The 57671-nt window shown below is 35.2% G+C and carries 64 protein-coding genes (1 of these 64 running past the window's edge); 28 read left to right on the forward strand and 36 right to left on the reverse strand.

All coding sequences use genetic code 11. The annotated features are described in order from the left end of the window. Positions 1-262: 262 nt before the first annotated feature. The 6 genes from SKM54_RS08745 to SKM54_RS08770 form a co-directional block, all read right to left on the reverse strand. Positions 263-919, reverse strand: coding sequence for a DUF2057 domain-containing protein (locus SKM54_RS08745; protein WP_321095164.1), 657 nt, complete (start codon positions 917-919; stop codon positions 263-265). A gap of 136 nt (positions 920-1055) precedes the next feature. Beyond that, on the reverse strand, positions 1056-1649 hold the full coding sequence (locus SKM54_RS08750) for a nitroreductase family protein (RefSeq protein WP_154773615.1): 594 nt from the start codon (positions 1647-1649) through the stop codon (positions 1056-1058). Positions 1650-1844: 195 nt separating this feature from the next. Further along, entirely contained in the window at positions 1845-2531 is a 687-nt protein-coding gene (locus tag SKM54_RS08755; RefSeq protein ID WP_154773616.1) for a nitroreductase family protein, read from the reverse strand. Between the two features lie 180 nt (positions 2532-2711). Further along, positions 2712-3803 carry a signal recognition particle-docking protein FtsY gene (ftsY, locus tag SKM54_RS08760; RefSeq protein WP_321095166.1) on the reverse strand — a complete coding sequence of 364 codons (1092 nt, stop codon included), beginning with the start codon at positions 3801-3803 and terminating at the stop codon, positions 2712-2714. A gap of 108 nt (positions 3804-3911) precedes the next feature. After that, positions 3912-4232, reverse strand: a complete 321-nt coding sequence (locus SKM54_RS08765; RefSeq protein WP_321095167.1) for a hypothetical protein — start codon at positions 4230-4232, stop codon at positions 3912-3914. Between the two features lie 105 nt (positions 4233-4337). After that, a complete protein-coding gene (locus SKM54_RS08770; RefSeq protein WP_321095168.1) occupies positions 4338-4697 on the reverse strand; it encodes a hypothetical protein in 360 nt (119 codons plus the stop codon). Between the two features lie 232 nt (positions 4698-4929). Here SKM54_RS08770 and SKM54_RS08775 point away from each other — a divergent pair, with 232 nt between their 5' ends. The 3 genes from SKM54_RS08775 to SKM54_RS08785 all read left to right on the forward strand — a co-directional run bounded on the left by SKM54_RS08775 (position 4930) and on the right by SKM54_RS08785 (position 6238). Further along, positions 4930-5163, forward strand: a complete 234-nt coding sequence (locus SKM54_RS08775; protein WP_154773620.1) for an SEL1-like repeat protein — start codon at positions 4930-4932, stop codon at positions 5161-5163. A 128-nt stretch (positions 5164-5291) separates the two neighbouring features. After that, positions 5292-5666 carry a DUF2750 domain-containing protein gene (locus SKM54_RS08780; RefSeq protein WP_321088264.1) on the forward strand — a complete coding sequence of 125 codons (375 nt, stop codon included), beginning with the start codon at positions 5292-5294 and terminating at the stop codon, positions 5664-5666. Positions 5667-5803: 137 nt separating this feature from the next. Continuing rightward, positions 5804-6238: a CBS domain-containing protein gene (locus tag SKM54_RS08785; RefSeq protein ID WP_321095169.1), complete on the forward strand. Its 435-nt coding sequence runs from the start codon at positions 5804-5806 to the stop codon at positions 6236-6238. Positions 6239-6334: 96 nt separating this feature from the next. Here the strand turns inward: SKM54_RS08785 and trpB are convergent, their stop codons facing one another. From trpB to tkt, 4 genes are all read right to left on the reverse strand, one after another. Then, positions 6335-7543, reverse strand: a complete 1209-nt coding sequence (gene trpB / locus SKM54_RS08790) for a tryptophan synthase subunit beta (RefSeq protein WP_321095170.1) — start codon at positions 7541-7543, stop codon at positions 6335-6337. 107 nt (positions 7544-7650) lie between these two features. Further along, a complete protein-coding gene (locus SKM54_RS08795) occupies positions 7651-8838 on the reverse strand; it encodes a vWA domain-containing protein (RefSeq protein WP_321095171.1) in 1188 nt (395 codons plus the stop codon). A 178-nt stretch (positions 8839-9016) separates the two neighbouring features. Next, the gene (locus SKM54_RS08800) at positions 9017-9232 is read right to left on the reverse strand and encodes a hypothetical protein (RefSeq protein ID WP_154773625.1); all 216 of its coding nucleotides are present in this window, start codon (positions 9230-9232) and stop codon (positions 9017-9019) included. Between the two features lie 121 nt (positions 9233-9353). Further along, positions 9354-11342, reverse strand: a complete 1989-nt coding sequence (gene tkt, locus SKM54_RS08805; protein WP_321095172.1) for a transketolase — start codon at positions 11340-11342, stop codon at positions 9354-9356. 395 nt (positions 11343-11737) lie between these two features. Here tkt and metK point away from each other — a divergent pair, with 395 nt between their 5' ends. Further along, positions 11738-12904: a methionine adenosyltransferase gene (gene metK / locus SKM54_RS08810; protein ID WP_154773627.1), complete on the forward strand. Its 1167-nt coding sequence runs from the start codon at positions 11738-11740 to the stop codon at positions 12902-12904. 58 nt (positions 12905-12962) lie between these two features. Here the strand turns inward: metK and SKM54_RS08815 are convergent, their stop codons facing one another. After that, on the reverse strand, positions 12963-13202 hold the full coding sequence (locus SKM54_RS08815; RefSeq protein WP_321088214.1) for a hypothetical protein: 240 nt from the start codon (positions 13200-13202) through the stop codon (positions 12963-12965). A 177-nt stretch (positions 13203-13379) separates the two neighbouring features. Between SKM54_RS08815 and SKM54_RS08820 the strand changes: the two genes are divergently transcribed. Then, positions 13380-13568, forward strand: coding sequence for a hypothetical protein (locus SKM54_RS08820; RefSeq protein ID WP_321088215.1), 189 nt, complete (start codon positions 13380-13382; stop codon positions 13566-13568). Here SKM54_RS08820 and SKM54_RS08825 read toward each other — a convergent pair. Together SKM54_RS08825 and SKM54_RS08830 are read right to left on the reverse strand one after the other, a co-directional pair. Further along, positions 13565-14200 carry a LysE family transporter gene (locus SKM54_RS08825; protein ID WP_154773742.1) on the reverse strand — a complete coding sequence of 212 codons (636 nt, stop codon included), beginning with the start codon at positions 14198-14200 and terminating at the stop codon, positions 13565-13567. The genes SKM54_RS08820 and SKM54_RS08825 overlap by 4 nt on opposite strands. 126 nt (positions 14201-14326) lie before the next feature. Beyond that, complete coding sequence (locus tag SKM54_RS08830; RefSeq protein ID WP_321089916.1) at positions 14327-14899, reverse strand: FxsA family protein; 573 nt, start codon at positions 14897-14899, stop codon at positions 14327-14329. A 359-nt stretch (positions 14900-15258) separates the two neighbouring features. On the opposite strand from SKM54_RS08830, the gene ruvC reads away from it, so the two are divergent. Continuing rightward, the gene (gene ruvC, locus SKM54_RS08835) at positions 15259-15807 is read left to right on the forward strand and encodes a crossover junction endodeoxyribonuclease RuvC (protein ID WP_154773744.1); all 549 of its coding nucleotides are present in this window, start codon (positions 15259-15261) and stop codon (positions 15805-15807) included. A 147-nt stretch (positions 15808-15954) separates the two neighbouring features. Then, positions 15955-16494 carry a hypothetical protein gene (locus tag SKM54_RS08840; protein WP_321095174.1) on the forward strand — a complete coding sequence of 180 codons (540 nt, stop codon included), beginning with the start codon at positions 15955-15957 and terminating at the stop codon, positions 16492-16494. A 25-nt stretch (positions 16495-16519) separates the two neighbouring features. Here the strand turns inward: SKM54_RS08840 and SKM54_RS08845 are convergent, their stop codons facing one another. After that, entirely contained in the window at positions 16520-16852 is a 333-nt protein-coding gene (locus tag SKM54_RS08845; protein ID WP_321095175.1) for a hypothetical protein, read from the reverse strand. 54 nt (positions 16853-16906) lie between these two features. After that, positions 16907-18367, reverse strand: a complete 1461-nt coding sequence (locus SKM54_RS08850) for an NAD(P)H-hydrate dehydratase (protein WP_321095176.1) — start codon at positions 18365-18367, stop codon at positions 16907-16909. A 22-nt stretch (positions 18368-18389) separates the two neighbouring features. Here SKM54_RS08850 and queG point away from each other — a divergent pair, with 22 nt between their 5' ends. After that, the gene (queG, locus tag SKM54_RS08855; protein ID WP_321095177.1) at positions 18390-19487 is read left to right on the forward strand and encodes a tRNA epoxyqueuosine(34) reductase QueG; all 1098 of its coding nucleotides are present in this window, start codon (positions 18390-18392) and stop codon (positions 19485-19487) included. A 305-nt stretch (positions 19488-19792) separates the two neighbouring features. Then, complete coding sequence (gene bioB / locus SKM54_RS08860; RefSeq protein ID WP_321095178.1) at positions 19793-20782, forward strand: biotin synthase BioB; 990 nt, start codon at positions 19793-19795, stop codon at positions 20780-20782. A 362-nt stretch (positions 20783-21144) separates the two neighbouring features. Here bioB and SKM54_RS08865 read toward each other — a convergent pair whose 3' ends face one another. The 8 genes from SKM54_RS08865 to SKM54_RS08900 form a co-directional block, all read right to left on the reverse strand. Continuing rightward, the gene (locus SKM54_RS08865; protein ID WP_321091621.1) at positions 21145-21486 is read right to left on the reverse strand and encodes a hypothetical protein; all 342 of its coding nucleotides are present in this window, start codon (positions 21484-21486) and stop codon (positions 21145-21147) included. A 738-nt stretch (positions 21487-22224) separates the two neighbouring features. Further along, positions 22225-23076, reverse strand: coding sequence for an AAA family ATPase (locus SKM54_RS08870; protein WP_321095179.1), 852 nt, complete (start codon positions 23074-23076; stop codon positions 22225-22227). 22 nt (positions 23077-23098) lie between these two features. Further along, a complete protein-coding gene (locus SKM54_RS08875; RefSeq protein ID WP_321095180.1) occupies positions 23099-23482 on the reverse strand; it encodes a hypothetical protein in 384 nt (127 codons plus the stop codon). A gap of 20 nt (positions 23483-23502) precedes the next feature. Beyond that, a complete protein-coding gene (locus tag SKM54_RS08880; RefSeq protein ID WP_321095181.1) occupies positions 23503-23811 on the reverse strand; it encodes a YcgL domain-containing protein in 309 nt (102 codons plus the stop codon). Positions 23812-23940: 129 nt separating this feature from the next. Further along, positions 23941-25083 carry a ribonuclease D gene (locus SKM54_RS08885; RefSeq protein ID WP_321088226.1) on the reverse strand — a complete coding sequence of 381 codons (1143 nt, stop codon included), beginning with the start codon at positions 25081-25083 and terminating at the stop codon, positions 23941-23943. 213 nt (positions 25084-25296) lie between these two features. Further along, complete coding sequence (recR, locus tag SKM54_RS08890) at positions 25297-25893, reverse strand: recombination mediator RecR (RefSeq protein ID WP_171501372.1); 597 nt, start codon at positions 25891-25893, stop codon at positions 25297-25299. Positions 25894-25905: 12 nt separating this feature from the next. Next, positions 25906-26235, reverse strand: a complete 330-nt coding sequence (locus SKM54_RS08895) for a YbaB/EbfC family nucleoid-associated protein (RefSeq protein ID WP_154773682.1) — start codon at positions 26233-26235, stop codon at positions 25906-25908. Positions 26236-26254: 19 nt separating this feature from the next. Beyond that, positions 26255-27442: an O-succinylhomoserine sulfhydrylase gene (locus SKM54_RS08900; RefSeq protein WP_321095182.1), complete on the reverse strand. Its 1188-nt coding sequence runs from the start codon at positions 27440-27442 to the stop codon at positions 26255-26257. A gap of 139 nt (positions 27443-27581) precedes the next feature. Between SKM54_RS08900 and SKM54_RS08905 the strand changes: the two genes are divergently transcribed. From SKM54_RS08905 to SKM54_RS08925, 5 genes are all read left to right on the forward strand, one after another. Next, positions 27582-28673, forward strand: coding sequence for an alpha/beta fold hydrolase (locus tag SKM54_RS08905; RefSeq protein WP_154773680.1), 1092 nt, complete (start codon positions 27582-27584; stop codon positions 28671-28673). 9 nt (positions 28674-28682) lie between these two features. After that, positions 28683-29555, forward strand: coding sequence for an NAD(P)-dependent oxidoreductase (locus tag SKM54_RS08910; protein ID WP_321095183.1), 873 nt, complete (start codon positions 28683-28685; stop codon positions 29553-29555). A 78-nt stretch (positions 29556-29633) separates the two neighbouring features. After that, positions 29634-29903: a YARHG domain-containing protein gene (locus tag SKM54_RS08915; protein ID WP_321088230.1), complete on the forward strand. Its 270-nt coding sequence runs from the start codon at positions 29634-29636 to the stop codon at positions 29901-29903. A gap of 32 nt (positions 29904-29935) precedes the next feature. Then, positions 29936-30349, forward strand: a complete 414-nt coding sequence (locus SKM54_RS08920) for an HIT family protein (RefSeq protein WP_321095184.1) — start codon at positions 29936-29938, stop codon at positions 30347-30349. A 261-nt stretch (positions 30350-30610) separates the two neighbouring features. Next, positions 30611-31675, forward strand: coding sequence for a porin (locus SKM54_RS08925; protein ID WP_321095185.1), 1065 nt, complete (start codon positions 30611-30613; stop codon positions 31673-31675). 59 nt (positions 31676-31734) lie between these two features. On the opposite strand, the gene SKM54_RS08930 is transcribed toward SKM54_RS08925, so the two are convergent. Together SKM54_RS08930 and SKM54_RS08935 are read right to left on the reverse strand one after the other, a co-directional pair. Beyond that, positions 31735-32328 (reverse strand): YidB family protein, encoded by a 594-nt coding sequence (locus SKM54_RS08930; protein WP_321095186.1) that lies wholly within the window; start codon positions 32326-32328, stop codon positions 31735-31737. A 101-nt stretch (positions 32329-32429) separates the two neighbouring features. Further along, complete coding sequence (locus tag SKM54_RS08935) at positions 32430-32900, reverse strand: DUF6231 family protein (protein WP_321095187.1); 471 nt, start codon at positions 32898-32900, stop codon at positions 32430-32432. Between the two features lie 32 nt (positions 32901-32932). On the opposite strand from SKM54_RS08935, the gene SKM54_RS08940 reads away from it, so the two are divergent. Next, on the forward strand, positions 32933-33805 hold the full coding sequence (locus tag SKM54_RS08940; protein WP_321091614.1) for a DUF2797 domain-containing protein: 873 nt from the start codon (positions 32933-32935) through the stop codon (positions 33803-33805). Positions 33806-34291: 486 nt separating this feature from the next. Continuing rightward, a complete protein-coding gene (locus SKM54_RS08945) occupies positions 34292-35605 on the forward strand; it encodes an OprD family outer membrane porin (protein ID WP_321095188.1) in 1314 nt (437 codons plus the stop codon). A 68-nt stretch (positions 35606-35673) separates the two neighbouring features. Here the strand turns inward: SKM54_RS08945 and SKM54_RS08950 are convergent, their stop codons facing one another. Continuing rightward, positions 35674-37548, reverse strand: a complete 1875-nt coding sequence (locus SKM54_RS08950; protein ID WP_321095189.1) for a SurA N-terminal domain-containing protein — start codon at positions 37546-37548, stop codon at positions 35674-35676. Between the two features lie 129 nt (positions 37549-37677). Further along, positions 37678-37950 carry an HU family DNA-binding protein gene (locus tag SKM54_RS08955; protein WP_152873538.1) on the reverse strand — a complete coding sequence of 91 codons (273 nt, stop codon included), beginning with the start codon at positions 37948-37950 and terminating at the stop codon, positions 37678-37680. Positions 37951-38770: 820 nt separating this feature from the next. On the opposite strand from SKM54_RS08955, the gene SKM54_RS08960 reads away from it, so the two are divergent. The 8 genes from SKM54_RS08960 to fdx all read left to right on the forward strand — a co-directional run bounded on the left by SKM54_RS08960 (position 38771) and on the right by fdx (position 44972). Next, positions 38771-39415 (forward strand): hypothetical protein, encoded by a 645-nt coding sequence (locus tag SKM54_RS08960; RefSeq protein WP_321095190.1) that lies wholly within the window; start codon positions 38771-38773, stop codon positions 39413-39415. A gap of 113 nt (positions 39416-39528) precedes the next feature. Further along, positions 39529-40002, forward strand: a complete 474-nt coding sequence (locus tag SKM54_RS08965; protein ID WP_154772903.1) for an Rrf2 family transcriptional regulator — start codon at positions 39529-39531, stop codon at positions 40000-40002. A gap of 1 nt (position 40003) precedes the next feature. Continuing rightward, a complete protein-coding gene (locus tag SKM54_RS08970) occupies positions 40004-41221 on the forward strand; it encodes an IscS subfamily cysteine desulfurase (protein WP_154772904.1) in 1218 nt (405 codons plus the stop codon). 101 nt (positions 41222-41322) lie between these two features. Further along, a complete protein-coding gene (gene iscU, locus SKM54_RS08975; protein WP_154772905.1) occupies positions 41323-41709 on the forward strand; it encodes a Fe-S cluster assembly scaffold IscU in 387 nt (128 codons plus the stop codon). A 37-nt stretch (positions 41710-41746) separates the two neighbouring features. Continuing rightward, positions 41747-42067 carry an iron-sulfur cluster assembly protein IscA gene (gene iscA / locus SKM54_RS08980; protein ID WP_154772906.1) on the forward strand — a complete coding sequence of 107 codons (321 nt, stop codon included), beginning with the start codon at positions 41747-41749 and terminating at the stop codon, positions 42065-42067. Positions 42068-42165: 98 nt separating this feature from the next. After that, the gene (gene hscB / locus SKM54_RS08985; protein WP_321095191.1) at positions 42166-42681 is read left to right on the forward strand and encodes a Fe-S protein assembly co-chaperone HscB; all 516 of its coding nucleotides are present in this window, start codon (positions 42166-42168) and stop codon (positions 42679-42681) included. Positions 42682-42758: 77 nt separating this feature from the next. After that, positions 42759-44618: a Fe-S protein assembly chaperone HscA gene (gene hscA, locus SKM54_RS08990; protein ID WP_321095192.1), complete on the forward strand. Its 1860-nt coding sequence runs from the start codon at positions 42759-42761 to the stop codon at positions 44616-44618. Between the two features lie 15 nt (positions 44619-44633). Beyond that, the gene (gene fdx / locus SKM54_RS08995; protein ID WP_154772909.1) at positions 44634-44972 is read left to right on the forward strand and encodes an ISC system 2Fe-2S type ferredoxin; all 339 of its coding nucleotides are present in this window, start codon (positions 44634-44636) and stop codon (positions 44970-44972) included. A 64-nt stretch (positions 44973-45036) separates the two neighbouring features. Here fdx and SKM54_RS09000 read toward each other — a convergent pair whose 3' ends face one another. The 7 genes from SKM54_RS09000 to SKM54_RS09030 form a co-directional block, all read right to left on the reverse strand. Then, complete coding sequence (locus SKM54_RS09000; RefSeq protein ID WP_154772910.1) at positions 45037-46485, reverse strand: adenylate/guanylate cyclase domain-containing protein; 1449 nt, start codon at positions 46483-46485, stop codon at positions 45037-45039. A 56-nt stretch (positions 46486-46541) separates the two neighbouring features. Next, entirely contained in the window at positions 46542-46976 is a 435-nt protein-coding gene (locus tag SKM54_RS09005) for an HIT domain-containing protein (protein WP_154772940.1), read from the reverse strand. A 213-nt stretch (positions 46977-47189) separates the two neighbouring features. Beyond that, positions 47190-50654, reverse strand: a complete 3465-nt coding sequence (gene mfd, locus SKM54_RS09010) for a transcription-repair coupling factor (RefSeq protein ID WP_321095193.1) — start codon at positions 50652-50654, stop codon at positions 47190-47192. Positions 50655-50742: 88 nt separating this feature from the next. After that, entirely contained in the window at positions 50743-51510 is a 768-nt protein-coding gene (locus SKM54_RS09015; protein WP_321095194.1) for a hypothetical protein, read from the reverse strand. Positions 51511-51523: 13 nt separating this feature from the next. Beyond that, a complete protein-coding gene (locus SKM54_RS09020; RefSeq protein WP_321095195.1) occupies positions 51524-51880 on the reverse strand; it encodes a hypothetical protein in 357 nt (118 codons plus the stop codon). 169 nt (positions 51881-52049) lie between these two features. Further along, positions 52050-52562, reverse strand: coding sequence for a ribonuclease E activity regulator RraA (rraA, locus tag SKM54_RS09025; protein ID WP_321095196.1), 513 nt, complete (start codon positions 52560-52562; stop codon positions 52050-52052). A gap of 12 nt (positions 52563-52574) precedes the next feature. Next, on the reverse strand, positions 52575-53240 hold the full coding sequence (locus tag SKM54_RS09030; RefSeq protein WP_321095197.1) for a Rossmann-fold NAD(P)-binding domain-containing protein: 666 nt from the start codon (positions 53238-53240) through the stop codon (positions 52575-52577). A 215-nt stretch (positions 53241-53455) separates the two neighbouring features. On the opposite strand from SKM54_RS09030, the gene rpsT reads away from it, so the two are divergent. The 4 genes from rpsT to SKM54_RS09050 all read left to right on the forward strand — a co-directional run bounded on the left by rpsT (position 53456) and on the right by SKM54_RS09050 (position 56455). Continuing rightward, positions 53456-53722: a 30S ribosomal protein S20 gene (gene rpsT / locus SKM54_RS09035; protein ID WP_004696602.1), complete on the forward strand. Its 267-nt coding sequence runs from the start codon at positions 53456-53458 to the stop codon at positions 53720-53722. A gap of 171 nt (positions 53723-53893) precedes the next feature. Then, positions 53894-54028, forward strand: a complete 135-nt coding sequence (locus tag SKM54_RS09040; protein WP_321095198.1) for a hypothetical protein — start codon at positions 53894-53896, stop codon at positions 54026-54028. Next, a complete protein-coding gene (locus SKM54_RS09045) occupies positions 54028-55830 on the forward strand; it encodes an acyltransferase family protein (RefSeq protein WP_321095199.1) in 1803 nt (600 codons plus the stop codon). The genes SKM54_RS09040 and SKM54_RS09045 overlap by 1 nt, the downstream gene beginning before the upstream one ends. Positions 55831-56014: 184 nt before the next feature. Beyond that, the gene (locus tag SKM54_RS09050) at positions 56015-56455 is read left to right on the forward strand and encodes a hypothetical protein (protein WP_154772914.1); all 441 of its coding nucleotides are present in this window, start codon (positions 56015-56017) and stop codon (positions 56453-56455) included. A 42-nt stretch (positions 56456-56497) separates the two neighbouring features. Here the strand turns inward: SKM54_RS09050 and SKM54_RS09055 are convergent, their stop codons facing one another. Together SKM54_RS09055 and SKM54_RS09060 are read right to left on the reverse strand one after the other, a co-directional pair. Beyond that, positions 56498-57247 carry a histidine phosphatase family protein gene (locus tag SKM54_RS09055; protein WP_154772915.1) on the reverse strand — a complete coding sequence of 250 codons (750 nt, stop codon included), beginning with the start codon at positions 57245-57247 and terminating at the stop codon, positions 56498-56500. A 51-nt stretch (positions 57248-57298) separates the two neighbouring features. Then, positions 57299-57671, reverse strand: the final stretch of a protein-coding gene (locus SKM54_RS09060; protein ID WP_321095200.1) for a 3'(2'),5'-bisphosphate nucleotidase CysQ family protein. 479 nt of this gene lie beyond the right edge of the window; 373 of the gene's 852 nt are visible here — the last part of the coding sequence; the start codon falls outside the window, past its right edge; its stop codon occupies positions 57299-57301.

Here is a 57671-nt window from a genome sequence, read left to right on the forward strand (position 1 = left end):
CTTAATACCTCATCAGCATTAAGATCAACACTTAAAACCCCACATTTCGTTTCGTTCATTGCGTTGGTGTGCTGCGTATTCTATAGAGTTTCTTAGCAAGCGCAACCCCTTTTTATTAAATAATCTCAAATTCACGCACACATGTTTACTTTTCATACAAAATTTAAAAATTAATGCTAAATTTACCGCAATTCGCTCAAAATTTAAACGAATATTTATAAAAAAAGCCACGTTATTCGTGGCTTTTTTAAATCTAGTAATTTTACTGCTCTGCTAACCAAGTTAAAAACTTCTGTCTTTCAGCTTTAGATGCACCTTTCCATATTTGAATAAGGCGTTGATCTTGACCACCTTTAACATTCACATTTGTTGATATTTCTTCTTTTGGCTGATTTAACTTTGCTTGAGCCGTATATTCTGGTGATGGCTGTACATTTACTTGATTTCTATTTATTGACTCCCCCTCAACAAACAAATTACTCACAATACCTAAACCAGAGGTTTTAGCACCTTGCTGCTTAACCAATAATTGATTTTTACTATTATATAAACCAAATACAGGTTGCTTTGCGTAATCTCTCGCAGCATCTACATTTTTTGGCGTATCTATTAAAGATAAATAATAAGTTTGATTATCATCCAATAATGGCGTTTTAATATTTACGATATTTGATCGTACAATTTCATGTGTTCCAATATTTCGATTTTCTTCAAAATACTGTGAATATCGAACAGAGATTACATTCTCGCCCGTCTTTAATTGATGTGCTTTTTTATTAGAACTAAACAAGCCTGTATTTACTTCTTGTCCATTAATCGCCGCAATTTTTATTTCTTCTGGCGTTGTTAATGTAATTACGGCAAATGCAGGTGTACTCATCATTAATAAAGTAGCGAAAAAAGACCATCTTTTATTCATTAATACATATCTCATCATTTTTACATTTGACGGAACTATGAATGAGCTTAATGACACTTTCATTACAACTATTAATTCACTTGTTTTAAATAAAAAAAGAGTGCTTAAGCACTCTTTCTTCATATTAATTACAACATTAATTAAATGATTTAAAACGTTCTGCATCATCTATAAATGTTTTTTCGCCAGCAGGCGCTTCAATAGAACCAAATACTAGTTGAGCGCGTAGTTTCCAATTTGCAGGAATATCAAATGTTGTTGCAACTTCAGCGTCTACGATTGGATTGTAATGTTGCAATGAAGCGCCAATATTTTGTTCTGCTAGTGCAGTCCATACCGCAAATTGCGCAATTGCAGTTGAATGCTCAGACCAAACTGGGAAGTTATCTGCATACAAAGCAAAGTTTTCTTGTAAGTTTTTAATTACAGATTGATCTTCATAAAATAATACTGTACCTGTACCTGCTGCAAAACTTTGAATTTTCGCTTCAGTTGGTGCAAATGCTTCTGCAGGCACAATTTTACGTAATGTTTCTAACGTAATATTCCAAAATTTAGCATGAGATTCACCAAATAAAGTCACAACACGTGAAGATTGTGAGTTAAATGATGATGGGCTTAAACGCACAGCTTGTTGAATTGTTTTTTCAATGTCTGCATTTGCAAGTTCTACATTTTTACCAATTGCATAAATTGTACGGCGTTTTTCTATATTTTTTAAAAATGACATTAGGATTCCTCTTTGATCTCACGATCACTCTTAATTCGTTATACACATCTTATAATTTTTAATTTTTAGATAAATACCCAATTTCATTACATAGTGTTTTATTAATAGAACAATCAATTAATATAGATCGTAAAATGGCTTTATTCTACGTGTAGATTTTTTAATTTCTATACACGCAGAACAATATAACCAATTTTAATGAAAAACTTTAAATTGCTGTTCGTAATCTATAAATGGTTTTTCAACTATTTCTTGCTCAATAGAACCGAATACAAGTTGTGCACGTAGCTTCCAGTTTTCATCAATATCAAAGGATTTTGCAATTTCTTCATCAATAATTGGATTGTAGTGTTGCAACGAAGCACCAATGTCTGAATCTGCTAAAGCAGTCCATACCGCAAATTGCGCCATACCAGATGTTTGTTCAGACCATATTGGAAACTCTTCTGCATCAAAAGGACGTTTTTTTTGTAATTGCTTAATAACAGCTTGATCTTCATAAAACAAAACTGTTCCATAGGCTTTTAAACACTGATCAATTTTCACAGCTGTTCCTGCAAAAATATTGAAAGGCACAATTTTACGTTGCATCTCCTTCACAATATTCCAAAATTTATGATGTGAATTACCATATAAAATAACAACGCGTGTACTTTGTGAATGATGTGCAGATGGACAACTTCGCACAGATTCTTGAATCAGCTCTGTTAAATAAGTTTGACTAAAACGAAGCTTATCGCCTAATTCACTAATATTTCTTCGCTTTTTAAGCTGATCAATGAATGTACTCTCTTCAATCACACTGACATTTTTCTTTTTTAACTTAAAATCTTTTGTGATATCAGATGTCAAAACATGACCAATCTTATCTAATAATGCCATTACCTTTTCCCCAAAAAATTGGCATGAATACTAGCTTTATTGTAATGATTTTATTTTTAATTAATTATCTATAAAAATCATTATTGATGCTTTTTAAATCAATCACTTACCCATAAAAAAATAAACTCCGCATTTAGCGGAGTTTATGTGACCTAATCAGCAATTTTAATTTGAGCGATATTATTTATCTGTTTCAAATAATGCCGCAACAAATGATTTTGCAGAGAATGGTCTTAAATCATCAATTTGCTCACCAACGCCAATAAAACGAATTGGCACATGTGTGCGACTTGCTATGTTAAATAACACACCACCTTTAGCGGTACCATCAAGTTTAGTAATTGTAATACCCGTTAAGCCAACAGCTTCATCAAACATTTCAACTTGGTTAATTGCATTTTGACCTGTGCCTGCATCTACAACCAACATCACTTCATGTGGTGCAGTCGCATCACTTTTTTGCATAACGCGCTTAACTTTCGTTAACTCTTGCATTAAATGCCCTTTATTGTGCAAACGTCCTGCTGTATCTGCAATAAGTACATCTACACCTTTAGCACGCGCACTTTCAAAAGCATCAAAAATAACAGAAGCACTGTCTGCACCATGACCTTGTGAGACAACAGCAATATCGTTACGTTCGCCCCAAATTTGAAGTTGTTCAGTTGCTGCTGCACGGAATGTATCACCCGCTGCAAGCATTACTTTTTTACCTTCACCTTGAAGACGTTTTGCTAACTTACCAATTGTTGTTGTTTTACCTACACCATTTACACCCACAACTAAAATCACATACGGCGATTTGTTTGGATCAATATGCATTGGTTTTACACGTGGTTCTAAAATAGCAACAAGCTCTTCTTGCAATGCTTTATATAAAGAATGCGAGTAAATTAAATCACCACGATTTGTACGTTCCGTTAAATTCGCAATAATTGTTTTTGTTGCTTCTACACCAATATCTGCAACAAGTAATTGCTCTTCAACTTCTTCTAGTAATTCATCATCAATTTCTTTACCACCGATCAGAATATTCACCATACCATCGGCAAGGTTTTTACGCGTTTTCGTTAAGCCGCTTTTCATTCGGCTAAAGAAACCACCTTTTGCCTTTGTTTCTTCTTGTGCAACTTCTGTCGAAACGCTTTCTACTGCTGGTGTTGTTTCAACAATAGGCACATTAATTGAAGGTAAATTCGGTAACGTAACATCGTCATCACCGATGTCAGCATCAATTAAAAATTTATTCTGCCCATTAGATTGTTGCTGCATGCCGAATCCCTGAAAATACTGCATTAAAATAAAAGTGAAAGTCTAGCATAAACCACGTCGTTTTACGTTGTATTGATTTACATAGATTTGTCCGAATATTAAGCCTAATCAATCTTCAATAGATAAAGCAGGAAGTTCTGTTGCTTTGTTCATTTCAATTTGATGTGCATGCATAAGGCGAAGATATTGCCCAACCATAATAGTGTGCTGTTGCAATAATACTTCTGCCATTTCTTGGCTTTCAGGATATATAGGCTGATTAGCAATTACTTTAACTTGCTGAAACTTGACGGAATCAATTGGGCGATATAACGCAACTGTAGACATCACCAAAATAATTGAAATAATAAAAAGAATGAACGCATTATAAATTTGCTCAAGCTTTAACTGAGCATAAAATTGCTTAATTTTTTGAATATTGCTGTACATGACCTACCTCGATTAAAGGTAGTTTATGGGTGTCTAAAATTAATCACAAGATATTCAGCTCAATTCTGCCTATATTTATAAGCAAAATTGAGCTTAAGCTAAGATTTAATGTAAAACAGGCGCTAGAAAAACAAAATATAAAACTATTGCGATAACAGCCAATACACCATACATAATTTTTACATGCGTTTGATTTTCCTCTTCATGATGATGCGGACTTTCATCAACAGACAAACGCTCTAACTCACCATTGTATGCTTGATAAAATTCTGCACGCTGCTCTGCATTTAATTCACGTGTGTAATCATAAACACGCTTTTTTTGTGCAAGGCAAAAATCACCTATTCTTAATTCATTATGATAAATCGCTTCATCCAATTGCTTTCGATGTAATTGAGCTAATCCTATAATTTGAGCTTTATTGGGTGGTAAATCTAAAGAAAATCCATCTATAGTTTTTGACATTTAATTTCCCCTTATTTTAATAATCGATTGATGTTTTTTTAATAATTCGTTCAAACCTTACGCATAAGATCATTATTTAATCATTTAAACGCAACTTATTACGACAATCAAGTGGATTTGTTTGACACTTCAAGCAATTTGTAATAATAGTTTAATAATAGAGTGTTAAAAATATCTAAAGACTCAAGATTGGTCTTTATAGTTTGAACATAATTACAATAAGGAGTTATATATGATTCAACAATTCTCTCAACAAGACTTAGAACATGTTTACGCAGATGCAGTAAATACAATCCAATACGAAATGAACTTTGCAGAAGCAGTTTCACAGTTGGAAGGTGCAGCACGAGCTGGACATGGTAAAGCAGCAATGTTTTTAGCAGAACTTTATTATCAAGGTTTTCGCGTAGAACGAGATTCACTAAAAGCACAATTTTGGCAAAACCTAGCCACCATGCAAGCATAATTAAACGTCACTCAGGTGGCGTTTTTTTACGACCTTTTTCATATAATTTTACGATTCTACGCAAAGTTTAAACAATACTGTCATTATAAGTCCGTACAATAAAATCAAATCAGCAACTAAGAATGATTATGTATCAGGTGAATCAATTACACCCATTACCCAAAGATTTCTTTCTTAAAATTACAATTTTAAAATCGATGATGTACTGCGGTGTGCTTTGGGGTTTGTATCATGAGGGCTGGGCTATGACTTCTGATCAAGAACATCATATTTTTCCTTTTTGGTTAAGCTGTTCTCAAGCACAGAAATATGCTCAAAAAAAATGGCCAAATTACACAGCGCGTAAAATCACCCCTGAAGATTTTCAAAAGTCTTTATTACCTACCCTTACCCGTTTAAATGTTAAACCAACCTTATACAATTCAAGCCACCAGAAATTTAAGTTTAGCCCGCAATTAATGAAATATTTTTTCTTTAATAAGCCAAATAAACTTCTTGCTTAACAGATATTAAATACACAGAACAAAGTACAAGGATGTACTGAACATTCACAAAAGATGACCATAAATATCTTTGTATTTATAAAATTTCACGTTAATTTAAAAAGAACTCAGAAGAACAATGAAAGAGGATAATTTGAATGAGCAATGTAGCATACGTTTTAAAAGATAAAGGCAATACTGCTATATATACAGTAAAGCCAAATTCAACGGTTCTTGATGCTATTAAATTAATGGCTGATAAAGGTATTGGTGCGCTTGTAGTTACCGATGAAAATAATAAAGTTGCAGGCATTCTTTCTGAGCGTGATTACACGCGTAAAGTTGTTCTTATGGAGCGTACTTCTAAAGATACGCTTGTTAGCGAAATTATGACGGCTAAAGTTTTAACCGTACCTACAACAGCATCTGTAAAAGAATGTCTAAAATTAATGACCGATAAGCATTTACGTCATTTGCCTGTGGTTGAAAACGAGCAACTTTTAGGTTTTATTTCAATTGGTGACTTAGTAAAAATTGCGATGGAAGATCAAAACAAGTTAATTGATCAGTTACAACAATATATTTCAGGTTGATAAACCTAACAGACATCTCTTACTTAAAAGTTAATTAATTAATTCTAATATTTATAAAAAAAGCCCTGAACTATTCAGGGCTTTTCATTCTACAACTTAATTTAAACCTAATTTTTCTGCAACATAATCTGAGTCTTTATCCCCACGACCTGATACGTTAACAACAATTTTTACATCTTTAGACATTTTAGGTGCTTCACGCAAAGCCCAAGCCACGGCGTGAGAACTTTCAAGTGCAGGAACAATACCCTCTACACGTGAAAGTGTCATAAATGCATCTAAACATTCTTGGTCAGTTGCAGATGTATATTCAACACGACCCAAATCTTTCAATAAACTGTGTTGAGGTCCAACTCCTGGATAATCTAAACCTGAAGCAATTGAATGAACAGGTAAAGGCTCACCATTTTCATCTTCAAGCACATAACACGCCATACCATGAATTTGACTTGGTTTACCTAAAGTTAAAGTCGCAGAATGCATATCTGTATCTAAACCATACCCTGCAGGTTCAACACCAACTAGCTTCACATTTGGCTCATTTAAAAATGCTGTAAATGCACCTAATGCATTTGAACCACCACCCACACAAGCAACCACATAGTCAGGGTTTGCACCAAAACGCTCATTGGTTTGAACTTTAATTTCATCACCAATAATGGCTTGGAAATCACGAACCATCATTGGAAATGGATGTGGTCCTACAACCGAACCAATTGCATAAATATAATCTTTTGGATTTTTCAAATATTCTTCAAATGCACTATCTACAGCATCTTTTAATGTTGCTGTTCCTCGCGTTACAGAAATTAGATTTGCACCTAAAATCTTCATTTTCACAACGTTTGGATGTTCTTTTTCAATATCGACCTGCCCCATATGAATTTCACATGGAAGACCAACAAGTGCACAAGCCGTTGCTAAAGCCACCCCATGTTGACCCGCACCTGTTTCAGCAATCACTTTGGTTTTACCCATATATTTAGCAAGCAATGCTTCACCTAAACAATGGTTAATTTTATGTGCGCCTGTATGGTTTAAATCTTCACGTTTTAAATAAATTTGTGCACCGCCTAGTTTCTCAGATAGACGCTTTGCATGAAATAACGGGCTAGGACGACCAACATAATGAGCGAATAAATCATTCAATTCATTTTGAAATTCAAGTGTCTTACGAATTTCTTCATAAGCAACATTAATATCATCCATGGCTTGTTTTAAATCTGGCGGAATAAATTGACCACCATAATTACCAAAAAAGCCGTCTTCATTTGGTAAAGCAATGCCATTAATTTGATGATTCATCGTATTTCCTGAAATATGCAGTCGTTAATCATGAGTAAATTTATACTAGAATATTTTCTTTCAAATCTCTAATAAATATAACTAAAGTTATTTATAGATAAATGGAATTAACGTGCTAAATATTTCGTTAAGTCTTCAATACCCTTAAGCGTCATTGGGTACATTTTATCTTCAAATATTTGCTTAATAAGCCCAATGGTATGCGTATATTGCCAATAATTTTCTTCTTCAGGATTCAGCCACGCAGTTTTGTCAAAGTGTTGACGTAAACGCTTTAACCAAACATGACCTGCTTCATCATTCATATATTCAACCGAACCACCTACAGACTGTAATTCATAAGGTGCCATACTCGCATCACCTACAACAATAACGCGATAATCTTTGCCATAAGTATTAAACAAATCTAAGGTATTCATACGAGATGATGATCGGCGAATATTATCTTTCCAAACATAGTCATATAAACAGTTGTGGAAATAAAAATATTCGAGCGTTTTAAATTCCGTTTTGGCTGCGCTAAATAACTTTTCACATTGGGCGATATGGGCATCCATAGATCCACCAATATCAAATAACATTAAGACTTTGATACGGTTACGGCGTTCAGGCACAAGTTGCACATCTAAAATGCCTTGCTTGGCTGTTTCGCGAATTGTGCCATCAATATCAAGTTCTTCAGCCGCACCTTGACGTGCAAATTTACGCAAACGACGTAACGCCATTTGCATTTGGCGACTACCTAAAATTTGCTCATCATCTAAATTGCGATATTGACGCTGCTCCCAAACTTTTACTGCTGAGCGTTTACGCCCCGGCCCACCAATACGCACACCTTCCGGATGATCGCCATAAGCACCAAATGGCGATGTGCCACCCGTACCAATCATACGGTTTCCACCTTGATGCTTTTTATGTTGCTCACGTAAACGCTCTTCAAGCATTTTCATAAGTTCTTCTAATGATCCTGTTTTTTTTAGTACTTCGCGTTGCTCTGGTGTTAAATGCTTTTCTATAAGTTCTAAATCGAACCAGTCTTTTGGGAGTTTATGTACTTGGTTTAAAAGTTCATCTAGGTCAAACGTTGAAATACCATCAAAATAATCTTTCATCGCGCGGTCAAATTTATCGAAATATCGCTCATCTTTGACCATTACAATTTTTGCAAGTTGGTAAAATTCTTCTTGATCTGCAAAAACTAAACCTTCGGCTACCGCTTTATTTAAGTCAATCAGCTCTCGTGTAGATACAGGAACACCATATTTTCTTAATGTATAAAACAGTCGTACAAACATGATGATTCTTTCCTTGTCTTCTTACTTAATGCAGATTTATATCAATTCAGAAGATCTTTTTTCTGTCATTGATCACTATTATTATTAAATCCCGAACATGAGTAAAGAATGATTGATAAACGCTACTGTCACCGAATAAAAATAAAGCCTCTAAAAAGAGGCTTTTACTACTAGATCATTAAAGCTTTTCTACTAAAATACGGTCAATTTGTTTTAAACCTGAAGTTTTTTCACGGTTTTTACGACGTACTTTAATAATTTTATCTTCATCCATATCTTGCAACAGTAATTCAACTGCAACCATTGCTTCAAGTGGTAGATCTTCGCCAATCCATTTTTGCTCACCTGCATCCATCAAAGTAACTTCATCACTGATTTGCTCATATAAACTCATCTTTCATCTCACTTTATTTGCATTGAACAATTACTTTTAACCCACGAAGTATAAGGTCAAAATAAAAAAATAAAAGACGCCCCAATATTGGGGCGTCTTTTAAGACTGTTAATTTAAAAAATTAAGCAGTAATTTCTTTTACAGCAGCAACTACAGCTTCAGTTGTAATGCCGAAGTGTTGGTATAAGTCTTTTGCAGGAGCAGATTCACCGTAAGTTGTCATACCAATGACACGACCATCTAAACCTACAAACTTCCACCAGTAATCAACGTGCGCAGCTTCTACAGCTACACGAGCACGAATTGCAGCAGGAAGAACTTCTTCACGGTATGCAGCATCTTGCTTAACAAATTCTTCAGCACATGGCATAGAAACAACACGCACACCTTCAAGTTGTGCATAAGCTTCCATTGCAAGTGAAACTTCTGAACCCGTTGCAATAATAATTGCTTTCAATTCACCTTTTTCTTTCGCAAGAATATAACCACCTTTCGCAACATCAACAATTTGTGCATCTGTACGTGTTTGGAATGGTAAGTTTTGACGAGAGAAAATTAACGCTGTTGGACCTTCAGAACGTAACAATGCAGCTTTCCAAGAAATAGAAGCTTCTACAGTGTCACATGGACGCCAAGTATTTAAGTTAGGCGTACCACGTAAAGATGCAATTTGTTCTACAGGTTGATGTGTAGGACCATCTTCACCAAGACCAATTGAGTCATGTGTATAAACATGAATTACACGTTGCTTCATAAGCGCAGACATACGTACCGCATTACGTGCATATTCCATGAACATTAAGAATGTAGCTACGTAAGGAATGAATCCACCGTGAAGCGCAACACCGTTTGCAATTGCAGTCATACCAAATTCACGTACACCGTAATGTACGTAGTTGCCCGCAGCATTATCTTGAACGCCTTGTGCACCTTTCCAAAGTGTAAGGTTTGAACCTGCTAAGTCAGCAGAGCCACCTAAAATTTCTGGAAGTTGTGGAGCAAATGCTTGAATTGCATTTTGACTCGCTTTACGAGAAGCAATAGTTTCAGCTTTTGCATTTACTTCAGCAATATAAGCATCTGCTTTTGCAACGAAGTCTGCTGGTAAATCGCCAGAAAGACGACGTTTAAGCTCAGCAGCTTCTGTTGGATATTTTGCAGCATACGCAGCAAAAATTTCGTTCCAAGCAGCTTCAGCTTGAGTGCCTTTTTCTTTTGCATCCCAAGCGCTATAAACATCAGTAGGAATAACAAATGCTTCATCTGTCCAACCTAAAGCTTGACGCGTTAATGCAATTTCATCATTACCTAAAGGTGCACCGTGGCAATCTTCTTTACCTTGTTTGTTTGGTGAACCTAAACCAATAATTGTTTTACAAATAATAATTGTTGGTTTGTTCGTTTCAGCTTTAGCTTCCAAAGTTGCTGCACGTAATGCATCTGCATCGTGACCATCAACTTTAAGCACTTGCCAACCGTAAGCTAAGAAACGTTGTTCTGTATCGTCAGAGAACCAACCTTCTACTTCGCCATCAATTGAAATACCGTTGTCATCGTAGTAAGCAATAAGTTTACCAAGACCTAAAGTACCAGCTAATGAACATGCTTCGTGAGAAACACCTTCCATTAAGCAACCATCACCCAAGAAACAGTAAGTGAAATGATCAACAACTTTAATGTCATCTTTGTTGAATTGCGCAGCTAAAGTTTTTTCAGCAAGTGCAAAACCAATTGCATTTGCAATACCCTGACCTAAAGGACCTGTTGTCGTTTCAATACCAGGTGCATAACCTAATTCTGGATGACCCGGTGTTTTAGAATGTAATTGACGGAAAGATTTTAAATCGTCAATAGAAAGATCATAACCAGTCAAATGTAACAATGCATAATGAAGCATTGAGCCATGACCATTCGACAATACGAAACGGTCACGGTTTGCCCATTGTGGGTTTGTTGGGTTGTGACTTAAGAATTCACGCCAAACGACATCAGCGATATCAGCCATCCCCATTGGAGCGCCAGGATGTCCTGAATTTGCTTTTTGCACAGCATCCATTGCCAATACACGAATTGCATTTGCAATACGACGTTCATTAAGCGGGGTTGTCATAGGTCAGTGTCCAAGATAAATCGTTTAAAGAAATTTAGATGAATATAAATTCAAAGATAGGTGTATTGTCTTAAAAAAACACCCTAGCGTAAAGTGCGATAGACAAGATTTATCTATTAGATACACAAAAGATTAGAAATCTATCTCATTATTTAAATAGAAGCCGAATATTCATATTTTTTTAGTATGTATTTAACGCTCTTATATGAATAAAAATAATGATTAAATAAATTAATAGCCTTTTAACAAGTTGATATTAGTAAAAAAAATAAGAATATCAGTTAATTTGATGGATAAATAGGACTATTTCCATATTTTTCGATAAGTTGAACTAGTCCATAATCCCAAGAAGTTGTACTATATTGCAACTTTAGAATTTAACTGTGTTAGGACTTATGCGCGAGTACGCTGTATTTACTTCAGAATCTGTAAGCGAAGGTCATCCTGATAAAATGGCTGACCAAATCAGTGATGCTATTCTGGATGCAATTTTAAAAGAAGACCCATATGCACGGGTTGCTTGTGAAACGCTTGTAAAAACGGGTGCTGTTGTACTTGCTGGTGAAATCACAACAACAGCAAATATCGACTTTGAAGCGATTGTTCGCAACACTGTGAACGGTATTGGTTATCACCATTCAGATCTTGGCTTCGACGGTTCTACTTGTGCCGTAATTAATATGATTGGTAAACAATCTCCTGAAATTGCTCAGGGTGTTGACCGTCAAAAACCTGAAGATCAAGGCGCTGGTGACCAAGGCTTAATGTTTGGTTACGCAAGCCGTGAAACTGACGTACTTATGCCAGCACCAATTTCATACGCGCATCGTCTTATGGAAAAGCAAGCACAACTTCGTAAGCAAGGTACTTTAGCTTGGTTACGCCCAGATGCTAAAAGCCAAGTAACGTTTGCTTATGAAAATGGTAAACCTGTTCGCTTAGATGCTGTTGTACTTTCAACTCAACACGACCCTTCTATTACTCAGTCTCAATTAAAAGAAGCTGTAATTGAAGAAATCGTGAAAAAAGTTATTCCTGCTGAAATGCTTCATGCTGGAACTAAATTCCATATCAACCCAACAGGTAAGTTCGTGATTGGCGGCCCTGTAGGTGACTGTGGTTTAACAGGTCGTAAAATTATTGTAGATACTTACGGTGGTATGGCACGTCACGGTGGTGGTGCTTTCTCTGGTAAAGATCCATCTAAAGTTGACCGCTCTGCCGCTTATGCTGGTCGCTATGTAGCAAAAAATATTGTTGCTGCAGGTCTTGCAGACAAGTGTGAAATTCAAGTGTCTTATGCAATTGGTGTTGCAGAACCTACTTCTATTTCGATCAACACTTTTAATACTGCAAAAGTATCTGAAGATTTGATTATTGCTTTAGTACGTGAACACTTCGACTTACGTCCATATGGTATTACACGTATGCTTGATCTTATTCAACCAATGTACCAACAAACTGCTGCATATGGTCACTTTGGTCGTGAAGGTTCTGATACTGCATTTACTTGGGAAAAAACAGACAAAGTTGAAGCACTGAAAGCATCTGCTGGTCTATAATCTATATAGATTACCCATAAAAAAAGCCTGCATTTATGCAGGCTTTTTTTATAACTCTTTATTTCTGTTTATCGCTAATGACCTTAAAAAAACTCTCTGTCACAGGTATTTCTCTATGGTCTGTAAAATATAATTGTGTCATTTTTAAAATAACCACAAGCGCTAAACATGTGATTGAGCAAAAAATCCAAAAACCATAAGGGCTTTTGATATTGTGTGAACCACAATTTGGACAATCTTTTTCTGATGCCATAACTGCCTGATTACAACAACTACAGCGATATTGAGTAGATAGCATAAGAACCTCCTTTCTTCGCTTTTTTATTTTTATGTCGCAATTTAAATATTCTGCTTATGCATTAACAATATTTGATTATTTCTTCATCATCAAGTCATATTTATTATATTTAACATCATAACTTAGAGATTTTTGATAATTCTTTAGGTGTACAATCTATTTTTTAAGGAGTACAAAATGGTTCAATTGATTAAGAAAGGCGGTTTAAGAGAAAGAGCGAACAGAAGTCGTAAATATCAAGGTTCAGAAAATACTGAAACCACATTAAAACCCAATACCTATGAAAATACTCAAAAAAAAGAGGAAACTACTGCTCCCTCATCTTCAAATCAAGTTCAATCTTCAGAAGAAAACTCTAGTATTTAGAACATCACAAAAGCTTCATAACACAACACAATTGCAAATATTAAAAATAAAGAGCCTGATAGCACATCTATATAAGCGCCTGCGCGTTGATAAGCATCTTTAATTTTTGGCTGAGATACAATCATCATTAACAATGTAAAGGTAATAAAAGTTTGTATTGGAATAATGAAAGCCAATTGTGTTTTTAGATATTCTCCTGCATTAGCACTTAGTGCTAAAGAAAATACGCTACTGAAATAAATTAAAGTTTTAGGATTAGCAAGATTGGTAAATAAACCTAATAAAAAATAATTTTCTTTCGTCTTTTCTACAACAACTTCATCATCAGCTTGCACCTTGCTCTTTAAAGCAGAAATACCACCTTTCAACATTGCCCAGCCCATTTTGGCTAAAAATAGACTCCCAACAAACATTAAAACTTGTTGAATCCAAGGAAATTGTTGGGTTAATACTGTAAAGCCAAGTAGTGTTAAAACCACCCAAACCACAATACCTACAGAAATACCTAAAATAATTTTTAAGGTATTCGTACGCGTTGTAGATGCCGAACTTTTTGCAATGAGCAAAACATCAGGTCCTGGGCTTAATTGAGCAACAAAGTGAAGTAAACAAATGGTTAATAACAAAGACATAAATCAAACTAATTTTTAAAATTTAAGCGATTATACCTTTAGGTACATATTTTTACGCTACTATTCAAACTCAAAAACATAAAAAAAGCCGAGACATTTTTCTCGGCTTTTAGAAGATAAAATCTTTTACTTAGGATTAACATCTTTCATTTCAATTTTTTTCGCATCAGGCGTAATTTCACGCGCTTCACCATCAATAATCGTAGAGTCGCGACCACCTTGATGATTTTGCATGTCTTGCATTTGACGCATCATATCTGCAAATGGATTTTGACCTTGAGCACCGCCCATGCCATTCATATCGCCCATCATGCTACCCATCATTTTATTCATCATGGCTTGTTGACGTTTCATCATAGCGTTCATCATAGCTTGTTTAAAAATATTTTGAACACCAGGTATTAGAATAAGTACTGCAATTACATCGGTAATTAGACCAGGAATTAATAATAAAAATCCTGCAATAATTTTAGGTAAGTTTCCTGTTAAAGCAGGATCACCACCCATCTGCCCCATTTGCATTTGTTGCATTTGAGGCATAACACCAGCCGAATATTTACGAATCATATTCAAACCAATGAAGAATGCAGCAATATACCAAAAGAAGACATACCACATGCTTCCAACAAGGTCACCTACGCCAATCCATACAAAAACTTCTAGAATTAAGCCTGCTAATACAATAAGAAATAATTTCATGAAAATTAATCTGATCTCAATAAAATAAATAAAGTTTACCGACCAACTGCTTAACTACTATCAAGCTTTTTGATGCGTTTCTATAACAATATGGGCATTCTATAATTTTTAAAGGGTTTAAAAAAAATAGCTGAAAAATTTAAAAACAAAGTCTATTTTAAAAATATAGATTTAAAACTGGATATGAATATAAATGAAAAATAAGCACGATTAAATCGAATATCCAACTATATAGCCAAATAATAGAAGAATTCGTTCAAAGTCTAAGCTTTATCACAAGCTTTCAGCAAAATACATACCATATTCACCTGCCTTATTATAATATTCATCTTACACCCTCAAGAAATTCTTATAAATTCATGGCATTAATTATTGGTATTGACCCAGGTTCTCGTCTTACAGGCTACGGCATTATTGAACATGAAGGCTCAAAGCTTCGTTTTGTAGATGCAGGAACTATTCGTACTGAAACAGCAGAAATGCCTGAACGCTTAAAACGAATTTTTGCGGGAATTGACCGCATTGTGAAATTTCACGGCCCCACGGAAGCAGCTGTAGAGCAAGTATTTATGGCACAAAACCCAGATTCTGCTTTAAAGCTTGGTCAAGCTCGAGGTGCTGCAATTGCTGCACTAACCAATTTAGATTTAAACGTTGCAGAATATACCGCACGACAAATTAAACAATCTGTCGTTGGTTATGGCGCAGCAGATAAAGACCAAGTCCAAATGATGGTCATGAAACTACTAAATTTAAGCATTAAGCCTCAACAAGATGCTGCCGATGCCTTAGCCGCTGCAATTTGTCATGCACACGCATCGGGAAGCATGAGTAAGCTTGCTGTTTTAAATGCGCTTGGTGTAGGTATGGCACGTGGACGTAGCCGAGGTACGAGTCGTCGTAGATAATAGTTTTAAGTTATAATTAGCCTTTATTCTTTTAAATTTAAAGGCTAAAAATCATTGAAAAATAAAGTAATAATTCACTTACATTAAAAACTGATAGCATAAACACTCAAACATAAAAAAAATATTAAGCACATAAGGATATATAAAATGAAGTTTTACATTCTTTTCGGGACACTTCTTTTCTCAAATTATTCTTTTTCAGGAATTTATCTTCAAAATTATGAAGCACCAAGAACAATAAAATACGGGGTAAATACTATTGTCTTTATGGAACCTAAAAAAGATGCTTGTTCACAAAAAATGTGCGTTGTCGTAACACCAAAATGGAATTCTGTAGAACCTAAAAAACTTCAATTAAGAAGTCATGTTGCACAAATACATGTCAATATTAGTTCTGCTTCTATACTTATAGATGGACAAGAAATTATTTTAAATACAGAAAATGGCACAATTTTAAGTGAAAATTTAGATGGAACCAATAAATTAAGTATGCAAAATCACTATGCAAACTTTGACATTTTTGAACGAATTATGAATGCTCAAGATGCAATACTAAAAATACGTACTGCCAATGGAGAAACTGAATCTAGAATAAAAAGCAAAGGCAGTTTAAGTATACTAGGTGAAGTTTTCGAAGCATTTAAAAGCTCTGTAAAGGCAGAAAAACAAAAATTAGGTATTAAATAAAGAAATTCGCTGGTTTCTGAAAAAATTAAAGATTTAAATGTTGTGCAAAATCTTTCTTCATTTCATGTAATGATGGCTGTTTAGAATAGGTTGCGATTAATGTTCTTCCGCTAAATCGCATATTTTTTTGTTGATTTGGATCAATACGAATAAACACTAATTCCTCAAATTCATTCCGATAATTCACCTCACAAATAATCACAGCACTACTTCTTTCTATAACCGAAAATTTTGGAAATGCATCTTGAATAATTTGCTTAAATGATTTGTTTTTAGATGAAATGTCATCCTTTTGTGTATACACAACCAGTGCAATACACATCAACACAACCTCAGCAACAATTACATATTTATCCATTTTAGCCTCTAATTCTAATTATTTAATTACAATGTAATTACACTAAAATTACTTTTAATTATTAATTACTTTATATATGGCTTTAGACATTTCAAAAGCCTGTAACCCATGCATTCCATCTTTAGCCAATTCATCACCTGCAATCGCATGTAACATGACAACATCATGCAACGCAATTTCTTCATCAAATTGCGCTTTCAAACTTGCAGCTAAACCTGACAATATATCCCCCATTCCACCTGTTCCCATTCCTGCATTTCCTGCTGTACAAATCCAAAGTTCATTATTTTCTAAAATTAAACTACCAGAACCTTTCAATAGCCATTGCCCGCTGTATTTTTCTTTTAATGAATGAATTGCTTTAATTCGATTATTTTCAACATCAGCAACCTGACAATTTAAAAGCTTAGCAGCCTCTCCAGGGTGTGGCGTTAAAAAAACTTTATCACTCATTTGTTGTGGATTTTCTGCTAAAAACCACAAAGCATCGGCATCTAATACAACGTGCAAGTTAGAATTTAAAATAAGATCAAACCAAGCTTGATATTGCATTTTCGCCCATTCATCACGACCCAAGCCCATACCAAAACAAATAGCATCCATTTGGCTGAGTAGTTCTTGAATATCATTGATGCTTAGGCTATTTATATCTTTAAGCATAATATTGGGCGCACGTGACAATATAGCCACGTGATGATTTTTATGACAGACAACCGTTACTTTTCCTGCACCTGCTGCAAAGGCAGATTCAGCCGCCATAATTACAGCACCACCCATTTCTGCATGCCCACCAACGACCAATACATGACCATAACTACCTTTATGACCGAAAGCTTTTCGAGTTGGTAATGTAATATTTGTTGGTGCTAATTGTGCAACTGCATGAAGTTCTGAATCTTTTGGAATTAATGAAATAGTTTCGATTACACCTGTATATTCTTTTGCTTTTCCAGTGAATAATCCCGCTTTTAAAGCTAAAACAGTAAAGGTGTAATCTGCTTTAACTGCACACGGTAAAGGTTGTCCTGTATTTGCTTGTAAACCACTTGGAATATCAATTGCGACTTTTAAAGCCTTATGTTCATTAATGTTATAAATAACATTTTGCCACTTTTCATCTAATTCACGGTTTAATCCAATACCAAATAATGCATCTACAACACAGTCATATTTTTTTTGAAAATTAAAACCTGAAACAATTTTTATATTTTCTGCTTGTGCTTCTTTATGCGCACTCTGTAAATCTTGTGAAGTCCCTAATTCAGCAGCATAAATATCAACAGTAAAACCATGTTGCTTTAAATATTTTGCAAGCAAATAACCATCACCAGCATTATTTCCCTGCCCACAACACACCGCTATAGTTGAAATATTATGTTCTTTAAATAAAGCAATAAGACGTTGTAAAACTGACCAAGCAACCTGCTGCATTAAGCCATACGAACTATTTTGATGAGCAAACCAACGCTGTTCCCATGCTTGTATATCGTAGCTATGATAAACTTGCTGATGCATTGTTATTCCCTCTTATTTCATTATGACATCATCCACACTCAGTCAAAAAATTCCTGTCAATCAACAGGATCCTGAAGCGCTTAAAGCATGGATTAAAGCTCAAGCTTTAGAATTAGGCTTTGCTGATTGTGTCATTGCACGTCCAGATGCTCAAGAGGAATTACCACGTTTACAAGAATATTTAGACCGTGGTTATCATGCAGATATGCATTTTTTAGCAGAAAATTTAGAAAAACGAGCCAATCCAACACTTTTAGTTCCAAATACCAAAAGTATTATTTGTGTACGTATGAACTATTTAGTCGAATCACCCAAACCGCGTTATGTACCAGATGAACCAAACACTGCAATTATTGCGCGTTATGCACGTGGACGTGATTATCATAAAACCATGCGTGGTCGTTTAAAAACTTTAGCTTCTCGCATTCGTGAAAAAGTGGGCGATTTTGAATCTAGACCTTTTGCAGATTCTGCGCCCGTATTTGAGAAATCTTTAGCAGAAAATGCAGGCATGGGATGGACAGGAAAACACACCCTGCTTATTCATAAAAAATCAGGTTCATTTTTTGTTTTAGGTGAATTATTTACATCCCTCGAACTTCCTTTCGATAGCCCGACAACTAAACACTGTGGCTCTTGTACAGCATGTATTGATATTTGCCCAACTCAGGCAATTGTTAAACCTTATATGCTTGATGCACGTAAATGTATTGCTTATCTCACCATCGAGTTTCAAGGTATTATTCCTGAAGAATTGCGTCGTGGTATAGGAAACCGAGTATTTGGGTGTGATGATTGCCAACTTATTTGTCCGTGGAATGGCTTTGCCAAAACAACTCCAATTGAAGACTTTCACCCTCGACATGATTTAGATCAAGCATCGCTCCTTGATTTATGGCAATGGAGCGAAGAAACATTTTTAGCCAAAACTGAAGGTAGTCCGCTACGCAGAACAGGCTATCAAAGCTTCATGCGAAATATTGCAATTGGCTTAGGTAATGCTCCGTTTAATAGTGCAATTATCAAAAGTTTGGAACAAAATAAATTACTACATGATGACATTGTGCAAGTCCATATTGATTGGGCAATTCAAGAACAACTCAAAAAATGTCAGAATTAAGATTAAATTATTAACTTATTCTAATGATTTTATCTTGCAAATTTTAATTTCCAATTCATTACAAAATTTGCAAAATAGAATCATCTTAGTTGCACATTCAGCACAATATACAAAAACACAAAATAAAACTTTGCGACCAATTAACCAATAAAACACCAAAGATTGCAAGTAAATATACGATCATATATTTATCTTAAAAGTACTTTTATAATCTGTAATGTTTGCAGAATTTTGAAATTTTATGCCTTTGCGTTCACTTTATTTTCTGTATGATTAATGAAGATAAAATAATCATGGAAATTATGATGACAATTCGTAATGATTGGACGCGCGACGAAATACAGGAATTATATAACCAACCTTTTTTAGATTTGGTTTTTCATGCACAGCAAATTCATCGCCAAAATTTTCCAGCAAACACTGTTCAGGTCAGTACATTACTTTCCATAAAAACAGGAAAATGCCCAGAAGATTGTAAATATTGCTCTCAATCTGCACATTATGATTCAAAATTAGAAGCTGAAAAACGGATTGCTGTAAGCAAGGTTATTGAAGAAGCCAAACAAGCTTTAGATGCAGGTTCTACTCGTTTTTGCATGGGTGCTGCTTGGCGCAATCCGCATGAACGTGATATGCCTTATGTTTTAGAAATGGTTCAAGAAGTTAAAGCTTTAGGTTTAGAAACGTGTATGACGTTGGGTATGCTAAATCAGTCTCAAGCAGAGCGTTTAAAAAATGCAGGCTTAGATTATTACAATCATAACTTAGATACATCTCGTGAATATTATTCAAATATTATTAGTACACGTACTTTTGATGACCGATTAACCACGCTCGATTTTGTTCGTAATTCGGGTATGAAAGTGTGTAGTGGCGGTATTCTAGGTTTAGGTGAGCATCAAAATGACCGCGTAGGTTTACTACATGAACTTGCTACCTTACCTATTCATCCAGAATCTGTGCCTATTAACATGCTTGTTCCTATTGAAGGAACACCATTGGCAAATGTTGAAAAGTTAGATGTGACTGAATGGATTCGTAGTATTGCTGTTGCGCGTATTATTATGCCAAAAAGCTATATTCGCTTATCGGCAGGTCGTGAGTCTCTTTCTGATTCTGACCAAGCTTTGGCATTTATGGCAGGTGCAAACTCGTTATTCTCTGGTGAAAAACTTTTAACCACACCAAATGCGGGTAAAGGTAAAGACAAGCTATTGTTTGAAAAATTGGGCATCAATATTGAAAAAGCTAAACCAACCGCAAAAGAATTAAGCATAGATGCTATGTCTGCTTAATGCTTTTTCTCTAATATTGTGTTCTAATACGCTCAGTTTGAGATGAGCCTCTTACAGTATATAAGCTCGATCTTATATACGACTAGCCCCTAACCATGGGGCTTTTTATTGTCTTTAAAATTAATTACAACTTATTGGTGTAAATTTATTCGATAAACTTTTTACTACAGATTTTTCACCTCAACTTTATTTGAAATATCTTCATTAAGAGGTGAAAAATATAAAATTATTGAATAAGCCAGCTGATAAAAATAGTATTTTTAGCTTGGTAAAAGCTATTTAAGATTTTTCACTATAATAAACAATAAAAAACCACCTAAAGGTGGTTTTTCAACATTCCAAATGTAATTATTAGTAAACAACTATGCAGCTACACAACCATCATAAAATTCCTGCCGAAACGAATCAATTGATTTCTTTTTTTCTGCTTCATTATTTTTAATAGGCCATTCGTAAGCTTTATTAAGTATCCCTTTGTAAAAGGATTTACCTACATCAGATACACTTTTTGCATTGTCTATCTTGCTAAGAAACTCGGATTTATCGACATTATTTTGTCTACCTTTCATCGCAGTTTCAGCATACAATCCAACAATCATACATGTTTGAACCTTATCCTCATCAACCGATTCTGCACTATTGTTATTTTGAGCATATAATGAATTACTAAACAATAAAGCAATAAAAACTAATATTTTTTTCATATTTTACTCATTAATATTACTGTTTTAATCTAAAAAAAACTGATGAGTTAAACCAAAAAATTGACTTGATCACTACACCATAGAGCTATAGCAATATTAAAACATACCACTAACTATAACAATCATTTCTTGACCTTTGGAATGACGACTAATCAATAACTTTACCATTCCGTGAATTAGGCTTTACACCTATTTCCCATGAGTAAAAGGTTGCCTAAATTTTGAAATTCATCAATGCAAGGATATTACCTCTGGTACTTATTTAAAAAAATCTTTTAGAAATCTATAGCTGATAATCATGAAAGCATATTTCCTACAAAATTCAATAAAGATTAGATGAGCGCATTTTTTTTCTATCTATAGGACTATTAGCTCGTGACTTAACAACCGAATACATGTCGAGTGTTCAAGCACTTTCAACATACTTGGAAAATAACTACGCCCTGCTACATAGTGAATTTACCTTTCTAAAGACTGATTTATATCATGGATATCGCTCACACAAAAAAATAGTAATGTTTAAAATGAGCTCAAAACCTATATTTTTGTTTCGCAGAATAAATAACAAAATACGTTTCTAATACTCTATCTAATTTACATAAACTCAATTTTCAGCTGCTCTTACATAGCGTTTGAGCAACCTACTTTCAAATCAAGTACCAGTCAATCATTTTGCATCAATTACAGAAACCACAAAAAACCCACGCTAAACGTGGGTTTATTTCACAACTAAAAATATTAACGTCTAGACATAAAAGCCAAGCGTTCGAGTAATTGAACATCTTGCTCATTCTTAATTAAAGCGCCATATAAAGGCGGAATGGACTTAGTTTTATCTGCATTACGTAAAATATCTTCAGGCATATCATCTGCCATAAGTAAACTTAACCAATCAATCAACTCAGAAGTTGAAGGTGGTTTCTTCAACCCCGGAACTTTACGTAATTGAAAGAAAACTTGTAAGGCTTCATTCACCAATGTCGCTGAAATATTCTTGAAATGCACATCAATAATTTCACGCATTGTTTCCTCATTTGGAAACTCAATATAGTGAAAGAAACAACGGCGTAAGAATGCATCTGGCAATTCTTTTTCATTATTTGAAGTAATAATTACAATTGGACGCTGAGTCGCAGTAATCGTTTCCCCTGTTTCATAAACAAAGAAAGACATCTTATCTAGTTCATGCAACAAGTCATTCGGGAACTCAATATCCGCTTTATCAATTTCATCAATTAATAAAACACAGCGCTCTTCACTGGTAAAAGCTTCCCAAAGTTTACCCGGCTTAATGTAGTTTTTAATATCGTAAACACGATCATCACCCAACTGACTATCACGTAAACGTGAAACAGCATCGTATTCGTACAAACCTTGCTGAGCTTTGGTTGTAGACTTAATGTGCCAAGTCATGAGCTTTAAACCAAGGCTTGCTGCAACTTGCTCGGCAAGCAAAGTTTTACCTGTTCCCGGCTCACCTTTTACTAAAAGTGGCTTTTGCAAACTACGTGCAGCTTTTACAGCAAGTTTTAAGCTATCTGTAGCAATATATTGATCTGTGCCCGAAAATTGTTGCGTATCAACCGACATGACGAAACCTTATTTTTTTAATTTAAAGTGGCGAATTCTTTTTACTATTTTCTAATGAGACTTTGTTTGCTGTGTATTTGGTCCATAAGAACCCAATAATAGCGCCCAAGCCAATTACAAATAAAATAAGCGATGCATTTGATAAAACCAACGGCGTATCTTTGGTTAATACCCCAAACACAATACCGAAAAATGCAGGTGCAATAGATGCGTTATTACCATCCGATGCTGTTGGTGTTAGCAAAATAGCAAACACCACAATCCAACTTATACCACCTAAAAGTTTAGGTAATCTAATTGCAATTCCATACCAGCATGCCAAAACAAGTGCACTGCCAAGCAAATACACAGTAATAGCAATAGTATCCTCAGGAATTGCGTCCAACATAGAAAGAAAATTATCCATAACACAACTCCTGAATTAAATTAAGCACCACGTAAGCCTTCAGGTGCGACAGCATTTGGATTAATTAATCCTTCTGGTGGCACTTGAATAAAGAAACCTTTCGTTTCAATAGAATCGATCACATGCAAAACATTTACGCGTGCAAGCTTACGAGATTCACTCAACTCTAAATCCATAACAAACGTTGCACGACCAAACGCGCCACGCATTGCTTCTGGCAAAACTTCTAAAGGATCTGTAGCTTCAGCTTCGTTTTCACTTACTTCAGGACGAGCAATGTAAAGATACATTTCATCTTTTTTGCTAGATTTGTAGATTGAACACAACATATTCGAATTAATACCCTTTTTACGCACAATAAAGCATACAACAAAAAAAAGACCGATACATTAACGATTATTAACGCATCAGTCTAGATTTTGTATAAATGACATAAGTTTGAACAGTTTGCGTATGTTTTATACAGAAACTTTCATTTGAGTTGATAAATAATCGACATCATTATGAAGCACGTTCAATAATGGCTTCGTCAATAAATCATATCGCCATCCCAATAAATAACTTGGGAGGTCTTGTTCATCATTTTTAAACACAATATGCTGATACAGCGCATTAAACCATTTCTTACGCAACAAAACCTCTTTAGGAATTGTTGTTTCTAAAGATACACGATCAATTATGGCATCTAATTTATCTGAAACTTCTTTAGATGAATGACGAATTGGACGCGCCATACGCAATGGCCACTCATCTTGTGGCGGTAAGAAGTTCAACAAATCGATGATTGTTTTACCATGCTCACGAATAATATTCGGACGAATTTGCTTAATATTCGACAACAAAAAGTTATTTTTAGGATTATTTTCAACCAAATCAATCATGGTTGCATTTTTCAAAATGAAACTACGCGGTTGATTTAAGGCTTTCGCAATTTGTTCGCGCCACACAGCCAAATGCTGTAATTGCATAAGCTGTCGACGTGAATGTCTGTAATTACCAATTTCCGCATAAAGTAATTCTGTCGGAACATCCGTACCAATTTCTTTGGTCAAATTACGGCAATCTTCCAATGCAAAAGAAAGAATATCTTTAGATGTAAGCTCTGCCTGAATTTTATCTGAAAGCCGCATAATATAAAGCACATCATTCGCAGCATAGTTCAACTGTTCTGTGGTTAGCGGTCTTGCCAACCAATCTGAACGTGTTTGACCTTTATCAATATCAATATCCAAAACTGTTTTTAATGCATTTTGATAACTAACTTGTAAGCCATGCCCTAAGAATGACATACCCACTTGAGTATCAAAAACATTATCTAAATTTTTGTTTTGGGCATAGTGATAAATTAAATCGATATCTTCACTACATGCATGGAAGATGTTTTGTTTTGCGTTAAATAATTTATTCCAAAAATCGGAAAGTTCTAATGCTGTTCCATCTAGTAAATAAACTTTGCCATCTACATTTATTTGAAAAACACCAAGTTTTGGCCACAAGGTATCTACTTTAATAAATTCGGTATCAAGTCCGTAAATATTGCATTGACTCATCAATGTTAAAACATTTTCAAAGTCTTTTTGTTGTTGAATAAATTGGAACATAAAGACGAGATTTAGCTATAGATTCTCTTCATCGTATTGTAAACAATAAATATAATTTAGCTATATTTATATTAGGGAATAATCGTATTTTTATTGTTATTTACCGTGATTTTTCACGTTTTATTACTTGATTGATATCTTAAATATATTAATAAAAACTTATTTTATACCAATTAATATATTTCTTAATAAATGAAATAAACTTCGTAAAGCTTATTTCATTTGCATACGATTATGAACAGCTTGGCTCAGTGTATGACTGTCTACATATTCAAGTTCGCCACCTTGCGGTACGCCTTGTGCAATACGTGTCATATGCACGGGTAAATGCTTTGTCGCTTCTACCAAATAATGTGCTGTTGCCTGACCTTCAACCGTTGCATTGGTCGCAAGAATTACTTCTTTTACTTTGCCATCACTCAGTCTTTGAACTAAATATGGAATACCAATTTCATCAGGTCCGATACCATCAAGTGGCGACAAATGTCCCCCCAAAACATGATATTTCCCTCTAAAACTGCCGCTTTGTTCAATTGCCATCACATCTGCAGGAGATTCAACAACACACAATAAATGCTCTTCTCTTTCATGAGATAGACAAATATTGCAGATTTCATCTTCCGTTAAAGAATGACAAATAGAGCATTCATGGATATAGCTTGTTGCTTCATTTAATGCATGTGCCAAACCTACTGCACCCTCTTTATTTTTCATAATGAGGTGTAATGCCATACGTTGAGCCGACTTTGGCCCAACGCTTGGCAAAATACGTAGTGCTTGTACAAGTTGATCAAAACGATCACTAAACACTTAGGCTATTCCTTAGAACAAGCCAGCTAAGCCTGGTGGTAAACCCATACCAGAATTCGCAGCTTTCATTTTTTCTTCAGAAACAGCTTCTGCTTGACGTGCAGCATCATTCATTGCAGCAGCAATTAAGTCTTCAATCATATCTGGATCATCTTGAAGAAGTTCAGGATTAATCTCGATGCGCTTAACTACGTTACGGCAAGTCATTGTTACTTTAACTAAACCACCGCCAGCTTCTGCATGAACTTCAGTTTGGGCAAGTTCTTCTTTTGCCTTTTTCATGTTGTTCGCGACTTCTTTTTGCATGCGTTGTGCTTGCTGCATTAACATATTTACGTTCATAAAAAACTCCGAACAAATCTTAAATTAAATCTAAACCACGACTAATGTCGCCAATAATATCATCAATATCTTCTAAACCAACAGATACACGAATTAAACCTTCACTAATTCCTGCTGCAACTTTCGCTTCAGCAGACATTCTGCCATGAGAAGTTGTTGCTGGATGGGTAATTGTAGATTTCGTATCACCTAGGTTACTCGTGATTGATAAGAAGCGTGTGCTATCAATAACTGTCCATGCACCTGCACGTTCACCCTTAACTACAAAAGATACAACACCACCAAAACCTGATTGCTGTTTCTTGGCTAATTCATGACCAGGATGGTTTGGCAAACCTGCATAATATACTTTTTCTACTTTAGGATGCGCGTCTAACCACTCTGCAAGCTTTTGTGCACCTGCACAGTGTGCTTTCATACGTAAGCTAAGCGTTTCTAAACCCTTTAAGAAAATCCATGCATTAAATGGACTTAAAGAATTACCTAGTGTACGAATTACACCCGTAATTTCTTCCATTAATTTAGCGCTACCAACAACTGCACCGCCTAATGCACGACCTTGACCATCGATATATTTAGTCGATGAGTAAATTACCAGGTCAGCACCAAATTTGATTGGTCGCTGCAATAAAGGTGTACAGAATGTATTATCTACAGCAAACAACGCACCATGCGCATGTGCAATATCTGCAATCGCTTGTAAATCACCCACTTGAGCCAATGGATTTGATGGTGTTTCAATAAATAGTAACCGTGTATTTGGACGGATTGCTTGTTTCCAAGCATCTAAATCATCCAAATCTACAAAGGTAACGTCTACGCCAAATTTAATGACATATTTTTCAAATAGAGAAAGAATTGAACCAAATACAGCGCGTGAACAAATAACATGATCACCCGACTTTAAATACGCCAAAGTAACTGCATGCACACCAGCCATACCAGAACTTGTTGCAACAGCAGCTTCAGCACCATCTAAAACAGCCAAACGCTTTTCAAAAGCCTGAACTGTTGGATTGGTATAACGTGAATATGTATTGCCTTCAATTTCACCCGAAAACTTAGCAGCAGCATCTGCTGCGCTGTCGCAAACAAAAGATGACGTTAAGAAAATTGGTTCGCTATGCTCGCCTTCTGCAGTACGATTATGCCCTGTGCGAATTGCTAAAGTTTCTAATTGATATTGACTGTCGTCTTGTTGGCTCATTTCAATTACTCAGTCTGTAGACTGCCTTGGTAAACAATTGCCAACATTTTGAGCGTCTAAGGTATTTATGGTCAAGGTATAATATTGAAAAATTGTTTAGTCTTCGTTCAAATCGGTAGCGCTTGAGACAGATTCTTCTATGAAATCATTAAAATTAATTCTCGAAAATCAAAGTGGAAAATTAAAGAATCTCTCTATTCGCCTGCTGAATCGGAAATCTTTAGTTCAATCTGAACAAACACCTTATGAAATTATTGCAGCTTATAAGAATACTCAAATTCGTTATTACGCTGCTGAAAATAGAAAATACCAAGAACCTTTAGTTTTTATTCCACCTTTAGCCGTCAATACAGCAATTTATGACTTACATCCCTATAGATCATTAATTCAATACTTCCAAAATCAGGGCTTCGATATTTACCTATTACAATGGGATCGCTTTAATTACAGCCATCATGCATTTAATTTTTTATATTTTATTGATGATTTAATTCCAAATTGCATTAAACAAATTCAAACCCATGCAAACTCTCAGCAAATTTCGCTACACGGATGGAGTATGGGTGGTGTATTTGTCACGCTTTATACGGCGCTTCATCAGCCAAAATTTGTTAAAAATTTAATTGTTTTAGGAAGCCCTATAAATTCACATGCATCTGGGAAAATTGGAAAACTTTTTGAACTTAGCCATCAATTTATAAATAAAAAACCTAAACTACAAAACCTATTCACAAAAGAAAAAATTTCCAATAAGTATATTCATACACCCGGTTTTATTAATTCAGTTGGATTTAAACTCATTAACCCCAAATCTTGGCTCGACAGTAAAGTTCAACTTTTTAAAAACTTAGATAACACTCAGTTTATGCATGAACATGCCACAATGTCTGAATTTTTAAATCATATGATTGATTATCCTGGTGGGGTAAATAAAGACATGATTTTAAATCTATGGTTAAAAAATCCACTCAAAAATGGATATATACAATTAGAGAATAAGTTCATCGAATTAAAAAATATAGACTGCTCTGTCTTTGTTGGCGCAGGAGACAACGATCAAATTGTTTCAGCAGGAGCAGCAAAGCCTTTAATTGAATTGACAAATAGTCAAGATGTCACGTTTACTCTTATTCCTGGTGGGCATTTAGGGTTAATGTCTAGTCAAAAAAGTGCTGAACAATTTTGGCCAATACTGTTCAATTGGCTCGCACTTAGATCTACACAATTATAGGGAAACATCATGATTCAATCCGTTGCATTTATTGGTTTAGGCGCTATGGGCTACAGAATGGCGGCGCATCTTCCTAAGCATTTCGACACGGTTTATGTTTGGAATAGAAACTTCGAAAAAGCCAAGCAACACTCAATTGAATATGGCACTCAAGCTGTAGATTTAAAACAAGCGGTTCAAGCCGATATTATTTTTTCATGCCTACCTACAAGTAAAGATATTGAAAACTTAATTGCAGGTTTAGAATTAAAAGCAGGATCAATTTGGGTAGATTGCACAAGTGGCGTGCCTGAATCTGCCAAGCAACTTGCAGAACAATTAAAACTACAACAGGTTTCATTTTTAGATGCGCCTGTTAGCGGACAAACCATTGGTGCAGAAAATGCAACACTCACTGTTATGATCGGTGGCGATGAAGCAGCATTTAATCAAGCATTACCTGCAATACAAGCATTTGGCAAACTCATTAAACACGTAGGTGCATCGGGTGCGGGTTTTGCTGTTAAAGCAGTGAACAATATGCTACTTGCCGTAAATTTATGGTCTGTCGCAGAGGGTTTTACAACACTTAAAGCACATGGGGTAGATTTAACCGAAGCTTTAGATTGTATTAACGCATCTAGCGGCAAAAGTGGCGTGACTGAAAATGTACTATCTCAGCGGATTTTAAACAGAAGCTTCCCTTTAACCTTTGCCCTACCATTACTTGCAAAAGACACAGGTATTGCTTTAAATTTAGCCCAAGATGTGAAATTACCTACTCCAATTTTGAGCTTAGCTCAAAATCTTATACAAACAGCGAACTTAACTGCTGAAGCAGATGCAGACTTTTCTGCTGCTGTAAAACTGTATGAATCTTGGAGTAAAATTACAATTAGCTAAAGTCCTGCCATTGATTAATACACATCATACGTATTATTTTGATGTGTATTAACTTAAGCAATAACCAAGGATACTCTTATGAAAAAGTTAACTATTGCTGTAATTGCAAGTCTTACAACTTTAATTGGAGTAAATACTGCTTTTGCTTCTGAACAAGAATGTAAAAAACTGAAAAGTGATTCTGATGTAATTTATGCATCTAAAGGTTTCTGCTTTAAAGACCCAGAAGCTAAAACACGCTTTAACAATAATGCCGATTGTTATACAGATAAGCCAAAATTTTCTGATGCAGAACAAAGAAAGCTTGACGCCATTAAGGATCGTCAGAAAGAATTGAATTGTAAATAATTACATTCACCATATTCAATCAAGGAGTCCACATGGCTTACGATGACCAAAATATTTTTGCAAGAATACTTCGCGGTGAATTACCTGCCATTAAAGTTTATGAAGATGAACAGGTTCTTGCATTTATGGACATTATGCCTCAAGCAGATGGTCATACACTGGTTATTCCTAAATCACCAGCAGTAACCTTGTTAGATTTAGATCCGGAAGTAGCAGCTTATACCATTCAAGTTGTACAAAAAATTGCGAAAGCAATTGAAAAAGGCTTAGATGCAAAAGGCATTGTACTGATGCAACTTTCAGGTGCTTCAGCAGGTCAAACTGTTCCTCATGTTCATTTTCATTTAATTCCAAGCTCTGTTCATGAACTTGGAAAACATGCACTTGAAATGGGTGATCAAGAAAAAATTAAAGTGCTTGCTGAAAAAATTAAAGCGGCACTTTAAGCATTAATAAATTTAAAAAGGAGCTTTTAAAGCTCTTTTTTTATACCTAAATATTTAATATTAATAGATTATTCAACCAATTAAAAAATTAAAAATCCAAATCTAAAATTCTTCACTTTTAATATTTTTGCAATAAATCCTTAATCTTACTGACTTATTTGTCCTCGATACTGAGCACCAAGGAAGGCGGTAGATACATAAAACTACGTCTACTCACGAATTTTAAGATGGCTTAACAAAAAGATAGTATTGGAGTTACAAATGAAAAAGACACTTTGCGCATTGGCAGTTGGGGCAACAATTTTAACACCAGTAATGGCAGCAGCTGCAGACGTACAAGTTTACGGTCGTGCTCATGTTTCTTTAGATTACCTAGATGATGGTAAAGATTATAACGAAGCAAACTTGTCTTCAAACTCTTCACGCTTAGGCTTTAAAGTTAATCAAAAAGTAAATGATGATTTAAACGTTTTCGCACAAATTGAACAGGAAATTAACTTCGCTAGCGGTAGCAATGATGATAATGGTATTAAATTCGCAACTCGCGATACTTTCGTAGGTGTTAAAAGTAATAATTATGGTCAAGTACGTGTAGGTCGTTTTGACAGTCCATTTAAAGTTGCTCGTAGCCCGATTAACTTTTTTGGTGATCAATTAGGTGATATGCGAAATGTAACTCGTGCCGATAATATGCGTTTTGATGAGCGTAATGCAAATACGATTGAATATAAATCACCTAAAATTGGTAGTGGCTTTAACGTACTAGCTGCACTTTCGCTACATGATGGTAAAGTAGATTCTAAAGATACAGATGGAACAGGTAAAAATGATAATAAAACCTATGATCTTGCTGTAACTTATAAAAATGGTCCTATCGACATCGCTACAGCTTACGAAAAATACCAATCGAAAGCTGATAGTCGTGGTGAACGCGATGGTTTCCGTGTTGCAGCTGCATACAACATTACAAGTGATTTAAAACTTGGTGGTTTATATCAACTTTCTAAACATGATAATGATATAGATAACCCTGATGTACAAGTATATGGCGTAGCTGGTGAATATAAACTTTCATCAAAAACTGCCTTACGTGGTCAATACCTACTACGTGATGTAGATACTAGCAATGCGAATGCAAGTCTTATTGCTGTAGGTGTAGAACACAAACTTGATTCTGCTGTACGTGTATATGCAAACCTTGCGACAGTACTGAATGATGATAAATCTAAGTTGACTCCTTGGCAGCAAGGTCGTAGTACAGATATTGCTGGTGTAGCAGGCGAAGACTCTATTGGTTTGTCTTTAGGTTTCCGTTACGACTTCTAAGTCAAAACCAAACCCATAAAAAAACACGCAATTGCGTGTTTTTTTATTTTGAATATAAATTATTTTTTCAGAAAACCTGAAACTAAATTCATCACATTAGCAATATCTGAGTTTGCTTCTGTACTACTGGTTTGCTCACCTTGCGGTGTAAGTGAATCAATAATTTGCGGTAAAACTGTAGAAATCGCACTGAGTACATCTTGCTTAGGCGCTTGTGCTTGCTGTGCAACTTGCTCAATTTCAGCATCAGAAAATAAGCTTTGAATTTGTTGTGGATCTACAGCTGCATTATCACCTGTACCTGTAGACACCCAATCTTCGACCTGACTTGTTAAGCCCTGTCCTTTTAAGCTATCTAAAGCCCCCTGCAAACCACCTTGCTTTTGAACCCAAGCTAAAACTAATGGAAGCACAGCAATGAGTAACTGAGAACCACCACCTGCATTAGAACCTTGGGATTGACCACCAAACTGACCTAAAACAGAACCAAGTATACCACCTAAGCCACCTGTATTAGATTGCTGAGATTGACCACCTAATTGTCCAAGTACTGAACCTAGAATACCACCAAAACCACTCTCTTGATTTTGCTGTTGACCACCGCCAAGTGCTTGTTTCGCTAAAATTTCTACAATGTTGTTTAAGTTTGTCATTTTTAGTTATTCCATAATATGTGCATATCTAGAATACCTCGAAAATAGAAAAATCACCTACCTTCTTCGCTAAAATTTACAAACTCTTTAATATAAACAACTTACCAACGAAATTTATCCCAATTTTCAGGATTTGCCCAAAATTTAGAGTTAAACCAATCTGGCACATGCTTATACGTTAAAATATTAAATTGCCATAAAGCAAAGTCACGATCATGTATATTTTGATCTATCAGTTGCGTTAAACCTAAAGCCCTTAAAAGTGATTCATCCTGTAATTTACTCACCACCACCAATCTTTTCGCCATTAAATCTCGAAGTTTCACAATTAACTGAGATTTTTGCTGTACATCCAAATTTGAAGCTTCATCTGTATTAAATAATACAAATGCCAAATCATAACGCTGTGTAAATGGCAGATTTAAAAAGTCAGATACGCTAAAATAAGACCATTGAATTGATTGATTAAGATTGTATTGCTCTAGATTTTGACCAATACAAATTGCAGTATGAACTGGCTGTTCTTTAGATAAATCGTCTAGCATTGAAGTGATGACGTTAAGTTCAGCCATAACTGCTTCCTGTTATTAAAGTGAGTATCTTCATGGAATTACAAGGCATTTGCCACAAAATGCACGCTGGCCTCAAGGATGTTAGTTTAACTGATCATCAGACTCACAAGGCAAATGTTGAATATAAATTTATTTTAGATCGCACAGAATTTGATCTTCCATTTAGTTTGGGTCAAGAAGTTGAAATTGAAGCAACAGGAAATATTTACTGTATTTCTTGCGGAACTAAAACATCTAAATCATTTTCACAAGGTCATTGCTTCAAATGCTTTAAAACAAAAGCGTCTTGCGATATGTGTATTATGAAGCCTGAAACGTGTCATTATCATCTTGGAACTTGCCGTGAAGAAAGCTTTGCTCAAGAAGTTTGTTTTCAGCCACATATTGTTTATTTAGCAAATTCAAGCGCACTCAAAATTGGTATTACACGCTTAGGACAAATGCCAACACGTTGGTTAGATCAAGGCGCTACGCAAGCCCTTCCTATTATGAAAGTTGGCTCACGTCGCCTCTCAGGTCAGCTTGAAGTCATGTTTGGTACACAGGTCGCTGACAAAACAGATTGGCGCAAACTTCTTAAAGGTGAAGCAGAACCTTTAGACCTTATTCAGGTACGAGATGAACTTTTAATTGAGTTTGAACCGCAAATTGAAACAATTCGTGATGAATTTAGTATGAGTTTAGACTTCAACGAAAATGTTGAAATTCTAGAAGATGAACTTCCTCGTGAATTTATTTACCCTGTAGATTATTATCCTGAAAAAATTAAATCGCATAACTTAGATAAAACCCCAATTATTCGAGGCAAGCTTCAAGGCATTAAAGGTCAATATTTAATTTTAGATACAGGTGTTATTAATATTCGTAAATACACAGGATATGAGCTAAAAGTTCGCTCTGAATAAAACTAAATTCAATACAATTAAACCGATGCATCACTATAGATGTGTCGGTTTTTATCTTTCTAAAGCTTAGATTTATTCACAAACATAAAACTTATGTATTTTGAATAAATCTTAGTTACACAAACATCACATTTAGCATTTTGATTTCAACTTAAATAAATACAACAAAAATAATACTTTATGATTTTACATATTGAATGTTTTATTCAATTTAAAAAATAACTTAGAAAAAATTTATCTCCACATTTACAGCATTATTATCAAAAAATCACATTAAAAATAAAGCTCGAATATACAAGCCCACAATACAACGGACAAGAATCTACACGAAAAACCCATTAAAGCTACACACATTAGAAATCTCGAATCATGTATTAAATATTACATCTGCTCTAAAGCCGATAGTTTCAAAACTAATTCCAAAGCAACAGGATGTTGCCTAGAAAGCATCAATCAAATGTCTTCTCTATTTAAAAGGTTCTTTTAATGCAAAAATCAACCAAAATTCTTTTTGCAACGCTTATTCCCACCCTGCTCATTTCAAATACTTATGCTAGCGAACAAAGTGATGCAAAAGGTTTTGTAGAAGATGCAACAGGCTCAGTTTTATTTCGTACAGGATTAAACACCCGTGACAAGAAAAATGGCAAAACAGATCAGAATTCCTCAGGTCAAAGTGCAATCTTTAAATTAGATTCGGGCTTCACTCAAGGAACGATAGGTTTTGGTGTGGGTATTCTTGCCGATGGCGGTTTTAAAATTGGTGACAATGCACATGCAGGAACAGATATGATTCCTGCGGAAAACGATGGTGCAACAGACCAATTTGGTAATGTTACCCCTCGTGACCATTGGATTCGAGGTGGTGGATATGTAAAAGCGCGTATATCTAACACAACGCTTACCTATGGAACGCAAACCGTCAACTCACCTGTATTTGCCAGTAACTTAGGACGCATTGCACCTGAGTATTATGAAGGCGTTTCTATTACAAGCCACGAAATAGAAAACCTCGAATTAACAGTAGGTAAATACACAAAGAATGTTCGCGCAAGTCAGGTCAACTCCGATGCAAACAAGTTGGATAAAGCCATAACTTGGGGTGCAAAATACAAAGTTAATGATCAACTAAATGCATCTTATTATGGCTTAGATATTAAAGATCGCCTAAAACGACATTATGTAAATACAAACTTTACACAGCCTTTAAATGAAAATAGCTCTTTAGTTTACGATTTCAATGCTTATCACACAAAATGGGACCCTGAAGGTAATACATACTCAGAAACAACCAACGATAAAAATAATCGTTCGAACTCTATTTGGGCATTTTCTACAACCTACAACACAGGTCCACACTCTGTAATGTTGGCTTATCAACAAAATACAGGAAATACGGGTTACGACTACAACAACAATGCCGATGGTGGCGGAAGCATTGTATTACCTAACTCATATTTATCTGACTTTGCGGGTGCTGGTGAAAAATCTGTCAATCTTCAATATAGCTTCGACTTTGGTGCTTTAGATATTCCAGGGCTAACTTGGACAACTGCCTATGCATACGGCTGGGATATTGATGTTGCCAATGCAGATCGCACGCAACTCATTACAGACAACGCCAAAGAAAGTGAATTTTTCAACCAAATTAAATACACCGTACAGTCTGGTTTTGCAAAAGATGTAAGCTTTAGAGCACGAAACTACATTTACCGTGCAGATGCAGCATATCGTGACAACTACATGCCTAATATTGATGAATGGCGTGTCTTCTTAGATATTCCAATCAAACTTTTCTAATTTTTTATTCTTACATAAAAAAACTCGGATACTAGACCCGAGTTTTTTATTACATCAAGATTTATTTATTACTTAATTTTAGCTTTAGATTTTAAATAAGCCGTATAAGCATCTAACTCTTGCTGAGCGCGAAGTTGTTGATACAGCTTAGATACTTCTTGAACTTGTTCAGCAGGTAATCCTGTAGCTAATGGATCTTCAACTTTAGATACAGCAACCACCACCATTTCATTTGGTAATTGAGCTGTAGTTGCAGACCACATGCCTTCTTTAGGTGCTGTTAAACTAAAAGCAGCACGTTCAATAGGACGTTTTAACAAACCATCTGCACGCGCAAATGTCACAGCATTTTCAAACTTAATACCACTTTCAGCTACAACAGCAGAAGCAGGTTTAGTTTTAAAATCATCTAATGCTTTTTGAATTTTAACTTTTGCGGCAGCATATGCTTTTTGCTCAATTAATTTAGCTTTTACACGAGGTGTCGCATCTTTTAAGCCCTGAACACCACTTGCGTGATAATCACGTACTTTTACCCAAACCACATCACCGTTTGCAAGCTGAATACTACTTGTTGCATTACGATCACCATTTTTTACTTCGTCATTAAATAACTTAGATTTAACACTGTGATCACTAAATACAGCATGTTGCGAACCTAAAGTGAAGTTCTTAACAGACTCAACTTTTGCAGTTTTTACCTCTTGAGCAACAACATCTAAAGAGTCGCTACCCACAACCATTTCATTTAAACCATTTACAGCATCAGCAAATGAATTTTGTGCTTTTGCAATTTTTAATTCAGCAGCTAAACGTTCTTTTTGGCTTTCAAAACTTGGAATATCAATGCTTGGTGATTGTGTTTGAATAACTTCATAACCAAATTGTGTTTTAACTGGTTTAGAAATTTCACCTGTTTTAAGTGTAGATACTGTTTTATCAAATTCTTCGCCAAACAAGCCTTTATCGTAGGCAGCTAATTGACCACCGCTGTTTTTAGAGGTTGTATCATCAGAATACTTTTTAGCAACATCTGCAAAAGATGCACCGTTATTTAATTCTGCATACGCAGCATCAATTAACTTTTTCGCCTCTGCATCTGTTTTACCATCTGTAGTGACTAAAATATGTTTAATTACAGGCTCAACTTTGCCTTTTTCAGCTTCAGCAAATTTTTGATAAGCTTGTTGTAAATCCGCATCATTAATCACAACTTCTTTCTCACCAAACATTGTTGGTGTTACAAGAATATAATCTGCATCCACACTCGCAATTTGCTTAAATTTTTGCGTGTTTTTATTGTAATAATCTTCAATTTCTTGCGCTGTTACAGTGATATTCTTTTTGTAATCATCTAATTTAATGCTCGCCAAATGTAGAGTGCGCTTTTCAGTCTGTAAATCTACAATTTGTTTAATATCTACTTTACTAACTAAAGCATAATCAGAAACTGAAGCTGTTAAGTTTTTCAAAGCATGGTCTTGACGAATATTCATAATAAACGACTGACTGTTTGGGAAACCTTGCGAACGTAAATAGTTTGCAAATAATTCTTCAGAAAACTGACCATCTTTTTGAAAACTTGGTTGTTGCGCAATCATCTGTTCAATTTGAACATCACTTAAAGCAATACCTAATTTTTCAGCTTGTTGTAATAGTAATGTACGAGCAACAAGCATATCTAAGGCTTTATTTTTAATGAAAGACTGATTTAAAAGCGTTTCGTCGCCATTAGTATATTGTAAGTATTGTTGTTGAAACGATTTCGTCAGCGCTTCTAGTTCTTTTTCAGAAATATCTTGACCATTTATCGATTGAACTGAATCTTTAGAACCACCACCACTAAAATATCCTTCAATACCCACAAGCGCTAAAGGGGTCAAAAACAAAACGAGCAATACTTTGCCCAACCATCCTTTAATAACTTTACGAAACGATTCCATAAGTATTCCAAATTTTATTTATGCGCGATTTTAACCGAAAAACAATCACGAATGAATGCATACATGTAGTAATTTATAATGAATCATAAAAAAACGCGCCGTAGCGCGCTTTTTCAGATTTATAAAAGATTATGCAACAGAATCTTTTAAACCTTTACCAGCTTTGAAGCTTGGCACTTTGCTTGCTTTAATTTGTAAAGTAGCGCCAGTTTGTGGATTACGGCCCGTACGTGCAGCACGTTCTTTCACAGCGAAAGTACCAAAACCAACTAGAGTAACAGTGTCACCCTTTTTTAGAGCTTCTGAAATTGAAGCAATTGTCGCGTCTAAGGCTTTACCTGCATCAGTCTTAGACAATCCCCCTTTTTCTGCAATCGCATCAATTAATTCTGATTTATTCATGAAGATTAAGTCCTCTTAATTCGTTTATTTAAGGTACAAAAGTTTAATTTGAATTACCGTAATGCCTTTATAGCAATGGTTTAAGTGTAAAAGCAATACTTCATACACCGTTTTATGCAAAATAAGTTGTAAAAAAACGATAAAAAAGCGTGAAACAGTTAGATCTATTTCATTTTTCCGTGATGTGTTCTTTTATTTCCTTATTTTCTTCTAACAAAGAATCCACTTTGTTGATTAATTCTAATACGATTTCCCCCAAATGGTGAAGATCTTTTATTGAAATTAGCCTAAATTTATTCAAAGCACGATTTATACTTTAGTCGAGCAATTTTTCAACTTTATCATTCATTTTTAAAACCAAATTTTCTAACCTAAATAAACCTCATAAACGTTATATATTGTAATTTAAGCAGTTTTTCATTTAAGCTATTCATAAAATTATACTCATGAGTCAAACAACTCATTTTGCACTTTGTTTTGACTTAGAAAAATACTTAATTTTAATCATCAAATTTATATTTTGCTCTTCTTAATATCTAATTATGACTTTCCTATCATCCTTAATTTAATAGACTTTTCACCTGTTATTCTTTACTTTTAAAACTAGATTAAAAATTAAAACTTACTAAATTCATCTCAAAATTAACTCAACTCTTTGAGACGAAATATTAAGCTCAATCTTAAATTTAAACTATAGAAACAAAATTAGTGCTTGATCCTTTGCTAAAACTGTTTTACAAAGCAACATTCTACGTATTATTTAATATGTCCTTAACATATCAATTTATAGGGCATGCTTGTTTTAAAGGGAATAATTTACATGAGCGAATCGCAACAAAGATCAAATGAAACACATTTGTTGCTGAATACAGTTCTCATTATTTTGGAAACTATATTTACACTGGTACTTAAACATGACCGTGTTATTGCACTACAAGCAAAAAAATTTGTAGAGAATAAAGTTTCTATTAAAATTAATAGCTATATCCCCTTTTTTGATATCTATGTTCAATTTAATGAGCACGGCATTCTTTTTGACTTAAAAGCACCTACACAAGCGGTTGATCTAGATGTTCGAACATCATTAATGGATCTCATTAAAATCTTTTTACTGGGCAATAAACGTAGCATTAAAGCCATGAGAATTGATGGTGATGTTACCCTTAAAGATGAATTTAAAGATTTACTTTTACTTTTTAATGCACCAAAAATCTTGTCAGATTGGCAAAACTGGCTAAAAGAACCTATAGAAGAGCAAAATATTGAAACTTCTAAGAAAAGAATTGCACCTCTTTTAGATAAAATTGATCAGCAACGCTCTAAAATTAATAGTCTACAAGTTGACATTAAACAACATAAAAACCGTTTGCGTCGCATTCAAAAAAATCAAAAGAGATTAAATATATTATTTATTACCATTATTGTGCTTTTATCTACTTTATTAGTGTATAATATACTCACATAATTATTAGAAAAAACACTCCTACTTTTAATCATTTTAATAACTTAAAAAAACTTGACTATTTTAGTCAGGATTCATAAAATTAGCGTATCTAGTCTAACCATGTGTATCGAATCATGCGCTTAACCACTCGCGGTCGCTACGCAGTGACTGCTCTTCTTGATTTAGCTTTGCAGCCAACTGAACAAACGATCACTCTTGCTGAAATTGCATCTCGTCAATCTATTTCTGTGGCTTACCTTGAACAATTGTTCGCTAAATTAAAGCGTCACGGCTTAGTTTCAAGTATCCGCGGTGCTAATGGTGGTTACCACCTTGCGCGTAGTGCTGATGAGATTACTATGTTAGCTATCATCGAAGCCGTAAACGAAGCTGTTGATGCAACTCGTTGTGACCATAAAGGCAACTGCCAAAATGGTGCAATGTGCTTAACACATGATTTATGGCAAGAACTCTCCCATCACATTGCCGATTATCTAGCAAAAATCACGCTTGCTGATCTTGTAGCTCGAGACAACGTTCAAACCGTTGCAATTCGCCAAAACTCAGCTTCTTTTGATTCAGACCTACTATCGGTTACAGGTATTTGACATGAAACGTCCAATTTATCTAGATTACGCAGCAACAACTCCTGTTGACCCTCAAGTTGCAGAGCGCATGATGGAGTGTCTAACTTTTGATGGCACTTTTGGTAATGCGGCTTCTCGTTCTCATGCCTACGGTTGGCAAGCAGAAGAAAAAATTGAATATGCACGTGAGCAAGTTGCAAATCTAATTAAAGCAGACCCACGTGAAATCGTTTGGACTTCAGGTGCAACTGAATCTGATAACCTTGCACTTAAAGGTGTTGCTCAGTTCTATGCATCTAAAGGCAAACATATCGTTACAAGTAAAATTGAACATAAAGCAATTTTAGACACTTGCCGTGAGTTAGAAGAAGAAGGCTTCGAAATTACCTATATCGAGCCACAACCAAAAACAGGTTTAATTACACCTGAAATGGTTGAAGCTGCTATTCGTCCAGATACAATTCTTGTTTCTCTTATGATGGTAAACAACGAAATTGGTACTGTGACTGATGTTGCTGCAATTGGTGAAATCACACGTGCTAAGAAAATTTTCTTCCACGTAGATGCTGCTCAAGCTGCTGGTAAGGTAGAAATCGATCTTTCTACAATGAAAATTGATTTAATGAGCTTCTCTGCTCACAAAATTTACGGACCTAAAGGTATTGGCGCACTATTTGTTCGTCGTAGCCCACGTGTTCGTCTTAAAGCTCAAATTCATGGTGGCGGTCATGAACGTGGTATGCGTTCTGGTACTTTAGCAACTCACCAAATTGTTGGTATGGGTGAAGCTTTTGAACTTGCTGGTAAAAACCTAGCATCTGAACAAGCACGTATTCGTGTTTTACGTGACAAACTTTGGAATGGCTTCCAAGATTTAGAACAAGTGTTCTTAAATGGTCACCCAACTCAAAGCGTTGCGAACTATTTAAATGCGAGCTTCAATTTTGTTGAAGGCGAATCTTTAATGATGTCATTAAAAGATGCTGCTGTATCTTCAGGCTCTGCATGTACATCGGCAACTTTAGAACCATCTTATGTACTTCGTGCATTAGGTCTTTCAGACGAACTAGCGCATAGCTCAATTCGTTTTAGCTTTGGTAAATACACTACTGAAGAAGACATTGATCAGGTTCTTGAAGTAACTAAGGCTGCTGTTCAAAAACTACGTGATCTTTCACCTCTTTGGGATATGTACAAAGATGGTATCGATCTTTCAACTGTTGAATGGGCTGAGCATTAATTCACCCCAAATGAGATAACTTAACTTTAAGTTATCTCATTGATTAACGTAATTTCATCCCCATTAAATATTTGGCTGACCCCGAGTTTTGGAGACGCGTCATGGCTTATAGCGAAAAAGTAATTGATCATTACGAAAACCCTCGTAATGTTGGTGTTTTAGACAAAAACGCTGAAAATGTTGGTACTGGTATGGTTGGTGCACCAGCTTGTGGTGACGTAATGCGCTTACAAATCCAAGTTGATGACAACGGTGTAATTGAAGAAGCACGTTTCAAAACTTATGGCTGTGGTTCTGCAATTGCTTCTAGCTCTCTTGTAACAGAGTGGCTAAAAGGTAAAACACTAGACCAAGCTCAAGAAATTAAGAACATTGATATTGCAACTGAACTTGCTTTACCACCAGTGAAAGTACACTGCTCTGTTTTAGCTGAAGATGCAATTAAAGCTGCTGTAGAAGACTACCGTAGCAAAAAAGCAAAAGCTTAATTATTTTGCGTATTGAATAAAGTATCACGGAGTTTTCATGATCAATTTAACTGAAAATGCGGCTGCTCACATCAGCAATTACCTGAAAAATCGTGGTAAAGGTGAAGGCATTCGCGTTGGTGTGAAAACTTCAGGCTGTTCAGGTTTGGCTTATGTACTCGAGTTTGTAGATGAAGTCGATACACATGACCAAATGTTTGTTCAGCATGGCGTAAATGTATTCGTTGACCCGAAAAGCTTGGTTTATCTTGATGGTATGGAGATGGACTATGTTAAAAATGGCTTAAATGAAGGTTTCGAATTCAACAACCCAAATAAGAAAGGCGAATGTGGCTGTGGTGAATCTTTCACAGTTTAATATTTAGTTGCTTTTTAACGTATTAAAACAGTGTCCAACACTGTTTTAATCGTATTTAATCTATATGATTTTCAAATTTATCGTGGACACAATTTCCCATGAATCATTTTGAGTTGTTCAATCTTCCAGTTGTTCTTGATATTAATTTAGACGTTTTAAAAGCTGAATTTTTAAAACTTCAACAACAATATCATCCAGATAAAGCTGAAGATAAAGATCAAGCACTGATTAAATCGAGCGAAATCAACCAAGCTTACAAAGCGTTATTAAGTGTAGATAGCCGCGCTGCTTATTTACTTAGCTTAAAAAAGCAAGATTATCATTTAGATCAATCTATTGGTGATTTTGAGTTTCTTCAGTCTGCTTTAGAAATTCGTGAACAACTTGATGAAGCCCACTCTGCCGATGATCTTCAATCTCTAAAAAAAGAAGTTCAACAGTGGATTGATGGCTTAGTTCGTGAGTTTAAAATTGACTACGATGATGAAGATTGGGCTGAAGCACGCGATACTGTTCGTAAATTACGCTTCTTTCAAAAAGTTTTAGCAGACATCAACAAAGCTGAAGATCGCTTCTTAGATGATGAAGACTTCGACTTAGATGATGAGTTTTAATCCTTAATTTTTAGGATTTTTACTTCCGCTTTAATTATTCAAATTTTTAACTTTTAACGTGCAAAGGATGTAACACAATGGCTCTCTTGCAAATTGCAGAACCAGGTCAATCAAGTGCACCGCATGAACACCGAATTGCGATTGGTATCGATTTAGGTACAACACATTCATTGGTAGCAACGGTTCTTTCAGGTAAAGCCAAAGTGCTCAACGATGAACAAGGCCGTGTGTTACTTCCATCTATCGTGCATTATGCGAATCAAACAACGTATTTTGGCGATGAAGCAAAACCCTTTTTAACGACAGATCCTAAAAATACAATTACATCTGTAAAACGTTTTATGGGTCGTTCAAAAGTAGATATTAAGTTCCAACACCCTTACACACTTTTGGGTGAAGACAATCAAATGCCTGCATTTGAAACTGCTCAAGGTCATAAAACACCTGTTGAAATTTCAGCTGAAATTTTAAAACAACTGAAAGACCGTGCAGAATCTAGCTTAGGTAACCCAATTAACGGTGCTGTAATTACAGTTCCTGCTTATTTTGATGAAGCTCAACGCCAAGCAACACGCGATGCTGCACAGCTTGCTGGTTTAAATGTTTTACGTTTATTAAATGAGCCTACTGCTGCTGCGGTTGCTTATGGCTTAGACCAAGAAGCAAACTTAGAACAAAATCAAAACTATGTGATTTATGATTTAGGTGGCGGTACATTTGACGTTTCAATTTTACGTTTCTCACAAGGCGTGTTTGAAGTTTTAGCTACAGGCGGACATACAGCGCTCGGTGGCGATGACTTAGATCGCCTTATTGTAAAATGGGCAAAAAAACAGCTCAATATTGAAACTTTAGACGATTCTGAATACGCACATGCAATTGTATCTGCACGCAAAGCAAAAGAAGCTTTAACAGATCAAGAATCTGTAAAGTTAGAACTTGCCGATCAAGCGTTAATTTTAGATCGCCCAACATTTGAAGAAATTATTAAAGTTGCTTTAGATAAAACTATTAGCGTTTGCAAACGTGTAATGCGCGATGCAAAACTTGATTTAGATGATATTCAGAATGTTGTATTAGTGGGTGGCTCTACCCGCTCGTATGCGGTTCAAAAAGCAGTTCGTGAAGTCTTTAATCAAGAACCTCTTTGCACCATCAATCCAGATGAAGTTGTCGCAATTGGTGCATCAATTACAGCAAACCAACTCATTGGTAACTCTAAAGACGGCTCTTTGCTTTTAGATGTAACACCACTATCTCTTGGTTTAGAAACCATGGGCGGATTGGTTGAACGTTTAATTTCACGTAATACCGCTATTCCTGTTGCACGTCGTCAAGAGTTTACAACCTATCAAGATGGTCAAACTGCCATGTTGATTCACGTGGTTCAAGGCGAACGTGACTTGGTTGAACATTGCCGTAGTTTAGGTCGTTTCATACTTCGTGGTATTCCACCAATGACTGCAGGTCAAGCACGCATTGAAGTGACTTACCAAGTTGATGCTGATGGTTTGTTGAGTGTATCTGCTAAAGAAACAACTTCAGGCGTTCAAGCACAAATTGATATCAAACCATCTTATGGTTTATCTGATACAGATATGGAGCGCTTGCTTGTAGATGGTTTCAAGTTTGCTGAAGAAGATAAAAATCTTCGCCACCTACAAGAAACTAAAGTTGAAGCAAAACGTGAACTAGAAGCACTTGAACAAGCTTTAAAAGTAGATGCTCACCTTTTAACAAGCGAACAACTTAACCAACTAAATGTCGCAAAACAGCATTTAGAAACACAACTTGAAACATCAGAAATTAAAGCTATTGAAGATTCGGTTGAACAGCTTAAAATACATAGTGATGCATTTGCTGCTGCCCGCATGAATCAACATATTGATGCTGCTTTAAAAGGCACTAAGCTTGATGACTGGTCAAACTCAAACTAATTTAAGGTAAAGAATATGCCACGTATTAAAGTTCTTCCTCATGCGCAAATTTGCCCAGAAGGTGCTGAGTTTGAAGTTGAAGAAAATGCCAATCTTTGCGAAAGCTTGCTAAAAAATGGGATTAAAATTGAGCATGCTTGCGATATGTCAGCAGCATGCACAACTTGCCACGTTGTTGTACGCAAAGGCTTCGATGGCTTAGAAGAAATGAATGATGTAGAAGCTGACTTGCTAGATCGTGCTTGGGGCTTACAACCCGATTCACGTTTATCTTGCCAAGTTAAAGTTGTTGATGAAGATTTAGAAGTTGAAATTCCTAAATACACAATCAACCATGCTTCTGAAAATCACTAAGTAATTTTCATTAAAAAACCACGCAGAAGCGTGGTTTTTTTATTTCTAAATAAAGTTTAAAACTCTATTCTTCAACAATTACTTCATCTGCCAAACGAAGTTTCACAATACCTTGTGAGTTTGTTAAAGCTTGTTGAACTTGAATACGTTTAATCATTTTTTCCAAAACTTGAATAAGTTTTGAATATTCAAAATTTTGTACTTCATCAAAGTTTAATAACAAATGGAAACCTTTATATTCATAATCAAACCATTGCTGATATTCGGTAAGATCTGATTTATATTTTTCCATGATCTGCCAAGTTTGCACAGGCTCCTGAATACCTTTTAATGAAATAGGAGCTCTTGGTGCACATAAATAGCTACTTTTCACCAAATTATATGTACTTTCCGACACTAAAATTTCATCTACTTCGGCAGCACTTTGTAAACGCGCAGCTAAGTTAGCATCACGCCCAACAATGGTATAAGCCATTCGGTATGCAGCGCCATAATTACCTACGTGACAATATCCTGTACTAATACCCATGCGAATATGTAACGCTGGATAGCCCATTTTAATCCAACGTTCACGTAATAATTTCATTTGCTGACGCATTGCAATTGCCATTTCTACGCATATTTTGGCATCCTGCTCTGCACCTTGAGAGTTTGGATCACCAAAGAAGATAAGAATGGCATCTCCCATAAACTTATCGACAGTAGCTTCATAATGCTTTGCAATTTCAGTCATATGACTCAAATAGTCATTTAAAACGAATGCTAAATCATCTGGAATTAGTGTTTCTGAAAGCTCCGTAAAACCTTGAATATCTGAAAAGAAAATGGTCATTTTCTTACGCTTATATTCAATTTTAGCTTCTGACTCACCTTTCATAATCGATTGCCACAACTGTAAAGGCGCATAACGACTTAGCTGATTCGCAAACTCCATATAACGGTGCATTTGAGAATAATAATATTCTTGTTTTGCAACTGCCATTTTTACACGGCGAATTTGATAAATTGATCCCATTCCAAAAAAACCAATAACACACAAAAATGCAAGAATGGTTAATTCGTTGCTGGTTTGTTGAAAATAAGGACCAAAACCAAATAAAAAGATATTAGATAAATAGAATATGACTATGCCAAAAAGCCCAGATATCGCAATAATTACAAATGGAATTTTTACATTAATAACTGTATATAAAAGCGAAACCAAAGCCAAAAAAGTTAGCACGATATTCAAATGAATTGCAGAAAGTGTAACGGCAACAATTGCGATATCAATTAGAAAAAAAACATTACGCCTTACACGTGAACTATTATATTTATATTCAAGCCATTGGCTTAATTTAGGGGTAAAAATTAGAAGAAGCGTTAAAAAAATCGGGATGTACAGCTGGTATGTTGTCTCAGGATAAGTAAAGTGATAGACAACAAGAATTAGTGCAAGACTACTATATCCCACAATCCTATGTAGATATTCAAATTGCTTTGGATCTCTATCCATCCAACTGTCTAATGACAAATCCTTTCTCCCCAAGGATTAAAGCCACGACATTACCCGTGGCTTAATAGAATCGATCAGTCCATTCTCCAGTCAAATGGCATTTCACCTTGACCACGTAGAGCAAGCATTAATGTCTGACGCATATGCGCAAGCACTTCATTGCTATAAGGAACTGCTTGTGAGCCCCAAACTGGTTTAGGCCAAGCCACATCATTTTGGTAACGAACAACGTGATGAAAATGCAACTGAGGAACAACGTTCCCAAGTGCAGCAACATTCATTTTGTCCGCACGAAATACGCGTGATAATTGACTAGATAACCAACTAGATTCACGTAAAAATTGTTCTTGATCTGCCTGACTAAGTTCGTATAGTTCAGTAATCCCTGGCACACGTGGAATCAAAATAAGCCAAGGAAATTGCATATCATTCATTAAACGACATGTTGATAACGGAAAGTCGCCGACAAAAAAAGTGTCTTGAGCAAGTTGTGGATGCAAACTAAACATATCTTTATTAATGATGCAAATTAGAATGATGGTTAATACTATCACATCCCAATGGGTGTGAATATTCTATATAGCGTGTTTCAATACAAATATCAGTTCATTTGTTTTGAACTCGGTCATATATTCATATTTAATATTTTATCTCTAAAAATACAAGTATCTATTGAAAATAATACAAATTTTATGACCGATGACATTTTTATCTTTAACGTATTAAGATGCTTTTAGCCCAGCAATTAAATGATTCAAAAGATCATTTATAAACTGTAAGCGCTTTGTGTAATCTTCAAGCATTACCATGACTTTTAAACGCTGCCCACCATCCATTCTGTAATAAGTAGGTTGCTTTTGCATCATTTGAATAATACTCATAGCCTGTACAGGTGTGTCTGGAGAAAATTCGATATGTCCACCATTACCACCAATATCTACTTTTGTAATACCCAAAGTTTCAGCTTTTAAACGTATTTGATGCACAGCAAATAATTGCTTAACCGATTGTGGCGGAATACCAAAGCGATCAATTAATTCCATACGAATATTATCGAGTTTTTCTTGTGTATCTGTATTACTAATGCGCTTATAGAACAACAAGCGTTGATGCACATCTCCCAAATAATCATCTGGTATTAGAGCAGGCATATGCAGATTAATTTCAGCAGTTAATGACAATGGCGCATCAAAGTTTGGCGTTTTACCTTTTTGAATGGCTTTAGTCGCCTTTTCAAGCATTTCCATATACAAGCTATAACCAATCGCTTGCATAGAACCACTTTGTTGTTCACCAAGTAATTCACCTGCACCACGAATTTCTAAATCTTCCGTTGCAAGCATAAAGCCTGCACCTAAGGTTGATGCACGCTGAATTGCGTCTAAGCGTTTCTCTGCATCACCTTTAAGACCTTTAATTGATGGTACTAGCAAATATGCATAAGCTTGATGATGCGAACGCCCTACACGACCACGAAGTTGATGTAACTGTGCTAAACCTAGTTTATCTGCACGTTCAATAATAATGGTATTGGCACTTGGAACATCAATTCCTGTTTCAATAATGGTTGAACAAACGAGTACGTTATATTGTTTGTGATAAAACTGTTGCATCACTTGCTCAAGTTCTCGTTCACGCATTTGACCATGCGCCACAGCCACACGTGCTTCTGGCACTAAATCACGAATATTTTCTGCTGTACGTTCAATGGTATCTACTTCGTTATGTAAGAAATACACCTGACCACCACGTAATAATTCACGTAAAATGGCCTCCTTAACAGAATCGCCTGTATGTTCTTGCACAAAAGTTTTTACTGCCAAACGTCGCGCAGGTGGCGTTGCAATAATAGATAAATCACGCATTCCACTAAATGCCATATTTAAGGTTCGTGGAATTGGTGTAGCCGTTAAAGTCAGCATATCAACATCGGCACGCATGGCTTTAATACGTTCTTTATCACGTACACCAAAACGATGTTCCTCATCGACAATCATTAAACCTAAGTTTTTAAATTGAATGTTTTCCTGCAATATTTTGTGCGTACCAATCACAATATCAACTTTGCCATCGGCTAAATCTTCAATGGTTTTGTTATGTGTTTTTGTTGAACCAAAACGTGAAAGCACTTCTATGCGTACAGGCCAATCTGCAAAACGATCTTTAAAAGATTCATAATGCTGTTGTGCTAGTAACGTGGTTGGAACAAGCACCGCAACTTGCTTATTGTTTTGAACTGCGACAAAAGCAGCACGCATTGCCACCTCTGTTTTACCAAAGCCAACATCACCACACACCAATCGATCCATTGGCTTGGCAAGTTGCATATCATAAAGCGTCGCTTCAATCGCATTTGCTTGATCTAGCGTTTCTTCATAGGCAAAGCCTGAGGCAAATTGCATATAAAGCTTTTCATCACGTTCAAAACCAAAACCAGGTTTAGATTGACGACGTGCTTGAATATGTAAAAGCTCTGCAGCAACATCATGAATTTGTTCTAGAGCTTTACGTTTGGCTTTTGACCATGCATCTGTACCTAACTTATGTAAAGGCGCTAAGTCTGGGTCACCACCACTATAACGACTAATTAAATGTAAATTAGTTACAGGCACATAAACTTTGGCAGCATCAGCATAATCGAGCTGTAAAAACTCATGATCTTGATCATCAATACTTAAGGTAATTAAACCTGCATAACGCCCCACGCCATAATCAATATGAACAACAGGTGCGCCAATACTTAGTTCAGTTAAACTTCGAACCAAGAACTCTTCAGAAACCTCTTGCTGACGTTTACGACGACGTTGAACAACACGATGTTCATACAATTGATTTTCAGAAATAACGCTGAGTTGTCCTGAAATTACCAAACCACGATCTAAAGGTGCACTTGTAATTGCAATAGACTGCAACGATGTCTGAAATTGTTCAAACGTATCTACATTTGGAATATCCCCCAAAGATGCACGCAATGCATCTTTTAGCGTTTCACGTCGACCTGCACTTTCCGCCACAATTAAGACAGGATAAGTTGCATCATCTACATATTTTTTTACCGCAGCAAAAGGCTGTTCTTGTTTAGGATCTACAGCTAAACGAGGTGGAATTTCTGTATTTAAATTGGTAACGCCTGATTTTTCATCAAATGCTACTTCCGATGCAACAATACGACCAAAACTATTAATTTGCTCTAACACCTGATTTGGCTGTAAAAATAATTGGTCAGGTGGCAAAATTGGCTGATCTGCATTGTGACGACGATCTTCATAACGACGAAAAATATCTTTCCAATAATTGGTTAATTCATCATCTAAATGCGAATCTGTAATGACAATGCCATTCTTTGGCAAGTAAGATAACAGCGTACTTTGGCTTTCCATGTCTTTTTGTTCAAAAAACAATGGGAAATAATATTCCAAACCTGGCGATGCAATTCCGTCTAAAGCATCTTGATAAATTGGGTTTCGTTTAGGGTTAGCAGATGGGAAAGCCTCTGCATAACGGTCTCTAAATATTGAACGACCTTCTTTAAGCGGAAATTCTTTTGCAGGTAAAACTACAAATTCTTTTAATGCTTCTGTTGTACGCTGTGTTTCAGAATCAAAGAATTTTAGACTTTCAACTTCATCATCAAATAAATCTATACGAATGGGTGCATTTTGCCCTGAAGCATATATATCCATAATGCTTCCACGAACAGCAAATTCACCATGATCATATACAGTATCTACAAGGTGATAACCTGCTTGAATAAGTCTTACTTTTTGTTTTTCTAAGTCAAACTTTTGCCCAATTTTAATATCAAAATGTTCACCTAAAACCCATGTGGTTGGTGCAACACGTTGCGCTAAAGTTGTTGCTGAAATAAGTAAAATGCCCTGCGTAGGCATATTCGATAAAATAGATAATCGCTCTGATACAATATCTTGATGTGGAGATAATCGGTCATAGGGCAAAATTTCCCAATCGGGGAAAATTGTTGGTTTTATGCCGTAAAACTCAAGCTCGCTTTCTAGTTGTCCCAAATGCTGATTATTACGCGCGACAAGAATAAATAGTTGCTTATTTTGCTTGCTGATTTCTTTGAAAAGTAATGCTGCCGCAGAACCTTGTAAATTACCTATCCAGCGTTTTTCACCTGTTTTAAGGCGTTGCAAATTGAGTTGAGCTATTTCTTGTTGGAACATTTATCTGACTTTTTAAGTTAAACAACGTGAGGCGTATCTTAACACGATGCTTTTTTGCTTTAGATGAATTTTTATTTGCATAACTTAATTACTTTTTCCAAAGTTGCTTTATTTTCGTGAAAAAACTAGCTTTTGTTACAGTCTCTTCGCTTTCTTGTTTAATTTGGCTTATACCCTCCGATGTACTCAATAACATATGTATATTGATATTTTCACAGATAAAATCTATTTTTATTATTTCGAGGCATAAATCTGAAAATAAGGTAGAAACTAAACTATGTTCTGCTATCGAATTATCAATAGTTCCTGTGTATCGACATCTAAGATAATCATCAATCTCACCCTCCTCCAAACTAGAGATGTCTAGATCTTTACCATCAATTAATTTTTCTTGCCATTCATCATTTTCATCTAAATATGAATACTCATAACAAATATCGGCATTTAACCACACCTTTTCCACATCTAAAACATCACCAAATTGAACTATCTGATAATCATCAGTAGCATCTTGTGAAATGTTACGAATTAACTTTGCATTTTGATATATGGAGTATCCGTAATGCCCACCACTATCAAATATTCCAAACATAATGACCTGATCTAACAGCCCAAATAGTCGGAGTTTCTCCCCCCACCTTGCTGGGTCATTAAATGCTTTGAAATAGTAATCTGCATGAAAAACAACTAGATAGCCATTTATTAATGACAATGAAAAGTAATTTTTATTCCGTGTATCTACATAGTTTTCATGTAGTTTATATAAAGGAATACTTTCTATTTTTATTAATAAATTACAAGCATCTTCAAGCGTTCCATCAAATGGAATAATAAATCCACCAGCAGCTACACCCATTATTAAATCCTTTCTATTTTTTATCTCTTAAAAAGTTTCGATAATATTCATTGAGTAATTTAACCATCTGTTTAAGCTCAGTTAAGTTTTCTTGTGTATTTCCTAAACGCGCAACAAAATTTTGAGATGCAATTTCCAAGTCTATCTTTTCATTAATAATCATTCCTGCATCATAAAGTGCTTTTAAATCATCAAATTTTTTCAACCTACGATTCGACAAATACTCTAAGCGTTCCGACCATTCATTGATAATAACACCATCTATAGTAAAGCCCTGCTCGGCATTATATTCAATATGATTTTCCTTTAAAAAAATCTGCTCAGGTGTTTCTTTATCACTTTTGAAAAAATCGGCAATTTTATTTAGCATTTCAACTCAAACTTCATACAGCACACTGCTTTATATCTTATTCCGCTAAATACATTTAAGCGACTTATTTTATTACTTCCTTGATAGACATAAAAAATGACGAACTCTTTAAGTTCGCCATTTAAAACTCTGAATTAATTATAACTAAGCAGATATCTAAACCTTTAACTTAAAGATCAACTAGCTTTGTTTTAGATACAACAATGCCATTATTGTCTGCATACACAAAGTCACCTGAATTAAAGCAAACATTTCCAAAGGAAATTTCAAGATCAACTTCACCTGCACCTTTACGGTTACTCTTTTGTGGAATAGCTGCCAATGCATGCACACCTAAATCAAGCTCAGCAATTGCATCTACATCACGCACACATCCGTAAATAATCACACCATTCCAATGATTTTTTACAGCAGACTCTGCAATCATATCGCCCATTAAGGCACAGCGCATAGATGCCCCACCATCTACAACCAAAACCTTTCCTGTACCATCTGTTGCCAACAACTCTTTTACACGAGAGTTATCTTCAAAACATTTAGCTGTGACAACTTCACCACCAAATGTTTTTCGCGCACCATAACTTTTAAAAAACTTACCATCTAAAGATGGAATCACCACTTGAATGTCTAAGTCAGGATGATCATCCAATAAATCACAAGTTACGAATGCTACATTTGACACAGCGATACCCTTTTATTTAATTTGATGTATCGCTAAATTATCATAAATTTTTAATTTTTCGGTTTGATAACACGCAGCCTCGACCATAGTATGAGCTACCTGTTCCGATGTTACAGGTTTATATTTAAAAGTATTTGGAACTAAATGCGAAAATTTTAAATATAACTTTTGAGTGAAATCTTCCAAAGTTCGCTGTTCATCTCGATGACCCAATAATAACGAAGGCTGAATAATCGAAACTTTTGAAAGCGCTAAACTTTGAATATATTGCTCCAATTGACCTTTCACTTGGTTATAGAAAAATTTTGATTGAGCATTTGCACCCAAAGCACTAATAAGTAAATAGTGAGTTTCTGTATTTTGAAATAAATTTGCAAAATGTGCATTCATTTCGTAATCAATTTGGTAGAAGTTATCTTTAGAACCTACCTTTTTAATTGTGGTACCCAAACAACTAAATGCATGTGTATATTCTTCAATATTTGCTCTATTGAGTAAAAAAAAGTCGTTCAACACAATTTGATGCACTTTTTTTAATTTTTTTAGCTCTTCATTTTCACTGCGAACAATTGCTGTTATTTTGTCACATCTTTTCGATTCATTGAGCAGATAAAGCAAACGCTTTCCCACCAAACCTGTTGCACCTATGACGATTGCACTTTTTATAGAGTTGATCATTTTAAAAGCAAACCTATTTAATATTCCTTAATATAATGCTTTATTTGCCATTTTTCTTCATCTAAAATGTACTCAAACCAAGTCAAGACTTGACTTAACTGCATTATTTAATCAAAATATGGCACTTGTTTACGGGCTGGTGATCATTCTTCTGGAGATGGTTTTCAGATGCAATTTCAGCCCGCCCAGACCAATCTAATTCAAGGAGTGCACGAGTGGCAAACTCTGCTCAAGCTAAAAAACGTGCTCGTCAAAACGTTAAAGCACGTAAACACAACGCAAGCTTGCGTTCTATGGTTCGTACTTACATCAAACGTACAGTAGCTGCTATTGCTGCTGGCGACTATGCTGTTGCATCTGAAGCGTACAAAACTGCTGTACCTGTGATCGACCGTATGGCTGATAAAGGTATCATCCATAAAAACAAAGCTGCTCGTCATAAGAGCCGTTTAAACGCACAAGTTAAAGCATTAGCTAACTAATTTGTTGCAGTAAAAAAAGCCCTTTTAGGGCTTTTTTTATGTCTGTTGATTTATAAATACCACTTATCCATTCATATAACAATAGTATTTATAAAACCTTAATTTTTAATTCTATTTAATGTGAGTTTCGACTAATATATTCTTATTTAATAAAATTAAGTAGTTACTTAAATGGATTTTCGTCAAGATATTAATGGGCTTCGTGCAATAGCAGTTCTTGCAGTTGTATTATTTCATTTTAATCAACAATTGTTACCAGGCGGATTTGCAGGGGTAGATGTTTTTTTGTCATTTCTGGTTTTTTAATGACCTCCATTATTTTTAATGGCGTAGAAAAAAATACATTTAATTTATTCAAATTCTATAATGCTCGAGCAAATCGAATCATACCTGTTCTTGCCGCTATGTCAGTGGTGTTACTTGTATTTGGTTGGTTTTATCTACTCCCTACAGACTATCGCGATTTAGGGCGCCAAATTGAAAAAAGCTCTCTATTTATTTCAAATTTATTGTTCGCAAAAGGTGGTGGTTATTTTGATACCGCAGAACATACCAAATGGCTTCTTCATACTTGGTCTTTATCTGTTGAGTGGCAATTCTATATTTTCTTCCCAATAATAATTATTGCTCTAAAGAGATTCTTAAGCTTTAGTAATTTAAAGCGTGTAGTTTTAGGCTTATTTTTAGTAAGTTTCATTTACTGTATTTATGCAACTTACAAAGATAGTAAAACGGCATATTTTTTACTTACAAGCCGTGCTTGGGAGATGTTACTTGGTGGCTTAGCATTCCTATATCCATGGTCATTAAAAAATAAGTCACATCAAGTTATTACTCAATGCTTAGGTATTATCTTAATTATTGCCTCATATTTTTTAATATCAAAAGATACGCCTTGGCCAGGATACATGGCACTAATACCAGTATTAGGTGCATATTTAATAGTCGTTGCAAACTATCAAAATAACTTTTTAATAAACAACCCTATTTCTAATTCTATTGGTAAATGGTCATATTCTATCTATGTGTGGCATTGGCCACTTGTAGTATTAGGTTTCTATTTTGCATTTGAAAATTGGTGGATCTATGGAATTCCACTATCAATTTTACTCGGTTTCTTAAGTTACCAATTTATTGAAAAGATTAATTTCCCGCGCTACTCATCATGGAAAGAAATATATAAAGTTAAACCTTTTTATATTTTCTTAATTATTCTAGCTTGTGGATATGCAGTAAAAGAAACGGATGGAATGAAGTTTCACTATTCAAAAGAAATTATCGTTGCATTAGACGAACTTAAAGGCACAAATCCTTATGAATGTGATTCTGGACATAGAAATCGCGATGCTGAAGAATGTAAAATTGGGAATCAAGATAATATTAAAGCAATCGTAATTGGCGATAGTCATGCAGACTCAATAACCACCTCTGTTGCTTCAGCTTTTGATTTAAATAAAGAGGGTATTGTATCTATTGTTACCGCTAGTTGCCCACTATTACTCAATGCCAATGTTAGAGATATTAATAATAATGATGACTGTCAAAATATCAATAAAAAAAGATTTCAACTCATTGAGTCTCAAAAATATAAAAATGTCCCAATTATTTTAATATCAAGACTTCCTGTGTATATTGAAGGGCAAAATGATGTTGAACGTGTAAAAAATGAAGAAAAAAAAGCACTTTTATATTTTTCTAAAAATGAAAGGCTTAGTAAAAATGACCTTTATAAATTAACAGCAAAAGATTTGACTGAAACACTATGTCGCGTTTCCAAGCACAATCCAGTTTATATTACTTATCCAGTGCCTGAGTTTTCGACAAACATACCCAAAACTGTTGCTAAAAACTTATTTTTTAATGAGTCAATACCAACAACCATGTCTTATAAGGAATATTTATATCGTGCATCTAAATCAAGAGTTTTAATAGCTGATGCAGCACAATCTTGTGATGCAAAAGTTTTAGATCCAACAACAATTTTATGTCCCCAAAATGAATGTATATCTATTTATAAAAATAGACCTATCTATAGAGATGCAGACCATTTAAGCGAATATGGCAATAAACTCTTAACACCAATGTTTAAAGAAGCTTTAAATCCATAATAATAAAAAAAGCCCTTTTAGGGCTTTTTTTATTGCCTACTGTTTTATAAGTACAATCAATCATACAAAAGAATCAACATAAAAATAATTTCAATGAATAAAACAATCCCATAAAAAAATTATGGTATTATTTTTTAGTCGTTATACACCATATAAGCAGTATTTCTTAAATTGGGACAACACAATGATTAATAAATTTCTACCAACGCTCGAAAAATTCCAAGAAACAGAAAATCAGTACATTGAATATTTTAATTCAAAAGGCGTAACTGACATTATAGGAAAAGTCATTTCCAACATGAAAGGTACGGCAGAAATTCAAGCCTCTCAAGGTGTAGACTCATGGTTAGGTTATGGGGTTTACTTACCCGCTATAGAGCGAATCTTTGCCCTGCACGAAGGCGAAACCGAAGAAGAGTTTTATTCACGCACCAAATACCCTAAAGATGTTGTTTACGCCTATACAATTCCAGATCACGACATTGCAACACTCATCGCTGCCGATAAATACAATCGTATGCACCAACAAAGTATTCCTGTAAATACGTATGTTTGGCCTTTAAATGATGATGGTTTCACAATCAACTTATTAAAATTTGAAAATCGATTAAAAGCAAAAATCTAATATAAAAAAACCAGTTATTCTTTTGAGTAACTGGTTTTAAAATTACAAATGAATTAGCTCATTTCTTGTTTCAAAATCACGAATATCAAGCTCATGTATTTCCCCGCGCCAAATCCATTTCAGCTTAGACTCTAAAAATACATCGCCCTCAAACCAAACAAATAAGCCTTCCATCATTTTCGGCCAATCTTCTTTGGTTACTACAGAACGCCCAGATATTACCGCCAAAATTGCAGCTAAAATTGTGTCATGACTCACAGCCAAACTTAATCCATTTCTTTGTTCAGGATGCGTATTGTAAATAAGCTCCAAGACATCTACCGCACCATTAATTGGCTTTTTCATTCCCGGTAAAGCATTATTCACAAAGCTATTAATAAAGCCCAATGCACCTTGCTCTTTAAAATATGGCCCTGCTTGCTTAATATCTAAAACAAAGCTTCCCGGTTCTACCAATAAACCTTGTTCTATAATTTCAATATGATGTGTATGTGATATTTGACCCGTATCATCTGCGCCTTGAATCATTAATGCAGCAGTATCAATGCAACGCTGAATTGGGCTAGAAATACAATGCTGAATTGATCGATCCGTATTATCTATTAAATAACTGCCCCAAGCTTCAGCTAAGTCCCGCCCCTGATTGGTCAATTGCAGGTCGTATCCTGCCAAGCCTTTACCAGCAGCTTCTTCTCGAATTGAATGACGTGTAAACAAAGTTACAGGCACATTGGTATCGGGCAACAAATCAATTGCCCTTAACATGCTTGTCGGAAGAAGATCTAATGCCATAATAAAAACATTGCAAATATTTACTCCACTATAGCATGAAGGAATATTTGCTCAATGCTTACTAGCCATAAGTTCTAGTGCTTGAAATGCTAGATTTTTCATATATTCATTCTTATATGCAATAAACCCACCATTTAACAATGTATCTCTTTGATTATATAGAAATGATTTTCCTTGAAGATTAACCAATCCACCACCAATACGCTCAAGCAAACACTGCCCCGCACTCGTATCCCATTCACAGGTAGGATGAAATCTTGGGTAAATATCAACTTTATCTTCAAGTATCATGCAAAACTTATAAGCACTTCCTGCTTTAAATTCCGAATACTCGGTTAACTCAGACATTGCTTGTAAATATTGCTCATATTTTGGCTTTTTTTGACTACTTTGACTTAAGCCAATTTTAATTTTCGAGTCATCA

Source organism: Acinetobacter faecalis, from assembly GCF_034187745.1.
In the GTDB taxonomy this organism is placed as follows: domain Bacteria; phylum Pseudomonadota; class Gammaproteobacteria; order Pseudomonadales; family Moraxellaceae; genus Acinetobacter; species Acinetobacter faecalis.

What these genes read in the sequence shown, in the direction of transcription:
- metK (WP_154773627.1), top strand. Translation starts at nt 11,738, where the DNA reads ATGCGCGAGTACGCTGTATTTACTTCAGAATCTGTAAGCGAAGGTCAT.
- SKM54_RS08955 (WP_152873538.1), bottom strand. Translation starts at nt 37,950, where the DNA reads ATGAATAAATCAGAATTAATTGATGCGATTGCAGAAAAAGGGGGATTG.
- SKM54_RS09015 (WP_321095194.1), bottom strand. Translation starts at nt 51,510, where the DNA reads ATGGGTGTAGCTGCTGGTGGATTTATTATTCCATTTGATGGAACGCTT.
- SKM54_RS08750 (WP_154773615.1), bottom strand. Translation starts at nt 1,649, where the DNA reads ATGTCATTTTTAAAAAATATAGAAAAACGCCGTACAATTTATGCAATT.
- SKM54_RS08785 (WP_321095169.1), top strand. Translation starts at nt 5,804, where the DNA reads ATGAGCAATGTAGCATACGTTTTAAAAGATAAAGGCAATACTGCTATA.
- SKM54_RS09020 (WP_321095195.1), bottom strand. Translation starts at nt 51,880, where the DNA reads ATGCTAAATAAAATTGCCGATTTTTTCAAAAGTGATAAAGAAACACCT.
- hscB (WP_321095191.1), top strand. Translation starts at nt 42,166, where the DNA reads ATGAATCATTTTGAGTTGTTCAATCTTCCAGTTGTTCTTGATATTAAT.
- tkt (WP_321095172.1), bottom strand. Translation starts at nt 11,342, where the DNA reads ATGACAACCCCGCTTAATGAACGTCGTATTGCAAATGCAATTCGTGTA.
- SKM54_RS08845 (WP_321095175.1), bottom strand. Translation starts at nt 16,852, where the DNA reads ATGGATAAATATGTAATTGTTGCTGAGGTTGTGTTGATGTGTATTGCA.
- SKM54_RS08870 (WP_321095179.1), bottom strand. Translation starts at nt 23,076, where the DNA reads ATGTCGGTTGATACGCAACAATTTTCGGGCACAGATCAATATATTGCT.
- SKM54_RS08925 (WP_321095185.1), top strand. Translation starts at nt 30,611, where the DNA reads ATGAAAAAGACACTTTGCGCATTGGCAGTTGGGGCAACAATTTTAACA.
- SKM54_RS08905 (WP_154773680.1), top strand. Translation starts at nt 27,582, where the DNA reads ATGAAATCATTAAAATTAATTCTCGAAAATCAAAGTGGAAAATTAAAG.
- SKM54_RS08930 (WP_321095186.1), bottom strand. Translation starts at nt 32,328, where the DNA reads ATGACAAACTTAAACAACATTGTAGAAATTTTAGCGAAACAAGCACTT.
- SKM54_RS08775 (WP_154773620.1), top strand. Translation starts at nt 4,930, where the DNA reads ATGATTCAACAATTCTCTCAACAAGACTTAGAACATGTTTACGCAGAT.
- SKM54_RS08880 (WP_321095181.1), bottom strand. Translation starts at nt 23,811, where the DNA reads ATGTTGTGTTCAATCTACAAATCTAGCAAAAAAGATGAAATGTATCTT.
- SKM54_RS09040 (WP_321095198.1), top strand. Translation starts at nt 53,894, where the DNA reads ATGGATTTTCGTCAAGATATTAATGGGCTTCGTGCAATAGCAGTTCTT.
- SKM54_RS09045 (WP_321095199.1), top strand. Translation starts at nt 54,028, where the DNA reads ATGACCTCCATTATTTTTAATGGCGTAGAAAAAAATACATTTAATTTA.
- SKM54_RS09030 (WP_321095197.1), bottom strand. Translation starts at nt 53,240, where the DNA reads ATGATCAACTCTATAAAAAGTGCAATCGTCATAGGTGCAACAGGTTTG.
- SKM54_RS08745 (WP_321095164.1), bottom strand. Translation starts at nt 919, where the DNA reads ATGAATAAAAGATGGTCTTTTTTCGCTACTTTATTAATGATGAGTACA.
- SKM54_RS08830 (WP_321089916.1), bottom strand. Translation starts at nt 14,899, where the DNA reads ATGAAATTATTTCTTATTGTATTAGCAGGCTTAATTCTAGAAGTTTTT.
- SKM54_RS08875 (WP_321095180.1), bottom strand. Translation starts at nt 23,482, where the DNA reads ATGGATAATTTTCTTTCTATGTTGGACGCAATTCCTGAGGATACTATT.
- bioB (WP_321095178.1), top strand. Translation starts at nt 19,793, where the DNA reads ATGACAATTCGTAATGATTGGACGCGCGACGAAATACAGGAATTATAT.
- iscU (WP_154772905.1), top strand. Translation starts at nt 41,323, where the DNA reads ATGGCTTATAGCGAAAAAGTAATTGATCATTACGAAAACCCTCGTAAT.
- queG (WP_321095177.1), top strand. Translation starts at nt 18,390, where the DNA reads ATGACATCATCCACACTCAGTCAAAAAATTCCTGTCAATCAACAGGAT.
- fdx (WP_154772909.1), top strand. Translation starts at nt 44,634, where the DNA reads ATGCCACGTATTAAAGTTCTTCCTCATGCGCAAATTTGCCCAGAAGGT.
- iscA (WP_154772906.1), top strand. Translation starts at nt 41,747, where the DNA reads ATGATCAATTTAACTGAAAATGCGGCTGCTCACATCAGCAATTACCTG.
- SKM54_RS08945 (WP_321095188.1), top strand. Translation starts at nt 34,292, where the DNA reads ATGCAAAAATCAACCAAAATTCTTTTTGCAACGCTTATTCCCACCCTG.
- ftsY (WP_321095166.1), bottom strand. Translation starts at nt 3,803, where the DNA reads ATGCAGCAACAATCTAATGGGCAGAATAAATTTTTAATTGATGCTGAC.
- hscA (WP_321095192.1), top strand. Translation starts at nt 42,759, where the DNA reads ATGGCTCTCTTGCAAATTGCAGAACCAGGTCAATCAAGTGCACCGCAT.
- SKM54_RS08765 (WP_321095167.1), bottom strand. Translation starts at nt 4,232, where the DNA reads ATGTACAGCAATATTCAAAAAATTAAGCAATTTTATGCTCAGTTAAAG.
- SKM54_RS09050 (WP_154772914.1), top strand. Translation starts at nt 56,015, where the DNA reads ATGATTAATAAATTTCTACCAACGCTCGAAAAATTCCAAGAAACAGAA.
- SKM54_RS08940 (WP_321091614.1), top strand. Translation starts at nt 32,933, where the DNA reads ATGGAATTACAAGGCATTTGCCACAAAATGCACGCTGGCCTCAAGGAT.
- SKM54_RS08770 (WP_321095168.1), bottom strand. Translation starts at nt 4,697, where the DNA reads ATGTCAAAAACTATAGATGGATTTTCTTTAGATTTACCACCCAATAAA.
- SKM54_RS08935 (WP_321095187.1), bottom strand. Translation starts at nt 32,900, where the DNA reads ATGGCTGAACTTAACGTCATCACTTCAATGCTAGACGATTTATCTAAA.
- trpB (WP_321095170.1), bottom strand. Translation starts at nt 7,543, where the DNA reads ATGAATCATCAAATTAATGGCATTGCTTTACCAAATGAAGACGGCTTT.
- SKM54_RS09055 (WP_154772915.1), bottom strand. Translation starts at nt 57,247, where the DNA reads ATGGCATTAGATCTTCTTCCGACAAGCATGTTAAGGGCAATTGATTTG.
- mfd (WP_321095193.1), bottom strand. Translation starts at nt 50,654, where the DNA reads ATGTTCCAACAAGAAATAGCTCAACTCAATTTGCAACGCCTTAAAACA.
- SKM54_RS08950 (WP_321095189.1), bottom strand. Translation starts at nt 37,548, where the DNA reads ATGGAATCGTTTCGTAAAGTTATTAAAGGATGGTTGGGCAAAGTATTG.
- SKM54_RS08970 (WP_154772904.1), top strand. Translation starts at nt 40,004, where the DNA reads ATGAAACGTCCAATTTATCTAGATTACGCAGCAACAACTCCTGTTGAC.
- SKM54_RS08825 (WP_154773742.1), bottom strand. Translation starts at nt 14,200, where the DNA reads ATGTCTTTGTTATTAACCATTTGTTTACTTCACTTTGTTGCTCAATTA.
- SKM54_RS08960 (WP_321095190.1), top strand. Translation starts at nt 38,771, where the DNA reads ATGAGCGAATCGCAACAAAGATCAAATGAAACACATTTGTTGCTGAAT.
- SKM54_RS09005 (WP_154772940.1), bottom strand. Translation starts at nt 46,976, where the DNA reads ATGTTTAGTTTGCATCCACAACTTGCTCAAGACACTTTTTTTGTCGGC.
- SKM54_RS08910 (WP_321095183.1), top strand. Translation starts at nt 28,683, where the DNA reads ATGATTCAATCCGTTGCATTTATTGGTTTAGGCGCTATGGGCTACAGA.
- SKM54_RS08850 (WP_321095176.1), bottom strand. Translation starts at nt 18,367, where the DNA reads ATGCATCAGCAAGTTTATCATAGCTACGATATACAAGCATGGGAACAG.
- SKM54_RS08900 (WP_321095182.1), bottom strand. Translation starts at nt 27,442, where the DNA reads ATGAGCCAACAAGACGACAGTCAATATCAATTAGAAACTTTAGCAATT.
- SKM54_RS08800 (WP_154773625.1), bottom strand. Translation starts at nt 9,232, where the DNA reads ATGAGTTTATATGAGCAAATCAGTGATGAAGTTACTTTGATGGATGCA.
- ruvC (WP_154773744.1), top strand. Translation starts at nt 15,259, where the DNA reads ATGGCATTAATTATTGGTATTGACCCAGGTTCTCGTCTTACAGGCTAC.
- SKM54_RS08920 (WP_321095184.1), top strand. Translation starts at nt 29,936, where the DNA reads ATGGCTTACGATGACCAAAATATTTTTGCAAGAATACTTCGCGGTGAA.
- SKM54_RS08780 (WP_321088264.1), top strand. Translation starts at nt 5,292, where the DNA reads ATGTATCAGGTGAATCAATTACACCCATTACCCAAAGATTTCTTTCTT.
- SKM54_RS08965 (WP_154772903.1), top strand. Translation starts at nt 39,529, where the DNA reads ATGCGCTTAACCACTCGCGGTCGCTACGCAGTGACTGCTCTTCTTGAT.
- SKM54_RS08885 (WP_321088226.1), bottom strand. Translation starts at nt 25,083, where the DNA reads ATGTTCCAATTTATTCAACAACAAAAAGACTTTGAAAATGTTTTAACA.
- SKM54_RS08895 (WP_154773682.1), bottom strand. Translation starts at nt 26,235, where the DNA reads ATGAACGTAAATATGTTAATGCAGCAAGCACAACGCATGCAAAAAGAA.
- SKM54_RS08820 (WP_321088215.1), top strand. Translation starts at nt 13,380, where the DNA reads ATGGTTCAATTGATTAAGAAAGGCGGTTTAAGAGAAAGAGCGAACAGA.
- SKM54_RS08915 (WP_321088230.1), top strand. Translation starts at nt 29,634, where the DNA reads ATGAAAAAGTTAACTATTGCTGTAATTGCAAGTCTTACAACTTTAATT.
- SKM54_RS08755 (WP_154773616.1), bottom strand. Translation starts at nt 2,531, where the DNA reads ATGGCATTATTAGATAAGATTGGTCATGTTTTGACATCTGATATCACA.
- SKM54_RS08865 (WP_321091621.1), bottom strand. Translation starts at nt 21,486, where the DNA reads ATGAAAAAAATATTAGTTTTTATTGCTTTATTGTTTAGTAATTCATTA.
- SKM54_RS08795 (WP_321095171.1), bottom strand. Translation starts at nt 8,838, where the DNA reads ATGTTTGTACGACTGTTTTATACATTAAGAAAATATGGTGTTCCTGTA.
- SKM54_RS08815 (WP_321088214.1), bottom strand. Translation starts at nt 13,202, where the DNA reads ATGCTATCTACTCAATATCGCTGTAGTTGTTGTAATCAGGCAGTTATG.
- SKM54_RS08840 (WP_321095174.1), top strand. Translation starts at nt 15,955, where the DNA reads ATGAAGTTTTACATTCTTTTCGGGACACTTCTTTTCTCAAATTATTCT.